Source organism: Vibrio limimangrovi (assembly GCF_054064025.1).
Genome location: NZ_JBSUGF010000007.1, coordinates 634,386 through 688,616, shown reverse-complemented (window position 1 = coordinate 688,616; position 54,231 = coordinate 634,386). Strand labels below are relative to the sequence as shown.

Annotated in this window: 44 protein-coding genes and 2 pseudogenes; 15 read left to right on the top strand and 31 right to left on the bottom strand. The window is 43.3% G+C overall.

Annotated elements, in window-relative coordinates; all coding sequences use genetic code 11:
* Positions 1-113: 113 nt before the first annotated feature.
* A pseudogene (locus tag ACWYU8_RS10765) lies at positions 114-809 on the top strand (group II intron maturase-specific domain-containing protein); the annotation flags it as partial.
* Between the two features lie 208 nt (positions 810-1,017).
* Here the strand turns inward: ACWYU8_RS10765 and ACWYU8_RS10760 are convergent.
* Positions 1,018-1,455, bottom strand: a complete 438-nt coding sequence (locus ACWYU8_RS10760; protein ID WP_457519561.1) for a hypothetical protein — start codon at positions 1,453-1,455, stop codon at positions 1,018-1,020.
* A 583-nt stretch (positions 1,456-2,038) separates the two neighbouring features.
* Here ACWYU8_RS10760 and ACWYU8_RS10755 point away from each other — a divergent pair.
* A pseudogene (locus ACWYU8_RS10755) lies at positions 2,039-2,746 on the top strand (IS5 family transposase); the annotation flags it as partial.
* A 163-nt stretch (positions 2,747-2,909) separates the two neighbouring features.
* On the opposite strand, the gene ACWYU8_RS10750 reads toward ACWYU8_RS10755, so the two are convergent.
* The 5 genes from ACWYU8_RS10750 to ACWYU8_RS10730 all read right to left on the bottom strand — a co-directional run bounded on the left by ACWYU8_RS10750 (position 2,910) and on the right by ACWYU8_RS10730 (position 9,438).
* Positions 2,910-4,832 carry an iron ABC transporter permease gene (locus ACWYU8_RS10750; protein WP_457519560.1) on the bottom strand — a complete coding sequence of 641 codons (1,923 nt, stop codon included), beginning with the start codon at positions 4,830-4,832 and terminating at the stop codon, positions 2,910-2,912.
* Entirely contained in the window at positions 4,825-5,772 is a 948-nt protein-coding gene (locus ACWYU8_RS10745; RefSeq protein ID WP_457519559.1) for an ABC transporter substrate-binding protein, read from the bottom strand. Before ACWYU8_RS10745 ends, ACWYU8_RS10750 begins: the two co-directional genes overlap by 8 nt.
* A complete protein-coding gene (locus ACWYU8_RS10740; protein ID WP_457519558.1) occupies positions 5,769-6,539 on the bottom strand; it encodes an ABC transporter ATP-binding protein in 771 nt (256 codons plus the stop codon). The genes ACWYU8_RS10745 and ACWYU8_RS10740 overlap by 4 nt, the downstream gene beginning before the upstream one ends.
* 10 nt (positions 6,540-6,549) lie before the next feature.
* Positions 6,550-8,769, bottom strand: a complete 2,220-nt coding sequence (locus tag ACWYU8_RS10735) for a TonB-dependent receptor (RefSeq protein ID WP_457519557.1) — start codon at positions 8,767-8,769, stop codon at positions 6,550-6,552.
* Between the two features lie 423 nt (positions 8,770-9,192).
* A complete protein-coding gene (locus tag ACWYU8_RS10730; RefSeq protein ID WP_457519556.1) occupies positions 9,193-9,438 on the bottom strand; it encodes an amidoligase family protein in 246 nt (81 codons plus the stop codon).
* A gap of 505 nt (positions 9,439-9,943) precedes the next feature.
* On the opposite strand from ACWYU8_RS10730, the gene ACWYU8_RS10725 reads away from it, so the two are divergent.
* Complete coding sequence (locus ACWYU8_RS10725; RefSeq protein ID WP_239947347.1) at positions 9,944-10,711, top strand: glucose 1-dehydrogenase; 768 nt, start codon at positions 9,944-9,946, stop codon at positions 10,709-10,711.
* Positions 10,712-11,228: 517 nt separating this feature from the next.
* Here the strand turns inward: ACWYU8_RS10725 and ACWYU8_RS10720 are convergent.
* Both ACWYU8_RS10720 and ACWYU8_RS10715 read right to left on the bottom strand, forming a co-directional pair.
* Entirely contained in the window at positions 11,229-12,140 is a 912-nt protein-coding gene (locus ACWYU8_RS10720; RefSeq protein WP_457519555.1) for a LysR family transcriptional regulator, read from the bottom strand.
* Between the two features lie 10 nt (positions 12,141-12,150).
* Complete coding sequence (locus ACWYU8_RS10715; protein WP_457519554.1) at positions 12,151-12,876, bottom strand: hypothetical protein; 726 nt, start codon at positions 12,874-12,876, stop codon at positions 12,151-12,153.
* Positions 12,877-13,037: 161 nt separating this feature from the next.
* On the opposite strand from ACWYU8_RS10715, the gene ACWYU8_RS10710 reads away from it, so the two are divergent.
* Complete coding sequence (locus ACWYU8_RS10710; RefSeq protein ID WP_457519553.1) at positions 13,038-14,033, top strand: LLM class flavin-dependent oxidoreductase; 996 nt, start codon at positions 13,038-13,040, stop codon at positions 14,031-14,033.
* A gap of 9 nt (positions 14,034-14,042) precedes the next feature.
* A complete protein-coding gene (locus tag ACWYU8_RS10705; RefSeq protein ID WP_457519552.1) occupies positions 14,043-15,026 on the top strand; it encodes a nuclear transport factor 2 family protein in 984 nt (327 codons plus the stop codon).
* A gap of 613 nt (positions 15,027-15,639) precedes the next feature.
* Here the strand turns inward: ACWYU8_RS10705 and ACWYU8_RS10700 are convergent.
* Positions 15,640-16,872 (bottom strand): MFS transporter, encoded by a 1,233-nt coding sequence (locus tag ACWYU8_RS10700; RefSeq protein WP_457519551.1) that lies wholly within the window; start codon positions 16,870-16,872, stop codon positions 15,640-15,642.
* A gap of 138 nt (positions 16,873-17,010) precedes the next feature.
* On the opposite strand from ACWYU8_RS10700, the gene ACWYU8_RS10695 reads away from it, so the two are divergent.
* A complete protein-coding gene (locus ACWYU8_RS10695; protein ID WP_457519550.1) occupies positions 17,011-17,907 on the top strand; it encodes a LysR family transcriptional regulator in 897 nt (298 codons plus the stop codon).
* 287 nt (positions 17,908-18,194) lie between these two features.
* Positions 18,195-18,485 carry a hypothetical protein gene (locus tag ACWYU8_RS10690; RefSeq protein WP_457519549.1) on the top strand — a complete coding sequence of 97 codons (291 nt, stop codon included), beginning with the start codon at positions 18,195-18,197 and terminating at the stop codon, positions 18,483-18,485.
* A gap of 150 nt (positions 18,486-18,635) precedes the next feature.
* Here ACWYU8_RS10690 and ACWYU8_RS10685 read toward each other — a convergent pair whose 3' ends face one another.
* The 10 genes from ACWYU8_RS10685 to ACWYU8_RS10640 all read right to left on the bottom strand — a co-directional run bounded on the left by ACWYU8_RS10685 (position 18,636) and on the right by ACWYU8_RS10640 (position 30,485).
* Positions 18,636-19,463 (bottom strand): helix-turn-helix domain-containing protein, encoded by an 828-nt coding sequence (locus tag ACWYU8_RS10685; protein WP_457519548.1) that lies wholly within the window; start codon positions 19,461-19,463, stop codon positions 18,636-18,638.
* Positions 19,464-19,668: 205 nt separating this feature from the next.
* Positions 19,669-21,102 carry a 6-phospho-beta-glucosidase gene (locus ACWYU8_RS10680; RefSeq protein ID WP_457519547.1) on the bottom strand — a complete coding sequence of 478 codons (1,434 nt, stop codon included), beginning with the start codon at positions 21,100-21,102 and terminating at the stop codon, positions 19,669-19,671.
* Positions 21,103-21,166: 64 nt separating this feature from the next.
* Positions 21,167-21,475, bottom strand: coding sequence for a PTS lactose/cellobiose transporter subunit IIA (locus ACWYU8_RS10675; protein ID WP_457519546.1), 309 nt, complete (start codon positions 21,473-21,475; stop codon positions 21,167-21,169).
* Positions 21,476-21,537: 62 nt separating this feature from the next.
* On the bottom strand, positions 21,538-21,843 hold the full coding sequence (locus ACWYU8_RS10670) for a PTS sugar transporter subunit IIB (protein WP_457519545.1): 306 nt from the start codon (positions 21,841-21,843) through the stop codon (positions 21,538-21,540).
* A 219-nt stretch (positions 21,844-22,062) separates the two neighbouring features.
* Positions 22,063-22,368, bottom strand: coding sequence for a PTS sugar transporter subunit IIB (locus ACWYU8_RS10665; RefSeq protein ID WP_457519544.1), 306 nt, complete (start codon positions 22,366-22,368; stop codon positions 22,063-22,065).
* Between the two features lie 346 nt (positions 22,369-22,714).
* Entirely contained in the window at positions 22,715-23,665 is a 951-nt protein-coding gene (locus ACWYU8_RS10660; RefSeq protein ID WP_457519543.1) for an alpha/beta hydrolase fold domain-containing protein, read from the bottom strand.
* Between the two features lie 102 nt (positions 23,666-23,767).
* Complete coding sequence (locus tag ACWYU8_RS10655) at positions 23,768-25,084, bottom strand: carbohydrate porin (RefSeq protein ID WP_457519542.1); 1,317 nt, start codon at positions 25,082-25,084, stop codon at positions 23,768-23,770.
* A gap of 421 nt (positions 25,085-25,505) precedes the next feature.
* Positions 25,506-26,501 carry an AraC family transcriptional regulator gene (locus ACWYU8_RS10650; RefSeq protein ID WP_457519541.1) on the bottom strand — a complete coding sequence of 332 codons (996 nt, stop codon included), beginning with the start codon at positions 26,499-26,501 and terminating at the stop codon, positions 25,506-25,508.
* A gap of 13 nt (positions 26,502-26,514) precedes the next feature.
* Positions 26,515-29,169: a family 78 glycoside hydrolase catalytic domain gene (locus tag ACWYU8_RS10645; protein ID WP_457519540.1), complete on the bottom strand. Its 2,655-nt coding sequence runs from the start codon at positions 29,167-29,169 to the stop codon at positions 26,515-26,517.
* Positions 29,170-29,174: 5 nt separating this feature from the next.
* Positions 29,175-30,485: a PTS sugar transporter subunit IIC gene (locus tag ACWYU8_RS10640; RefSeq protein ID WP_457519539.1), complete on the bottom strand. Its 1,311-nt coding sequence runs from the start codon at positions 30,483-30,485 to the stop codon at positions 29,175-29,177.
* 420 nt (positions 30,486-30,905) lie between these two features.
* Here ACWYU8_RS10640 and ACWYU8_RS10635 point away from each other — a divergent pair, with 420 nt between their 5' ends.
* On the top strand, positions 30,906-32,105 hold the full coding sequence (locus ACWYU8_RS10635; RefSeq protein WP_457519538.1) for an MFS transporter: 1,200 nt from the start codon (positions 30,906-30,908) through the stop codon (positions 32,103-32,105).
* Between the two features lie 120 nt (positions 32,106-32,225).
* Here ACWYU8_RS10635 and ACWYU8_RS10630 read toward each other — a convergent pair whose 3' ends face one another.
* The 3 genes from ACWYU8_RS10630 to ACWYU8_RS10620 all read right to left on the bottom strand — a co-directional run bounded on the left by ACWYU8_RS10630 (position 32,226) and on the right by ACWYU8_RS10620 (position 34,540).
* The gene (locus ACWYU8_RS10630) at positions 32,226-32,966 is read right to left on the bottom strand and encodes an SDR family NAD(P)-dependent oxidoreductase (protein ID WP_457519537.1); all 741 of its coding nucleotides are present in this window, start codon (positions 32,964-32,966) and stop codon (positions 32,226-32,228) included.
* A gap of 77 nt (positions 32,967-33,043) precedes the next feature.
* Positions 33,044-33,490 (bottom strand): MarR family winged helix-turn-helix transcriptional regulator, encoded by a 447-nt coding sequence (locus ACWYU8_RS10625; RefSeq protein ID WP_457519536.1) that lies wholly within the window; start codon positions 33,488-33,490, stop codon positions 33,044-33,046.
* A gap of 297 nt (positions 33,491-33,787) precedes the next feature.
* Complete coding sequence (locus ACWYU8_RS10620) at positions 33,788-34,540, bottom strand: SDR family NAD(P)-dependent oxidoreductase (RefSeq protein ID WP_457519535.1); 753 nt, start codon at positions 34,538-34,540, stop codon at positions 33,788-33,790.
* A gap of 603 nt (positions 34,541-35,143) precedes the next feature.
* Here ACWYU8_RS10620 and ACWYU8_RS10615 point away from each other — a divergent pair.
* The 3 genes from ACWYU8_RS10615 to ACWYU8_RS10605 all read left to right on the top strand — a co-directional run bounded on the left by ACWYU8_RS10615 (position 35,144) and on the right by ACWYU8_RS10605 (position 39,722).
* On the top strand, positions 35,144-37,066 hold the full coding sequence (locus ACWYU8_RS10615; protein ID WP_457519534.1) for an oxidoreductase: 1,923 nt from the start codon (positions 35,144-35,146) through the stop codon (positions 37,064-37,066).
* A 292-nt stretch (positions 37,067-37,358) separates the two neighbouring features.
* Positions 37,359-38,513, top strand: coding sequence for an MBL fold metallo-hydrolase (locus tag ACWYU8_RS10610; protein ID WP_457519533.1), 1,155 nt, complete (start codon positions 37,359-37,361; stop codon positions 38,511-38,513).
* 177 nt (positions 38,514-38,690) lie between these two features.
* A complete protein-coding gene (locus ACWYU8_RS10605) occupies positions 38,691-39,722 on the top strand; it encodes a LacI family DNA-binding transcriptional regulator (protein WP_457519532.1) in 1,032 nt (343 codons plus the stop codon).
* Between the two features lie 79 nt (positions 39,723-39,801).
* Here the strand turns inward: ACWYU8_RS10605 and ACWYU8_RS10600 are convergent, their stop codons facing one another.
* The 4 genes from ACWYU8_RS10600 to ACWYU8_RS10585 form a co-directional block, all read right to left on the bottom strand.
* Complete coding sequence (locus ACWYU8_RS10600) at positions 39,802-41,232, bottom strand: carbohydrate porin (protein WP_457519531.1); 1,431 nt, start codon at positions 41,230-41,232, stop codon at positions 39,802-39,804.
* Positions 41,233-41,420: 188 nt separating this feature from the next.
* Entirely contained in the window at positions 41,421-42,824 is a 1,404-nt protein-coding gene (locus tag ACWYU8_RS10595; RefSeq protein WP_457519530.1) for a glycoside hydrolase family 1 protein, read from the bottom strand.
* Positions 42,825-42,971: 147 nt separating this feature from the next.
* Positions 42,972-44,354, bottom strand: a complete 1,383-nt coding sequence (locus ACWYU8_RS10590) for a PTS transporter subunit EIIC (RefSeq protein ID WP_457519529.1) — start codon at positions 44,352-44,354, stop codon at positions 42,972-42,974.
* A gap of 400 nt (positions 44,355-44,754) precedes the next feature.
* Positions 44,755-45,678, bottom strand: coding sequence for a LysR family transcriptional regulator (locus ACWYU8_RS10585; protein WP_457519528.1), 924 nt, complete (start codon positions 45,676-45,678; stop codon positions 44,755-44,757).
* Between the two features lie 152 nt (positions 45,679-45,830).
* On the opposite strand from ACWYU8_RS10585, the gene ACWYU8_RS10580 reads away from it, so the two are divergent.
* Positions 45,831-46,286, top strand: a complete 456-nt coding sequence (locus tag ACWYU8_RS10580; protein ID WP_457519527.1) for a nuclear transport factor 2 family protein — start codon at positions 45,831-45,833, stop codon at positions 46,284-46,286.
* Between the two features lie 48 nt (positions 46,287-46,334).
* On the top strand, positions 46,335-47,282 hold the full coding sequence (locus ACWYU8_RS10575) for an LLM class oxidoreductase (RefSeq protein WP_457519526.1): 948 nt from the start codon (positions 46,335-46,337) through the stop codon (positions 47,280-47,282).
* A 127-nt stretch (positions 47,283-47,409) separates the two neighbouring features.
* Here the strand turns inward: ACWYU8_RS10575 and ACWYU8_RS10570 are convergent, their stop codons facing one another.
* Positions 47,410-48,063: a hypothetical protein gene (locus ACWYU8_RS10570; protein ID WP_457519525.1), complete on the bottom strand. Its 654-nt coding sequence runs from the start codon at positions 48,061-48,063 to the stop codon at positions 47,410-47,412.
* 313 nt (positions 48,064-48,376) lie between these two features.
* Between ACWYU8_RS10570 and ACWYU8_RS10565 the strand changes: the two genes are divergently transcribed.
* Both ACWYU8_RS10565 and ACWYU8_RS10560 read left to right on the top strand, forming a co-directional pair.
* On the top strand, positions 48,377-48,802 hold the full coding sequence (locus tag ACWYU8_RS10565; RefSeq protein WP_457519524.1) for a septal ring lytic transglycosylase RlpA family protein: 426 nt from the start codon (positions 48,377-48,379) through the stop codon (positions 48,800-48,802).
* A 271-nt stretch (positions 48,803-49,073) separates the two neighbouring features.
* Positions 49,074-49,238, top strand: a complete 165-nt coding sequence (locus ACWYU8_RS10560; RefSeq protein ID WP_457519523.1) for a MerR family DNA-binding transcriptional regulator — start codon at positions 49,074-49,076, stop codon at positions 49,236-49,238.
* Here the strand turns inward: ACWYU8_RS10560 and hxpB are convergent.
* The 4 genes from hxpB to dalD form a co-directional block, all read right to left on the bottom strand.
* A complete protein-coding gene (gene hxpB, locus ACWYU8_RS10555) occupies positions 49,161-49,850 on the bottom strand; it encodes a hexitol phosphatase HxpB (protein ID WP_457519522.1) in 690 nt (229 codons plus the stop codon). The genes ACWYU8_RS10560 and hxpB overlap by 78 nt on opposite strands.
* Positions 49,851-49,909: 59 nt before the next feature.
* Positions 49,910-51,184 carry an MFS transporter gene (locus ACWYU8_RS10550; RefSeq protein WP_014234530.1) on the bottom strand — a complete coding sequence of 425 codons (1,275 nt, stop codon included), beginning with the start codon at positions 51,182-51,184 and terminating at the stop codon, positions 49,910-49,912.
* A gap of 116 nt (positions 51,185-51,300) precedes the next feature.
* A complete protein-coding gene (gene xylB / locus ACWYU8_RS10545) occupies positions 51,301-52,761 on the bottom strand; it encodes a xylulokinase (protein ID WP_457519521.1) in 1,461 nt (486 codons plus the stop codon).
* A 9-nt stretch (positions 52,762-52,770) separates the two neighbouring features.
* Positions 52,771-54,138, bottom strand: coding sequence for a D-arabinitol 4-dehydrogenase (dalD, locus tag ACWYU8_RS10540; RefSeq protein ID WP_457519520.1), 1,368 nt, complete (start codon positions 54,136-54,138; stop codon positions 52,771-52,773).
* Positions 54,139-54,231: the final 93 nt, after the last annotated feature.

Below are 54,231 nucleotides of genomic sequence, written 5' to 3'. Positions count from 1 at the left end.
CAAGCAGATATGATAAGTTGGCAAGAAACTACTCAGCGATGGTAGCCCTTTCATTCACTATGATGTGGCTACCGAAATACTGCTGAGTAATTTGTCGATATGAAAGATCAACAGGCCCTAGAGCCAACTTTATTGGATACGCCGACGATTTCGTCGTCACCTGTGCTTCAAAGGAAGTGCTGGAGAACGATATCAAACCGTTGATTGCTGATTTCTTAGCAGAAAGAGGCTTAACACTCTCCGAAGAGAAAACGCACATTACCCATATCAGCCGTGGTTTTGATTTCTTAGGTTTTAATCATAGGAAGTACAAAGGGAAATTGCTCATTAAACCGAGCAAATCCAACACACTGCTGTTCTTGAGTAACTTGCGCGAACTCATCAAAAAGCACGCAACTATCCCCGTTAACGATTTAATCAAGTTGATAAATCCGAAACTCAGGGGCTGGTCGAATTACTATCGACACTGCGTTGCGAAACAGGTATTCGGATATGTAGATCACAAGCTATTCCATACGTTATGGCACTGGGCTAAAAGGCGTCATCCAACAAAATCTAGAACTTGGATCGCCCTTAAATACTTCATCAACCGTCAAGGTCAATGGTAATTTCACGGTTGGCAGAAGATCATGAATATGGATTGTCAGTTCAATCTGTTTCAAATAGCTAAGGTGCCAATAGAGAGACATGTGAAAATCAGGAGTGCCGCTACGCCTTTTGATCCTCAATACCAAGAATACTTGGCTAAGAGAAAATCAAAGAAGCAATGCCGTAACTCTTGGCATGAGCCTGCTCTCGCTGCTTTATAAGTTGCTGGGTGCCAATCGGTGCCTTCGTGAAGGCTTGAGCCTAGTGCGGTGAAAGTTGCACGCTGGGTTCTTAGAGGGACGACACTTGGTAACAAGTGCCGTCTACTCGACAAAAATAATTTAGAGCAATCTGTCGGGTATGATTAACCCTGAATTAAAATGCGACAGATTGCGTCCTAGATAACCCAAATAAAAATTAGGCAATCAATCAGCTTTTGACGTCATTGCTCCTCGTTATCTGAATCTGAGTATCTGGATAATGGCTTTTTTCCTGGATCTTGTTATGCATTGATTCAATCAAACTATCCAAAAGAAAATTAAATTTTTTTGGGCTCATCTCAATAACTTCATCCTCGGTATAGATACGGTGAAAAAGCTGAGTACCAGAGAGTTCTGCCATATGTACTTCTAAAGCAATTAATATTTCTTCATCATTTTTGCCGTGAAGATCTACATGAAAAATCTCATATAAAATTTCTTTTAATTTATCTTGAAGTTGCTCTCCCAAACATTTCCACATCGTACTAACTGATGGCGATGCCTCTTCAATCCTGCCACAAAGCAACTGAGCAAGGTATGACTCAACAGTGCTGCGCGCTTGCTCTACCAACAACGCTGTAAAAATAATCTTGTCACTTTGATTCATATTAGTCTCCTTTTGGTGAATCAGTCAGGAGCTCCTATGATCACGAAAATTTATCGAGTAAAGAGTCACGATCTATTTTTGTCTTTTCATAGATGTATACAGAGGACAATGTTAATCAAAGTATCAATGAAACAGTTCAAGTCCGAGTTAGTGCCTTAACCCTTTTTCAATTGTCGTAAATCCCTAACTCTTTCCTCAAATCCCTAGTTAATCTCTCGATTGGAATTGATCAATTTTTTGCAGCCTGATAAGGTGACAATATAGTGAGTCAATCCAACAGCCTACCTGGGCTCAAACAGAATTCACCGTCTTAAAATCAGTGCTTTATGGTGCGTAAACAGAGTCACCTAGGGTTCAAATCCCTATCTCTCCGCCACTATTCATAGAAAGAAGCCGCTGATTTATCAGCGGTTTTTTCGTTTCAGGGCACCTAGGTTGGCTACAGTGAGTCAATTAGGTGAGTCAATGTATCTATTCAAAAACCGCTACTCTGTTTACTTTGTCAGACTTTGTACCCCAAAGACCTTAGTCAAACTCGGCTATCCATTCGATTTTAAGTTCAGCCTCAAGACCAAAATTCGCGCCATTGCGAGCGCTGCAAGGTTTTCTAGACTCAGTATTTAAACTGGCTAATATCCCGCTTGTTAGTCCGCATTACACCTGTATAAGCCGTCGAGCTAAGGAAGTTGAGGTTTCATTTCAAACCAAAACCAGAGGTGCGATACAACATCTGGCCTTTGATGCCACTGGTCTCAAGGTTTATGGCGAAGGTGAATGGAAGGTCAAAAAGCATGGTACTAATGGGAAGCGTAGAGTTTGGCGTAAGCTACATATCGCTGTAGATACTAACACCCACGAAATAGTCGCAGCAGAGGTGAGCTTATCTAACGTAACCGATGCCGAAGTTCTTCCTAACTTACTTAAGCAGACACGTCGCAAAATCACTGAGATATTAGGCGATGGTGCTTATGACACAAGGAATTGCCATGATGCAATACGGATCTCCGCTCATTCCACAAAGAGAAGGAGCAGCCTTCTGGGAGCAAGGACATCCTCGTAACTTAGAGTAGGTTGTCAAAAGCTCTACGGCTCCAACAAGAAGTGGAAAAAGCGGTATGGCTAACATAAGCGCTCGCTATCAGAGACAGCAATGTATCGGGTGAAACAGTTGCTAGGTGGAAAGTTAAGCCTAAGAAATTACGACGCTCAGGTTGGCGAGACTTACGCAATGCTCAAAGCGCTGAACAAACTTACAGGGCTAGGTATGCCCAAAACTCAGTGCATTGTTTAATAATTACTCACTTTTAGGCATCTTCGCTTTCCATTGGAATTACGCAACAAAGCCCTGCACTATGTAAAGAACGAAAAGTAAGACTGAACATTTGAGTGAAATATCACACCATGTATTTTGAAGAAGGATAAAAGAGCCGCTGGCTAAAAAGTGGCTCTTTAGTTTAAAGCATGGTTTTACGGTACCCCACCAATAACAAGAGCAGGAAGTAAAGGCTACCCAAAATAGAAACAACGAGACCTGCTGCAATTTCTGATGGAGGCATTAGCGTTCGCCCTAGCCCGTCAGCCCAAATCAACAAGATAGCCCCTGTCATACCAGCTGCGGGAATTAAATGAGTGTGACGATACAATCCGAGTAAACGCGCGCAATGTGGTGCTAGCAGACCGATAAAGCTGATCGCACCCACACAGGAAATCGAGATGGCGGTAAGAACACCTGCGACTGCTAACATCAACAAACGATAAGGTTTAAGTGTGACCCCTACCACTTGCGGAATCACCTCCCCTAATGGAATAACATCTAAACTTCTTAAAAGAGGAATTGAAATCAGCAAAGCTAAAACCAACGTGCTGATTAACGGCATAATTGCGTCAGCAGACGCGCCATAGACCGATCCAGACAACCACATCAAGGTTACCGATGACGTTGCACTACCAAACGTCAGTAGGATGTGTGTTGCAGTCCCCGTAAATGCTGAAATGACAATGCCAAACAGGGCAAGTTGGGAAACGCTCAGTTGCTGATTTATCCCCCAAAACAATATCCCTATCACTAATAACGCCCCAGCCAAAGCTGCTACCATTAACCAACCTTGTCCGGCACCGGGAAATATCACCAGTAAACAAGCGATTAATAAAACAGCACTTGTGCTGACACCCGATATATCGGGGCTTGCTAATGGGTTATTAAACAGCGTCTGTAATAACGTACCTCCGAATGCCAGTGCAAATCCTGCTAGCCCAGCCAGCCATAAACGATTGAACACCCACTCCGCACCTAAGGAGCCTGAAGGCTCAGCCCAAAATACGATCGAGCACACCAATAAAACCGCTAACAGACACAGCGTCCAGCTTGGTTTAAGTTTAACCAGTGGTCGCAAACCGATAACCTGCTGTTCGGTGGCTGCAAGTACACGACCACTTCGACCGAATAACAATACGAGGAAAAATGGTGTCCCAAGAAATGCGGCAAACGCACCTGTTGGAAGTCGATACCCCAAAAAGAGTAAGCTGCGTGAGCACCACTCCGCACCTAGCACCAGTAACGCACCAATAATGAGTGACACTCCCCAAAGGAGCGCTACATTTCGCCCCTTGCGATTCGCCACACAGATATAACGCGCCAAGTGCGGCGCCATCAAACCAATAAAACCGACCATACCAACCATGGCAATTGCTAATGATGATTGTGCGACCGCTAATGATAAAATCAACCAGCGCCAACGACCTACCGCTACTCCCAGAGAGTGAGCGTGGGTTTCGCCCAATTGAAACAAAGACAGTTTTGGTAAAACGAGCGAAGCCAACATTAGCGTGATAACGGCTGGAATCCATACGGCTTGGAATGGCTCGGCAGAACTTTGCAATACCTGACCACTCCCCCACAGGAAGAGCCCATCGGTTTCATTCTCAAAATAGAGCAAAAAGACAGACGCAATGGCTCCCGCCCCTAAACCTATCGCCATGCCTACCAAAATAACCGGAAGTTTACCTCCGCCAATTAAGCGACTCACCATCAGAACAATCAAAGCGACGAGCACACTGCCCAAAAAAGCCGCTCCCCATACCATCAGTAGTCCGCTATCGGGAAGAAAGACGCGGGTCAATACTGCACCTAAAAGCGCTCCGGATGCGATGCCTAAAGTCGAAGGCGAAGAGAATTCATTTTCCAGAGATGTTTGTATTAGCAACCCAGAACTTGCAAGCAAAGCGCCGGTGATAATGGCCATTCCAATAGTCGGTAGCCAGATTGCCTGCATCATCATGTCAGACAATGCCGGATCACTCACTGGTGAAATAGTAAAGAGATACCCTGCAACTACTAAGACCATTGCTAATAACGTAGAGCTCCAAACTTTAACCATCAGTCGTCTCCTTCCAATTAAGCAGCGACGTTGCAAATGCATTTGCCATTCGAGAAATAGAGGCAGGACCACCGAAACTCCACAAAGGCTCAACATTTGAATAAAGATGTTGTTTCACAAACGGGAGATATGGCCAAACTGGGGAACTCGTCATCCGTTCACTGTCGGTTTGATTACCCGCCAATAATAGATGCGTATGATTTATGTCTGGTAACTGTTCCAGCTGTAAGTGAACAAAATCTTTACCCGGCAAGGTAGAATGCCAACTGTAATTCAAGCCCAGTTCACTGGCGACGGATCCCGCTAGGCTGTCTTTTGAGAACATGCGTAAGCCGTAACCCATCCCAACAAACTTACCGTACGCGATGGATTTATTTTCCATCCCACGCGCCACTAATTTTTGGCGTAAATCGCTTAATGTCTGGTGCATCTGATCTACCAGCATCTCCCCTTTTGAGCGCTTTCCAGTTAACGTTGCCAATTGACGAAAGACAACAATTGACTGTTGAAAGTAACTAAAATCGGCTTGTCCTACCTGCGGAAATTGCTGGTAAAGTAGGGTCGGCGCAATACCATTTAATGCCTTAATAAGCCGTTGATGACGAAAGTCATACCCAACGATAAGATCAGGCTCTAACTTTGCTATTTCAGTTAAGTTTGGTTCTTGTCTGCGACCAATTTCTACCACACCGTCTGGTAATTCAGGGTGGTTAGTCTGCCACTTACGATACCCCTTTAATTCGGTGACACCAACGGGGATAACACCAAGGGAAAGCAGCATTTCAGCGGCAGTCCAATTCAGCGCAACCACTCTTACTGCTGGTTTATCCAACGTCACGCACGTAGAAGCACAAACATTCAACTTTGCCTCATCTGGAGGTGGATTCGCCATCGTCGCAGCTGAGTATAGAAACACAGTAAACAGTAACCAGTGCTTCATGGCGTCACCTCGGTCATGAGCACTCGCTGATGATCAATATGATGTTCATTCACTCTGGTCTGATACACCCGAGTAATTCGCTCCGCAGTAATGACTTCATTTACATCTCCAGCGGATACCATTTCTCCATTGTGGAGTAACATCGCGCGATCGCTGTAATGAAGCGCTTGGTTTAAATCATGCAGAACCCAGATGATCGTTTTATCAAACTCGCGGTTTAGACGACGTACAATATTCAGCAACGCTTGTTGATGATGAATATCAAGCCATGAAGTCGGTTCATCAAGCATGAGAATCGGTGTGTCTTGTGCCAGCACCATCGCGAGCCAACATCGTTGCAATTCCCCACCAGATAAACCTGTCAGCAATCGCTCGCGATATTCTTCAACGCCAGCTTCTGACATCGCCCAATCAATAATCGACTGGTCACGGTTGTTGAGGCCACGATACCAAGGCCGATGAGGGTGTCGTCCAAATGTCACTAAATCTTCAACTGTCAGAGTCGAAGGTACCGGATTACGTTGCGGCATCAATGCCATTTTTTGAGCAATGTTTGCGCGAGGCTGTTTTGATAAAAGCTCACCATTCAATGAAACCGTACCTGAATCCGGGCGACGTAGCTGACTCAGAATAGACAACAACGTTGATTTTCCTGAACCATTTGGCCCAATCAAAGCTGTAACAGAGCCTTCGGGAAAACTACCACTCATCGGTGAGAGAATCGTTTTCCCTCCAACCTGGAGGGAAATATCGTTAAATTGCAACACTGCCTTCACCTTAGAACGTGGCACTGTAGTTAACAGTGAACGTACGCCCTAAACCATTATGTGTATATATAGCTTCTGGAGAACTTGAGCCATAAAGCATCTGTGAACGCTGGCTCCAGATAGTTTCATAGTCTCGATCCAGCAAGTTCAGAATACCAAGATTGATACGACCTACCGGCAGGGCGTAATACGCGTTCAGGTTAGTCAGGGTGTAGCTTTCAAGCTTTTCACCCGCATCATCTTCATAAGAAATGAAGCTATTCACTTTTAGCTCCGCGCCGTACTCGTAATTATCGTAACCAATCCATGCGCTGCCTGAGCTTGGGCTGGCTGAAGCGGCTTCAAGATCGATCCACTTGCCATCATCTTTGGTTTCACTAACAACGTAATGGGCTTGGACACCGCTGTAGAGTTCATTGGTGAGCTGATAAACCACCTGACCTTCTAACCCGTAAATGCGCTTATCATCATCGGCAACTTGCACAGCATAGGTGGTGCGATCGTAAGTTACGGTTTTATCAGACTGAGAATAATATCCGGCAATCTGGGCGTTCCAGTCATTCTGAGCCATACGCCAACCTAACTCGAATGAATTGGTTTTGACGCCTTGTAGCTCTGTATTTGCAACCGATGTTGACGACAACAAATTTGCCCCTTCGCCAAACGGACCATCATATCTGCCCTGACCAAAAAATCTCGCTGGGTCCGGAACATCAAAGCCTTGAGAGAAGTTGCCCCATACCTGCATGTCTTCGCTTAAGTGATACACACTGCCGACATTAAACAGCCATTCATCGTAATCAGTTTTCCCACCCGATATGCTATCTGGTTGTGTCGTACCATACAGCCCTAATTGATATAGGTGCTGTTGAAGCACACTGACATGGTCACCCACTTTATGCTCGATATTCTCGTAACGGAAACCACCACTTACCGTCCAATCATCCGTGACATCCCAATCAACTTGGTTGAATAGTGCCCAGTAACGACTATCGATATCAGGATAACGCTGCAGCTTTTGCGTCGGGTTGAAGATCATGCCTCCTGAAGAGACTGAAGTAACGGTATCGTAAATGGTTTGATCCGCTTCAAACGACTCTTTAGAAGCATCGAACCCATATGTCACGCTTAAGGTATCCCAGCTTTTGATCAAAGCTAAGTTCGCCCCAAAAATTGAGGTTTTCTGTTCCGATGCACCATACAGTGGGTACACACTTCCTGGAAACGGTGAGCCAGTGACGCGAGGTAGTGACGGATACGGGAAAAAGCGCAATGATTCATCTCGATAATAAGCTTGTGCAAGTAAGCGTTGCCCGAGAACATTGTCATGACTGTACTGTGCATTCACCATCACTCGCTCTGTATTTGGCTGCTTGTCCAGCTTTAAGCCTTTTCGGGTTTCAATTTGAGAAGAGTCAGTTAAACCAGATAAATTGGCGCCTAAATACGTCGAATATTCAGAATCTTGCTCACTGTTGTAGTACTGCGTCACAACTGATAACGATTGGTTTTCGTCAGGTGTAAATTCAACCGTCCCCATAAGGTCAATGGTTTCATTAAACTGCATATCGGTTTGGGTAATGTCGGGACGAATGATGTCTCCATTCGCATCATACGCTGCGCCACTTTTCGAATGAGCAACGGATGCACGCCCACGAATTAACTCACTGCCTCCTGATACGGCCAGTGCGATTTGTTTTGTCAGATCATCACTCGAGTTAAAGCCTGTCTTTGCTCCGATTTTTGTTTCAACCGAGAGTTCTTCACTCGACGCCTTTTTAGTAATGATGTTGATAATGCCACCCGCAGCACCTGCACCATAAACCGACGTCGCCCCTGAAAGCACTTCAACACGGGCTATATTAAACGGGTCAATGCTGTCTAGCTGTCGGCTGATACTCCGCGTTGAGTTTAACGATACGCCATCAATCATGACCAAAGCCGAGCGACCCCGTAAGTTCTGGGAATAATTTGTCCGAGCATCGCTGCCAAAGTCAAACCCCGGAATTAACTCACCTAAAGCATTCTTAAGATCCAGTCCTGAATTGACTGCCCTCTCAAGGCTTTCTTGATCCACAACCCACATGGTTGAAGCCACATCAGAAATAGCCGTTTCAGTGCGACTTCCTGTGACGACCATAGTGTCTGAATATGCCGCATGGCTAATATTGGCAAAAATAATTAAAGCGAGAGGACTAAACTTAGCCACACATCGAGCATTGTCTTGCATAGTATGAGAGATCCATTCTTGTATTTAGTTTAAATAGACAAATAAGTGCTAAGCACAATCATTTTTCAAAATCCTATCTCGAGTAACCCATTGCGCTTCTCAACCGAAAATGAGCAATATCAAAAGCCGCGGTAATATTAAGAAAACCACTGAGTACTGTGAGGTAGGCACTTTTGAAAGGAAAATAGTTAAACCATTTGGTGTGTCCGGTAGAGACTAAACAGAAACTGATGACAAGCAACATTTGAAACACCACAAACACTAACCAAAATGATAACTATTTTTATTACTATTAAATATTAGATAGCAACATGTCAACAATAATGTGCATAAATGTAACCATTCAAATTAATGATAAATATGTAAATTAAAGGTATAGCTAGGAGGGTTAAGTTCTGTAGCTCACTGACTACAGGTTAATGGTTATATGGGTATAGATGAGTCTGGAAAGCGCCTGATCTCATCTATACCGGACAAGGAAGACTTCCCATACTCAGGTGTGTGCAAGACGTATTCAACAGCGGATTTTTGCTCTAGCTCGCCACCAAAAACCTTTTGCAGTATTTGGGTGGCGTCCCCTATGGTTAAACTGGTAAATTCGATCTCAAACCCAACACGGCGAACCTCTTGATCTTCTGTCGCCGTTAAAGGCAGAGTTTTAAATGCCATTATTGACTCCACTTATGATGATGATTACATATTCAAAAATCGCTTATTCAACAATACTATTCGTAACATAAAAATCTATTTCAAAAAAACATCAAATATTTTCTAATTGTATCGCCTGACCAAATTTACACACTCAATAACTCTCATCCCCTCTCCTCAACGGATGATCAGGCAAGGATTAAGGAGTTTAGCCTCATCTCAATTAAAGCTAAAACCGATAGAATTACCTCATCAGTTTGGAGTGTGAATTATAAAAGCTCAACATTCTTACACTCTAAACTCTGCGAAGCTCGACGAAATAAGTTGGTTAAATATAAGAGTATTGGCTATCAGAATTCGTCATGAAACTATGTTTCATCCTAGAGTTACGCGCCTATTAAGTCATGTAAATGATGTCACCTTTCAGTGTCTGGATGTGAATATTCAACATCTTCTACGGCTCTGGTTAGCATTATTTTCTAACTTCAACTCAAGCAATAATAATCTTCATTACCGAGGAGGTAATATGTCAGTCTCTTATGATTTTTCCGGTAAAGTTGCACTGGTTACGGGTGCAGCATCAGGTATGGGTTTTTCTACCGCGAAAGCGTACGCGGAAGCAGGCGCAGCCGTGATGCTGTCCGACGTCAATCCACAAGCACTGGATGCAGCAGTAGCAGAAATCACTCAGGCAGGCGGTAAAGCGGCTGGCTTTGTGTGTGACGTAACCAAAGAAGAGCAAGTTGAAGCACTTGTTAAACAAACGGTTGAACAATTTGGTGGGTTAGACATGGCGTTCAACAACGCTGGTATCCAGGTTCCTGCGATCGATGCCGCTGATGAGCTGGCCGATGACTTTGACCGTGTAAACGCTATCAACCTACGCGGCGTTTGGGCGAGCATGAAGCACGAGCTTAAATACATGCGTGAGCAAGGCCACGGCTCTATCGTGAACTGCTCTTCTATCGGTGGCTTGGTTGGACTAGGCAAATTGGCCTCTTACCATGCGTCGAAACACGGTGTGATTGGCCTGACCAAGAGTGCTGCACTGGAATACGCTACGCGCGGTATCCGAGTTAATGCGGTCTGCCCGGCAGCAATCGATACTCCGATGGTCGCAGACATGAAAGAAAAAGGCGTATTAAGCGATGAGATCATCGCCGGAATCCAGCCAATCAGTCGTCTGGGTAAAGGCGAAGAAGTGGCAGCAGCAGTAATGTGGCTAAGCAGCGACGCTTCGTCCTTTGTATTAGGTGTGGCTTTGCCTGTGGATGGCGGCGCAACCGCACGCTAAGTAGATACAAACATTCTAATGTTATTTTCAATGAGCGAGATTGTCATCAACGTCATTGAATCATATCAGTGTATTTAGGTGTTTAACGCTTACTTAACCCCCAGTAGGACTAGGGCCTATTGGGGGTTAATAGTCACTGAAGCTATCGTCTATCATTGCTGGTAGACAGGGAAGACGCTGGCATCACCGTAATCCTGGATTTTCTGCATATTATTCAAAACATTCATGTCTTCATCTGAAATCACAAAATCTGCGAGAAATCTTACGAATTTACATTACACAATTGTGTTCAATTCTTGCTGAATAATATTGCAGGGCAAGGCTGCAAATACAGCCACTGGCAATGGCCAGCTTTAACCGGAGTAAATAACTTATTCATTTTGAGCCCAATATTGAATATATCTTTTAGGATTTTATCCGTAATATTGAATAATATTTGGCTCAAATAAAGATCTGTTAAGGACAGACAATGTTGAATTAAATTCTATAATAGTCGGGCCGTCATCAACACCGGTACTTAATCCAACCAACCTTGTTGTGCCTTTTGTACCAACTCATCAACAACAAAACGGATCTTAGGTAATAACTGACCACTTTTAGGCCAAACAACGTTAATTGGAATTTCACCGCCTCCATACTCCTCCAGTACAGTCACCAATTCGCCGCTATCAATATATTGGCCGACCAGCCAGCGTGGTAGCTGGGATAAGCCAGCTCCATTTAATACAGCGCTTAGCATTGCATCTCCATCAGCAAACTCATGGGTCACGGGAGGCGTAAAACGTCTTAAGATTCCTTGGTCATTTTTCAAAAGCCATGTGAATGGTTGATTGCGACGAAACCCAACAACGGTTCTATGGCGAGCTAAGTCATCCGGTGTTTGAGGTGTACCATGAAAGTTTAAGTAATGGGGAGATGCGCACACCACCAATTTTTGTGTCGTCAAACGACGGGCGACCAGTGTGCTACTGTCTTCCAATTCACCGATACGTACCACGAGATCGATACCTTGTTCGATAATATCCACATAGCGTTCATCGAAAGAAAGTGTCAGCTTAAGCTCGGGATATTGATTAGCGATCTCGAGCAAAATCGGCAATAACCGTTTTCGTCCAAAAGCGGCAGGCAGATCAACTCTTAGTCTGCCTGATGGACGGCTGATATGGGAGGTCAGTTCCTGCTCAGCGCGCTCAAGAATGTGTAATGCACTTTGACAGCTAGCCAGATAGCGCTCGCCATCGGCTGTTAAGCTCAAGCTGCGGGTTGTTCGGTTAAACAAAGTAATTCCAAGTCGCTCTTCTAATCGAGCAACAGATTTACCGACGGCAGATTTAGTTAACCCCAAACGTTCGCCAGCAGCAGTAAAACTACCCGTTTTAGCAGTTGTTACAAAAGCCGTTATTCCTCCGAGGCTATCTGATTTTTGCACACTGTTTCCTTTAACTATTTTTAATGGCTACAACATTAGCAATAGCCGGATACCAACCAGGCTGCTGCTGTAAAGAAAGATAATAAGTCTCAGCGTCTGTAGTCATCAACAAACCTGGATTCTCACCATCATCAAAGCTCTGCAAACTGAGTCTTTTATCTCCTGACATTTGCTGGATATTTAATAACATTTGCGAAGCTTCGCCCAACGCGTTAATGGTGGCTGGTAAAGCCGTTTCATCGGATTCCAGCCATCTTTGTAAACGACAAGATAACGCGCTGGCCCGATGCTGACGAAAGCTTTCGTGAAAAACCGTCTCGGGATTGTTTTTAAAGGGCGCTTTTTGAATAACAATAAATTTAGCCACGCCTTCTAGAGACACACGAACGAGTGTTTGATAGCGAATAATTGCACCGCCAACACCACCACTATCCCTCACAGCCTGATAAGGCGTTTCCCATGAGACCTGATACACATCGTCTCGTATCTTTTTAGCTTCAATGTTTTTAACAAAATGCGAACTGATTTCTGGTGGAATAGAATTAAGCCACTGCTTCATTTGCTCGTTCCCTTTCGCTAACAGATGCTGACCAGCATGTACTAGCTCAATCTCGTCATCAAACAGCGCGAGTTGAGAGTATGTGGAAACGGTCTCTCCCTCGAAAAACGCAAACCAATGATGAATGGCTTCTTTTATCGCCAGTTCATCACGCAGAGGAAAATGGTCATTATTCATAATCTGTTATCTCAACACATAAATTACATTCGGCGTAGACGATAACATGTTTATTGTAGAATTTATTTCCACATAAAGTGGACTCAGGGCTTGTTTATCGAACGAGAATTTACACAGACAATACTTGCCAAATATAACAAAAACGTATTTGGAGAAAGTATATGTCAGATAAAAAAGTCCCCCTATCCGTATTAGATTTAGTGCCAATTGGAGAAGGCTTCTCCGTTAGAGAAGCTATCGCTAACAGCACTCGCCTGGCGCAAGCTGCGGAAAAAGCGGGATTCTCCCGTTATTGGGTAGCAGAGCACCATAACCTGAAAGACATTGCCAGTGCTGCAACGTCAGTTATCCTCAGCCACATTGGTGCAAAAACGAAATCCATCCGTATCGGTTCGGGCGGTATTATGTTACCAAACCATGCACCACTAATTGTCGCAGAGCAATTTGCAACGCTTGATGCGCTTTATCCGGGACGCGTCGATCTTGGTCTTGGTCGCGCTCCCGGGACTGATATGCAAACCGCTCGTGCACTGAGAAGGGATGTAACCACTAAGGGCTTAGATTTTCCTGAAATGTTGGAAGAATTACAGTATTTCTTCTCTAAAGAAAGTGCTACAGAATCAATCAAAGCAGTACCAGGAGCTGGGTCATCTGTTCCACTATGGCTTTTAGGTTCAAGCACATTCAGCGCTCAACTAGCTGCTCAAAAAGGTCTACCGTTAGCATTTGCGGCGCACTTTGCTCCAGACGCTATGCAGGCAGCCATTAGTCATTACCGCAAAACTTATCAGCCGTCTGAGCAATTCCCGAAACCGTATGTCATCGTTTGTATTAATGCTGTTGGTGCTGATACGCAAGAGCAGGCTGAATACCTAGCGACAACCGAGCTACAAAAATTCCTTTCACTAGGTCGAGGCGTAGAACAATTTCTTCCTAAGCCAGTTGAAGATATGAATGCTATCTGGAGCCCGATGGAAGCGGTACAAATTAAGAATCAGCTAAGAGAGTCTATCTGGGGTTCCAAAGAGGTGATTCGCCAGCGTCTTGATGATTTGGTAACACGTACGGGTGCCGATGAAATTATGGTCAACTCTTGGATCCATGATCCACAAGCACGCATTTACTCTCACCAAGTCATTGCTAATGCTTGGCTGTAAGGGGCTGAAATGACAAATCATCCTACGGATCGTGCAGCAGTCAAAGAACTTATGACACGATTAACGACATTCTGGATGACTGGCGGTGATGAGTTGAAACCCGAAGATTTCAGTCACGTTAGTCAACTTTTCAGTAGTCATCACGGTAATGCAGAAGGCTTTACCGACATCACGGCAAAATTCAAACAAGATACGGCCAATAGCCCTATGCAGGGCAAGTTGACGAACTTATATGTGGCAACCGACGGTCAGCATGCGGTAGCAAGTTTTTACTCGTTCGGATTACTCGGTGATAGCAGTTTACTCGGTATTAGAAACAGAAACCTGTTTCTTTTTGGTAGCACGCAAGTCGTACAGTTATCGAAACTCAATGAGCGTTGGTGTATCGATACCATCCGGTTAACCATAAACTGGTCCAAAGGTAATGTGAATCAGGTTCCGCATTGGCAGAACCTACCGGGAGAACATGGCTGGGAGATGGGGTTTGAAGCCCCGGCGCTGGTGAGTGAATTACATTCTCCTTGGGCAGTCATGCCTGATGTTCCACCACCAGAAAACCTGCAAGAAGCTCTGGAGGAGCTTTACTACCGCTACGCGTTTTCTGTTGATCAAAATGATATGGGGCTACTAAAAACCTCTTACACGGAGGATATATCCGGTGGTTTCGCACCGGTGGGTAATCTTTCAGGTCGACATCAGGTGATCGGGACACTCAAAAACTTCCGCCACCTTGCATCGGTCTGGCAACATTTTGCAGAAGTTGTCCGCTATGAAGAAGAGGACGACGGTAAACATGTAAAACTGATAGTCGCGCGTATTATTCCTGAGCGACCTTTCGATGAGGCTGGTAATACGCTTTTCGGTGCTCACTATCAGCTTCTGGCCAGAAAGCTGGAATCTGGCCAGTGGAACTTCTGCTGGACAGATTATCGCCCGGGTTGGTTTACCATGAATACCATTCCCGAATTTGATATCGGTAATGCCACCGCATAAAAATAAACTAGATCACACACCTTAGCACTCACAAACAGTGATTCAGTTAGGGTGTGTATCCGGCTTGAATCTCGCCGCTACCAACTACATTGCCTTTATTCGTCAACATCATTCGCCCGAGCAATTGTGCATGGGTGTTCTCCTGCAATGTCGTATAACACTTCCAGCTTGACTTAAACAACATATACAATTTGATCATGCCGACGGATTACACCTATACGGTGATGAACTCAATGCACTTTGTATCAAAGGAGAAAGCGGTGAGGTTGTCCCATATAATTTGGTATCAATCAATGATGACACTCTAATTTTAGATGGCAAATTTGAGCAAACATTAAACATCCAATTTGCCTGTACACCCTACTACGAGGTCAATCTTTACAATCGTTCTGAAATTCCAGCAATACCATTTGAAGTTAATATCTAGCCTTTCGCATTGATTTGGTATCAGAGTGATATTCCTCTAACCCTCTACACAGATTATTTGCGTTAGAAAAGGTATCTCAAATCGCACTTGGATGATCGAATAGTAAACTATGCGTAATTTTGAATAAGACAATAGCGAGTCAACATAGAGCCTGCTGACTCGCTTATGGTTGGGAATCCATTTATTTTAGCTGTGTGATTTCATTGATAGTCGTGACGTCTTATACGCAAGATATGCAGCGACCAACAATAGTAGTGAGCTCACTACAAATGTGCTTTGGTAGCCTCTGGTATCAAATAGAATACCGCCAATTGTCGAACCTAAAGCGATAGATAACTGAATAACAGCTACCATTAATCCACCTCCAGACTCTGCATCGTTTGGCAATGTTTTTGGGACCCAAACCCACCACCCCACTGGAGCAGCAGTGGCAACAAACCCCCAAAGGCCGAGAAGCGGGATAACAACACCAGCCCAGTCCCCCCAAAATACTAAAGAGAAGGCGATCACGGACATTAAGACAGGTATTGCAATTAAAGTTAGGTAGAATGCTCTTTTCAAAGGAAAGTTAATAAGTGCCGTACCCACAAAACCAGCAATTCCGATCACCATCAGTGTCATCGACAGGGTTGTGACATCTGCAAGGGTGACTTTTTCAAGAAACGGGCGAATGTAGGTATAAAAGCTGAATTGCCCCATAAAGAAAATACCTACTGAGAGCAGACCAACACATACAACTGGCCTACGAAGTAGTGTAAAAATGGAAAATACGCTTCCCTCGCTTGTTGCACTTTTTTGTACAGGCATAGAAGGTAAACTCATCCATTGCCAGATTAATGCAATCAAAGACACAGGAATCAGCCCCAAAAACGTACCACGCCAGCCAATAATGGAGCCTAAATAAGCACCCAGGGGAGCCGCTATGACAATGGCAAGAGCATTTCCACTATTGAAAATAGCCAAAGCGCGTGAGACCTGATGTTCGGGAACCAGTCGCATTGCAATAGCCGCAGACATTGACCAAAAGCCGCCTATCACCGCACCAATGAGCGCTCTGCCCACCATGTAAGTTGTATAGTTATCAGCAACACCGACAATTGCACCGGAAAGCCCCATCATGCCAGTGAGGAGTAAAAGTAAGGTTTTACGGTTCATATTACCGCTCAAGACCGAAATGAACAGACTGGTGAAAACCGCAAAAGCACCTGAAATAGCGATACCTTGCCCTGCCATTCCCTCTGTGATTTGTAGAGAATCCGCGATAGGAGTGAGCAAGCTAACAGGCATGAACTCTGAAGCCACCAGTGCGAAAACACACAACGTCATCGCGAACACGCCGCTCCAGTAGGCTGGTACTGATTTTGATTGAGCCTGAGTGATGTTTTCATCCAAAGGTAAGTTGTTGATTTTAGAAGTCATATAATTCGAACTATTTTTAGTAAAAGTTAATTGTGTTGACGATACATATTTCCTGTACGGCTTATATGAATATTGACACGAGTAGGGAAACCTGATTAGTAGTAATAAATTTGATGTACTTGTGAGAAAAACTCAGCAATGAATAATACGAAAATTGATGATTTACAGGCTTTCCTTGCCGTTGCCGAAGCCCAAAGCTTTACCAAAGCGGCGGCAAAACTCGATGTTACGCCATCGGCTTTAAGTCATAGGATGAAACTTTTAGAGGAAAGACTGGGCTTAAGATTACTCGCCCGTACGACAAGAAATGTGTCACCAACCGAAGCCGGACAAAGATTAATTACATCGTTAACGCCTCTTTTTGAGATGATTAGTCAAGAAGTTGAAGCGCTTGGAGAATTACGAGACAAACCAGTTGGCACTATTCGCATATCCTGTACTGATGACCAAATTGAATTATGCCTAAGACCGAAATTGGCAGCGTTTTTGAGAGAATTCCCTGACGTTACCGTGGAACTTTACGTTGATTACGGTTTTACTAACGTAGTAACAGAAAGGTTTGATGCAGGAATTCGTTTAGGTGAGTCGATAAGTCAGGACATGATAGCAGTACCAGTAGGTCCTGATATTCGTTTGGTTGTAGTAGGCTCTCCTGACTACTTTAACCAATACGACGAACCCAAAACACCTTATGATTTACCCGAACACTCATGTATTGATATCCGTCATCGCCCCGAAGGTGCTGTCTATGCGTGGGAGTTTGAAAAAGATGGTAAAGAGTTTACCGTCAAAGGAAAAGGTCAGATTGTCTTCAATAGTATCATTCACGTATTGAATGCTGCGGTTGATGGCATTGGCCTGGGTTTTGTTCCCGAAGAATTGGCAAGACCGTATCTTGATGATGGCAGATTAAAAACAGTCCTAACGGATTGGACACCGCATTTTCCGGGATTTCATCTTTACTACCCCAACCGACGACAATCCTCTCCCGCTTTCTTAGCCTTTGTTGAAGCATTTAGGCATACAAATAAGTAGTGCATAGGCATTTGGCATTGGAGTTAATGAACTAATTGCTTCTTAGCCAGGAGACGATAGCGCTCCCCATTTCGCACCATTCACTTCAAAGCCGGCCACATACTCGAGATTCATACAGAATAAAGAGGAAAAGCTGTTTAAAATTGAAGCGCTCTGGCTCGAATTACATTGGGTTATAGACAACGACATTTTTTATTTTTAAACCCCTATAAAATAAAAAAGATCTCGATCACATTTTCAAGGAATGTCCTAAAATAAACGTGGTACTACATGTAAAGGAGGTTGAAATGACAAAGCTATGTAAATGGATTACCACATTTGCGTTTTTGTTTTCATTTAACGCTATGGCTAGTAGCCCGATAGAAGCAGTTAGTATCGAGTCTAGTAAACACGCTCTTAATGCTGAACAAGTACAAGTTACTCTTAATGCATGGAAGGCGAACGAGTTAGAAAAAATCAACTCAGCCAGAATCATACAATTTCAGCATGATGGTGCGCCAATAGGTGCTAGAGAAGAAATGGCAAGATATCTCGTTGAACGCAAATATCAAGCTGCAATGACGCAACTTAACTTGTAAACGATGCTTTAGCCCAAGAAATATATACTACTGACACTTTGCCCTACTTGTTAGGGCAAAGTTTTGTTGATGTTATGTTTGTCTGAATTCGTTTCATCGTTCTTAAGCAACAGGATAGTGCGTAACGACAAACTCTCACCAACGGCTAAGTTATAACTGCACTTTTGTGCCTGACCGAACGTCTCTTGGGGTGACATTAAACGTTTTTTTAAATTTAGTAGAAAAGTAATTCGCGTCTTGATAACCCACTCTGTACGCGATATCGGTGATTGAGTGCTCACTGTATAGTAATTCTTCAAGCGCTTTACTGGCACGAACGTAATTAAGGTAATTATTGAAATTTAAACCAGTCAAGCGATTGAGTATGTTTGTCAATTGTTTAGGTGAGATATCCGCTTTGTCAGCAAGTTCTTGTAAGCCATTCGGTTCCGAGTAATTTTGCTGCAAATAAGACATGATAGAAATCACTTTTTCTTCACTGCTATCTCCAGAAATCTCAAATAATTTTCCACGCGACAGTTCCACTAACAGTAAGTTAAACAGTGACTGGCAAATAATGCTCGATTCTGGAGACAGCGAATGTGACTCCTTATCGAGTCTCGCGATGATTTGATTTACGTGCAGACTGCTTGCATCATTCAGAAACCAACCATTGGCTTCTTTCGGTCCGGTCGGTATGTACTTTTTTAATGATGAATCGACTGATAGCTTGGTTTGGTCGAACAGTACATTACTAAGGTGAAGATTATTCACATTCTCGAATAAATGCCTGTCTTCTCTTTTAACGAAACAAACGTAGTTCTTGCTTAAACTCATCGGAACATCATTTACAACGTGTGTTCCGCTGCCACCGGATACAATAATTAACTCTTCGAATGAATGAGCGTGCTCCGGATAAGCAGATTGTGGTGCTCTTAGTTCTGTTGCAATTGGAAGTTCAGAACTAGAAAAAAACTCAGACGACTTTAAGTAAATCATAACGTTTAACTTCAGAAAATTTCTACATTGTGAGTAACCGACGTAAGTTGATAACAATATCGTTATAGCAATATGAACTTGTCGACTGACTCCCGTTTATTCGTTCCAGCGCCGAATCCATAGCATCTTATTTTTTGAAATCCCACAATAATAAGATTGACGAATAGAGGGGACATCACAGCCCCCTCCTAAACAATCACGAAAATTAGAGATCATCCCCATTGGTATCAATCACTTCTTTGTACCAATAGAAACTCTTCTTCTTAGAACGAGATAGGTCACCCGTACCATCATCATGCTTATTCACATAGATAAAGCCATAACGCTTCTTGTATTCGCCAGTAGTGAAGGAAACACAATCAATGCAACCCCAAGGCGTGTAGCCCATTAACTGTACGCCATCTTCCACTACAGCTTTCTTCATCTCGCGAATATGTGCTTCCAAATACGCAACGCGATAATCGTCATTAATGCTGCCGTCTTCCTCAACGGTATCCAGTGCTCCAAAGCCATTTTCTACAATAAACAGCGGTTTTTGGTAACGCTCATTCAGCGTATTTAAAGAGTAACGCAGTCCTACCGGATCGACCTGCCAACCCCAATCAGAAGACTTAACATGTGGATTCGGTAAACTACCAGGGAATCCTGTCAGACCTTTACTCTCGCTCTTATTGCTAGCTGAAACTGCCACTGACATGTAGTAGCTAAGACCGATGTAATCACAACAGCCCTCTTTCAGAGTCTGCTCGTCACTTGGATCCATTTCAATGTGGTAGCCTTTTGATTCCCACTCTGTCGCGATGTAAGACGGGTACTCGCCTCTGATATGTACATCACTAAATAGGAAACGATCACGCATAGCCTGGTTTGCAAACAACACGTCTTCTGGATCACATGAGTATGGATAAATCGGAATAAACGCGATCATGCAACCAATCTGGAAATTTGGATTAATTCCGTGACCCAGTTTTACCACTTTTGCACTTGCCACCAATTGGTGGTGAACAACTTGATACATGGTCTGTTCTGGTTTTTCATCATCATTAAAGATAACACCAGAACACGCGTAGCCAAATAGAGGGTAACTGTAGTTCTTCTGGTTATTGATCTCGTTGAAAGTCATCCAGTATTTCACTTTTTCTTTGTAGCGATTCATTACTGTTTCGGCATAATGAATAAAGAAGTCGATAACTTTTCTGCTTCGCCAACCGCCGTATTCTTTTACAAGGTGATTCGGCATTTCGAAGTGAGATAACGTGATAACCGGTTCGATACCGTATTTCAACAATTCATCAAACAGGTCATCATAAAACTGAAGTCCAGCTTCATTTGGTTCAATCTCGTCACCTTGTGGGAAGATACGAGTCCATGCGATAGAGGTTCTGAAACATTTAAAACCCATCTCTGCAAATAAAGCGACGTCCTGTTTGTAATTACCATAAAAATCAATTGCTTCATGGTTTGGGTAGAACGTTCCGTCCAGTACGCCATCAGTGACTACACGTTCTTTATCTACCGCGCCACCACTGAGTACGTCAACAACACTAGGCCCCTTGCCACCTTTGTTCCACCCGCCTTCTACCTGATGAGCAGCTACTGCACCACCCCATAAGAAGTCTTTTGGAAATACATTCTTCATTTGAGCATCTCTTTCAATAATAAAACCAATCTTATAATAGTAATTAAAACTGCTTAACTATGCGTTATGCTTGTAATTTACGATGAATATTGATCAGTTCTTCAATAAGTTCGCGCGCTAGCATCGATGTCATAATATGGTCTTGTGCGTGCACCATAATTAGATTAACCGGCACTTTTCCCTGGCCTTCATCCATACCAATAAGTTCAGTTTGAACGCCATGTGCACGTTTTGCAGCTTCAGTAGATTGAGTCAAAAGGTCATCTACTTCGTCCCATTTACCTTGCTTTGCACTCATTAGTGCTTGCATTGCCAGACTTTTAGACTCACCAGCGTTGATAATAAGTTCCATTACAGTAGATTCAAGATCCATAATAATCTCCTAAAAACGTCTAATTAATTTTAATATTTCTATAAATAGTAGAGTTAAATAATTTACATCATAAGATGAAGGGCATCATTAAGTATTTTTTCACCATTCATCATTCCATAATCTAAAGAGTTTATAATACCAACAGGTTTCCCTTCCGATTCAATTTTATTTCTTAACTCTAATATTTTATGTTTAACTTGAGGACCGAGTAAGAAGCAATCAAATTTAAATATATAGTCTTCAAAATGTTCAACTGATATTGGTTTAATTTCTACATTTATATCTTTATCAAACGCTGCAAACTTCATTTTATTTACAACCATGTTTGCGGACATACCTGCGGTACAACATAGCAATATTCTTTTCATAATATTCTCTACATTTAAACTAAAGCCTCTAACTCTCGAATAGAAACCGATTCCAATGATGGGTAAAAAAACAAAATTTAATTGGCACCCATATCTACAAATCTGGAAAGAAAAGTGCCAATACAATATCCCGTAGACTAGAGCAACCAATACGCAAAGACAGCTCTAACTCATTGTTATTTAACAATTTGAAACCGGTAACATTTTAATGTGAAAATTTTAAGCCAGCATTGCCAAAGCTTCATCAAGGATCTTATCGCCCTTCATCATGCCGTAATCCATTTGGTTAATAACCGCAATTGGCTTTTCAACACTGTCAGCTTTAGCTTTAAATTCACCAAGTTTGTATTTGATTTGCGGACCTAATAAAAAGCAATCGTACTTTGATAAGTTCGCATCAAACTCATCTAAGCCTACAGCGTTAATTTCAACTTCAATATTTTTCACAACCGCTGCTTGTTGCATCTTTTTAACTACCATACTTGTTGACATACCAGCAGCACAGCAAAGAAGAATTTTAGTCATGTTATATACCTTATTTGTTTCATTGTTTCTATATCTATATATTACTCTTTTTTCCACATACCGCTATCATATATTTTATTATATTCTTCAAAGTGTGATTCAATTCAAACAATGTTATTTAGAAAATAATCACTAAATATAAAATATTAACAATATACGCTTTTATAATATATCTAACAAAAATATAAATTATTTAAGTCTAGGTTATTTTATTATTAATAAAAAAGGCCAATGCTTACATAAAATAAACATTGGCAAGAAAAGAGCTTAAAATGTAAGTGTTTCTTTAGCTTTTAATAGGATGATGGAAAGACTCAATCCACCTCTTAATAAAAGATAAATTCTGTTACTTTTTCAGGTGTTCATCGAGGAAGCCAATTACCTTTTCCATGATTTCTGGTTGGTACCATAGGAAACCAGCATGATCAGCACCTTGAACTACGTAACGTGTAGAATCGATACCCTTATCGATTAAAGCTTCATGCAGAATCTTAGTCTGACTTGGTGAAACAATTGGATCTTTATCACCATGCATTAACAAAAATGGGGGAGTTTTGTCAGAAATATGAGTCAGTGGATTTGCATAAGCTGCTTTTTCAGGATTACTTTGAATTGAACCTCCTTCCATAAATGGTACGCCATTTACTAACATGGCTTCGGGAATCGCTTCCGATTCATGCTTCTTCTGACGTTCTGGTGAGAAGTCAGCAGCGACACGAGTCAAATCAGATAAACCATAAAGATCGATCGCAGCTTGTACATCACTGCTGTAATCCAGATTTGCACCCTTATCGAAATCTTTCATTCCATTTGTCGTCGCAGCAATCGCTGCCAGGTATCCACCAGCAGATTCACCCATGATAGCGATACGCTCTGGATCAATACCGAATTTTTGCGCATTTGCACGCATATAACGTACAGCAGATTTCACATCTTCTAACATTCCTGGGAACGTCACCATAGGTACAACACGATAATCAATACTCGCAACTACATACCCTGCTCTCGCCATGTCTACACGTTGACCGATAAATTTCGTTTTCGGTGCATCCATAAAGCCGCCCCCTGTAACAAATAAAACAGCGGGTAATGGGTCAGGAGAGAATGGTTGGATAACATCCATCGAAAGCTTGATCGGGCGCCCCATATTATTGAACGTTTCCGAGTAGACAAAATCAGAATTGAGTCGAATAGGTGGTACAGACATTTCTACTGCAAGTTGAATGCTGTCTTTTTCTGCAGATATTGCCGCCGAAGAAGTCACTAGAAATGCAGAGACCAAGAGAAATTTCTTCATTTTCTTCATCATTTTTCCTTATGAACAACGGAGTTGTCGTTAGTTCGAATATACTTGGCGACGATTCAGTGCTAATTGGTGATCACTGACGTCTAATAGCGCTTAAAAGAACGCTTCCATACGGAAACCAATACGCCATTCATTATCAACATCTAAATCGGTGATTTCCTGGTCACCACCAACGTACGCTAAACTGAAGTTAGTAATTGGAGCGACCCAAGGCAATGTTTTTAGCTGGATAGAAGGACCAGCCGCAATTTTGTACATACCACCATCTACGCCATCGACACCATTTCGGTTGCTCATGTGCGCGTAAATAGCCTCATATTGCATCGAAATGTGATTGGTTAAAGGCTGATAAATATTCACACCAGCAAACGCTTTTTGCTCTGTTTCACCACCATAGTAGTATGATTTTGAAGGTAGGTACGGGTTGATATCCATCAACTCGGTGACACCACGTTCGTCTTCACGGTCGGTGTATTCATAAGTAAGTGCAGGCTCGATTGTAAAGCCTTTAAAGTGATTAATAACACCGTAGTATGAAGCACGCATTGCAATATCATCTTCTTCACTAAGTACAGTTATTCGGTTGGTGTTCAAATATGGCGCAATTACACCTTTACCCGCTTGCACAATAAAAGTGGAGCTGCCATCCATGCCCAGATAAGAACCAAACTTGTACTTACCGAACACGCTTAATGCGTCGCGCTTAGAACCATGATGAGGGAGGTTTGGTACACCTTTTTCATCTAAATAAGTAAATCTGTCTGTTAATTCTTTTACGTAAGTCGCACCGAATTCTGCGTTACCCATTCGATATGCGAAATCAACAAGGTATCTTGATGGCTCTGCTGTTTTGTAGAATTCATCACTCCAACCTGATGGCTCATCCTGGTTGTAACCAATAGTTAAGTCAAAATTGTCGCTGTTATAGCCGAAACCCGCATCTGCATTAATTTCACGGATGTTGTAGGCAAAAATACGGATGCGCTCACCAGTGTATTTACGTCCAGCCCAAACGACTGCATCACTTGGTAGGAAATCGAGACCACCGTATTGTGCGTAGAGTTGTTGCGCTTCGACACCTTTATCCCCGTAGCCAACAACTTCAAAAGTAAGGTCAGCCCATTGGCCATCATCTGCAACACCATCCCAGCGCTTATTCATCGCGATAGCAGTAAACATGTCGTGCCAGTAACTGTTCGCCATATCACCCATTTTACCGCGAGGGTCTTGGTTTGGACCTGTCGGATCGATATGGAATGCCAGGTTTTTGGCTTTACCCGTTTCTGCGTGGAAATCACTCGCCACCATTGCATAACCATGAAACGTAAAACTATCATCAGCAAATGTAGGGACAGAAGTAGTTGCGGCAAGCGCTGCTGAAATTGCCACGACTAAGTTCAACTTCTTCATTTATTATACTCCGTGTTTATTTTTATCATTTACGGAATAGCTACTTAAATCGTCAATAAAGAGTATGTATTTCAATCAAATACAATAATCGAAAGACTGGAATCGTAGAAAGTAACCCACGTAAATCGGTTTATATGTAGAGCACACAGTGAAACACCCCGTTTCTTACTTATATACCCAACATTGATAGTTTCCTAAATTTACGGGAGTATTATTATATCGGTTGTTGCACTCATTATTGTCGGATATTGCGTTACGGTCAGAGATCACATTTTATCGCGCCAACAGCCGAAGACTATTTTGTGACTTGAGTTGTATTTAATCTCTGAAATTCAGTTAAGTGAAATAATATCAATGCGCAATATCACAAAACAAAAAGCCCCTCCTGAATAGGAAGGGCTTTTTAAATAATCAACTATTTTTAATCTTTTTCTATCTTTTTGATGTATTCCATCATTGATGGATCATTAGTGAATCTAAATTTGTCACGATACTCTTTGATACTGACGTTATACTTATCTTTAAAAACCCGATAAAAGTGGGATGCGTTCTCATAACCAGTCATATTAATCACATCTATAATCGCGTGATTAGTATACTTTAACAAGTAGACCGCTCTCTCTAGCCTCTTCTCTAGAACCAATTCGCTGAAGGTTTTTCCGGTAAACTTCTTTAGCAATCGGCTAATTTTATAGTTTGGTTGGTTGAGTTTATCTGCAATCACTTTCAGGCTTGCGTTCTGATAGTTATCATCAATATATTTCAAAACCATTAACGCCAAAGACTCTGAGTAGTTGACACTGACATAGTAATCGCTTTTATCTATGTTGGACAAAAGGTCTGTAATCAGTAGGCCAACTAAAAAGTGAACTCTCATTTGCTTTAAAGAATTATCACTGTATATCTCGTTAATTATTTTAAATACAGAGTTCTGGAGGTCTTCATTATCTCCAACTTTGAAATGAATATGTTCTCCAAGCCTATTGCGACCATTAATAGAAGCCAGGATAAACTCGGTAATTAGATTTTCATTATCAAATAAAGAAATAAGGCGTCCAATAAAATCAGGCTCAATAATAAGGTTAATTATTATATCGTCTTCACCGGCCGCCTCAATTTCATGTTGCGCGAATTGATTTAATAAGAGAATCTCACCCTGACTTTGTTCAATAGTTTTACCGTTAACAACTTGACGCATCTTACCCTGATAAACATAAACCAGTTCTATGTAATCGTGCGAGTGCAAAGGCACACCGATAAACCTGGTTTGCTTCTCAATAAATATGTGCCTGTCGCGGAAAAACTCACGCTTAACGCGCTTTGTAAATATATGATTAAAATCAGGCCTTTGCTCTAATAGCTCTAACTCTTTATCCGTGTATGATAATAACTTTTCATGCACTTCAGCGTTCAACATGCTTTGCCTTATATCAACAACTCTCTTTGGCGCACACTAAACCAGTATTTAAAGTCAGGTTCAACTGCTTAGTCGCAGATATGTCGATATAAACATGTTTTTCATCCAAGTTTTTGCTAAGAGCCCCACTGAGCGATCCTGCGAAATGTTTCGGAAGAATAAGTTCACAGCTCTCCAATCCATGTGGGATATCAATCGTTAGATTTATTGACTCTCCATCCTTGTTCCATTGACAGCTAATCTCACCTTGTACAGATTTGAAGCTCGCTTTCACTTTAGCAACATGGCTATCAAAGTATGGTTTGATTTGAACTTTGTTAGCCGCACAAGCATCATCTCGGATATTAATACCAGCCAGACCAGTATAAAACCAAGAAACATAAGAGCTGAACATCGCGTGGTTGCATGAGCCATTATGGTTGTCACCAAAAAACTCTTTTAAGGCACCGCTACCATCACTTAGCATGTGCTTGATACCCAAATCATTCTTAAGCCAAGGATAAACAAGCTGATTAAAGTCATACTGGTTAGCTAACTGATAGAAGAAGCTTTGTCCAAATATGCCACACTCAACATCATAACCTGCTGAAATCACCATTTTCTCAAGAAAAGTAATTAAAGTACTCGGGTCATCCTCAAGTTTAAAGTAAAGCGCAAAGACATGGCTTGTTTGGCTTCTGTCCCCATAACTACCATCGGCGTTACGATAAGCTTTAATCAGAGTTGCTTTTAGCTCTTTCGCACGTTGCTGATAACTTTCCACACGACTCGTTAATTCTAACATTGATGAGAATTCGACGAGCAAGAGCACGTGATAGTAGTAAAAACAGGCTGCCGTAAAACTTAGCGCAGGAGAACCTGACTTAACGTTTTTTTGATCAGCGACTTTACTGCCCCAATCTCCGAGACAGAAGTTTGCGATCTCATCGATATTGATTCCGTTCAGGTGTTCTAACTGTTTTTCCAAATATGGGTAAACGCGTTGAACTAGATCGATATCGCCATAGTACTGATAATGTATTTTCAGCAAGTAAGGAACCGCCAACTGCCAACCAAGTGGTCCTGCCCCATCGCCAGTCCCTTTAGTCTGAATTCCCATAAAGGGTGCAGTCTCAGGGAAACCACCGTTATCCATACGATCAGCGATAAAATCTTGAATGGTTTTCTCATACAGCTTTGCTGAATCAAACATCATTGCCTGAGATTGTGCCAAAGCAACCATATCTCCACCGTAAGCGAGTCGCTCACGGGCGCAATCTTCGATAACAGAATGAATATTATTAAGTTTGGTCGTTTTTGCCACCTGATATAACGTGTTTATCTCGTTGTCAGAACAGTGAAAACTTCCCGACTCCGCCAGGTTCGTATGCGCGTATACAGCCTTGATATGCTGCAGTTGTTCGAGAGTCAATCCAGACACTTCAACAAAACGAAATGAGTGATAAACATAACGGTTGCTGTATTCGATCAATCCACTACGGCAAATGCATTTGTCACGCTGATCCGCACGAACCGGAGCACCTTCGCCTCCTGGAACAATGACACCCTCGGCGACTTCTTTACCAACAAAACCAGCCAATGTAGAGTCAGTATTCAATGAACCATCTGCATTTATTTCTTCGCTGTAAAGCAATTCCACAGTCTGACCATCGTTACCCATAAAGGCTAAGTTAATGAAACCACTTACCATCTCGCCAAAATCGAAGATATGTCGCGTATTATCAGTTGATACTACGCTGACTGGTGTTAATTCGCGGCCACGGGCGATCTTCTCAATATAACTCGGTTTGAGACTCCCCGCTGGGCCGGAAGTTATAACAGCATTCAACCACTGCGTATCCAGATAGGTAATTTTGTCAGCGGCTCGTTCAAATAAACGGAAATCAATGACTTCACCTAAATACATATTATTGAATAAATATGGGCCTTGCGCTGCTAGCCAATTCTCATCAGTCGATGTTATTTGCTCTTCACCATTAGCTCGAATGATAATATCTGCTATTAGTTTTGGCTCTCCAGTGGTTAAATTTCTCCGTAAGTTATACTTACCAAATAACGTCAGCGGTGATGGGTTGTACCAGCCATTTGCTAGCTCAACCAGAACTTCGTTGTCACCTTCATGCAAATAGTTAAGAATATCAAACGTATCGTAATAAACAATTTTACTATAATTAGTCCAATCGTTATTTAGCTCATAATTAGATACTTTCTTACCATTTATATAAAGATTGTAGTATCCCAAACCAACCAGATTTATATAAGCTTCTTCAGTCGAGCTTGATATATTAATAGATTTTTTAACTACAGGGTTACGATGGTAATTATAGTATTCATCATCAATTACCCTGCCATTGTTAGAAGTTATCCATTTTGCTTCGAATTTACCAAAGTTACCGGTCATGAAGTAACTTAAGAAACGTTTTTCCTCACCTTGAGCACTAAAAGCAGTCACTTCAACTTCATATTTGTGGTTTTTATGAAGTTCAATATTTTGGATGGTATAGCAACTTTCGTTGCTAACCATCTCTTTAAAATAAACTGTTTTATCTTTTCGGCTAACTTTCAGAGTAAAATGTGACTGTGTAAATCCTGGCTGCCATTTCAATTTAATTGGTGATTCATCTAAAACGACAGCTTCACTTTTTCCATTTACTGTTAAGTTATCCATAGCTACTAACTCTTAGTTGATACTTCTGCAAGTTCTAGTGACTCTTGCGCTTCAAACTGAGCACGAGCGCGCTTTTGTTCTTCGATTTGTTGTTCTTCAGCCTTTTCTTCAGCGAATGCAATTCTGTCTGCAACTTTGAAGAATACATACCAACCAGCGAACCTTACAAATAGAGACAAGAATTGAAAAGCCGCTATTTTCCAACTGCCCTGCATGAACCCGGAGACAATCACCGGCATACCTGCTGGCGTCATTACACCTGCCACCGCCGGAAGGATCCCTGCAACAGTCAAGTAATATGCAGCACCTAGCATCACACTGTTCAATAGAATGTATGGAATGGCTAATGCGAAGTTCATTACCAGAGGAACACCGTAAGCCATTGGCTCACCGATAGTAAATACTGCCGGAGCGACTGAGATACGACCAAGTGTCTTAAAGCGCTCGCTTTTCGCCATAAAGGCTAACATGAAGGCGAGTGGTAATAAGTCACCAGCGGTGTACGTCATGAAGAAAGCGAAACCAGTGATATTCGGGGTTGGTGCGCCAGAAGAGAATGCTGCTAACTGCGCGGCGTCCATCGCAAACCAAATCGGTGCAACGATACCCAGTGTAATTGCGTGGCCATGCAAACCGAAAAACCAAAGTGTTTGAGCAAGGATTGAAACCAGAATAACAGAACCAATACCAGAACCTAAGTCTGTTAATGGCGCTTGGATAATACCGTAAATGATGTCATGAACACTGCCTAAACCGTTAATGGTAATGGTTGCAGAAAGGACAGTAAAACCCGTTAAGATAATGATGCCAGGTACCAGAGCTGAGAACGACTTAGAAATAAACTCCGGCACACTTTCCGGCATTTTTATTATCAAGCCCTTTTTGGTGATCGCGACAAATATGCGAGCAGAAATAAACGCAACCATAATCCCGGTGAACAGACCCATAGAACCAAGCCACTGACTAGGAATGCTGTATGCCTGACCAAGCGGACCAAACTCCCCTAACTCGTATGGAGTGAGGATAAAGAACGATATCATTGATATCAGTCCGGCGGTAAATCCATCAACATCGAAGCTCTTAGCTAACGTATAAGCGACAGAAAACGACACGATAACGGCTAGAAAGTTGTTGGTAAAGTTGATTGGAATATCAAAAAAAGGAGCCAGATTATGCAGTGCGATAAAATCTTGATACACACCTAAAGGAAATACTTTTAATAGGGTTGCAAACGAGCTCATGATTGTCGCCGGCAATACCAGCATCATACCACGCATGATCGCTTGTAAGTATCGGTTTTGACCGATCTTTTGCATGATAGTCATCATTCTATCTTGCATTATATTTGCGTCAAATTTCATAACTTCAGACCATTTTTTATTTATATTTTAAACACCGTTTTATTGTCATACCGTCGACAATAAAGACTAGGGTGCAGTACAGAAAACCCATGCTTAAATGTTAGAGAAAAAGGCGAAGATCCAACATATCGGATGTTGCAAAGGAGATTGACCATCCTTGCACAACACTCAGGCATCTGATGCATCATTGGAAACTTCCTTATCGATACAGACACAACGATTAGACATTTTCTGGCAAGATTTGCGGAAGATCGGGCAACAGCATTCAGCCACATCCCACTTACAATTAATCTATCGGCTTAAACTGGCCATAACCCTATTATCACGCCATGCGGCATTGGCTTAGATGATCTAAGTTGTCGAAAGGATATTCCCGTGCAAAAAAACGTTAATCGATTTTCTTTTGTGGGAGCTTCACTGTCTCTGATGGTGACCTACGTTACTTCTGCAGTACCAATACCACTTTACGGTACGTACCAGCTTCACGACCATGTGAGTTACCTTGAGTTGTCTTTAAGCTCTGTGATCTATTTTATCGGCGCGGTAACCGCACTGGTGTTATGTGGACGATTATCTAATCACTGGGGACGAAAGACCGTTTCAGTTATCTCATTATTGTTAGCAGCACTATCAGTGGTTGTGTTCCTCAATGTGCACAGCGCCACTCCATTAATTTTAGGACGTCTGTTACAAGGGCTTTCTTGTGGACTAGCGTCGACCGCTCTCGCCTCTTGGGTTGTCGATCATGCGCCTTCCGTACCATCTTGGATCCCTCCAGCAGTGATCAGTTGTGGGCCAATGACTGGTCTTACTTTCGGTGGTGTCGGCTCTGGCTTCTTAATCGAGTACGCTTCTTACCCACGTTTATTGCCTTTCGGTATCGCTTTCTGTCTTATCGCTTGCTGTATGGTGTTGGTACTGAAAAGTCAGGAAACCATGAAGCGTAAGCCGGGGGCTTTGTTGTCACTTAAACCAAACTTCACACTACCGCCTTCTGCTAAAAAAGCGTTCCCACTGGCTGCGTGCACATTTGTATGTACTTGGGCGCTCGGTGGATTTTTTCAGGCATTTGGTCCCGCTATGGCTCGTGAACAACTTCATTCTCAAAGTGCGGTAGCGGCTGCTTTGGTTTTTGCGTCTATTATGGCACCAAGCTCTATTGGCGCTTCTATCGCAGGCAAAATGACACCACAAAAAGCTCAGTTCACCGGAATGCTTTCATTTACGGTGTTTGTAGGCGGAATCTTGTTAGCACTACAACAAGGTTTACTCAGCGCCTTCCTTGCTGCAAGCATATTTGCCGGTATCGCTCAGGGGCTGGTATTGACCGGTAGTATCGGTACGATGGTTTCAGGATTGTTGCCACATGAACGAGCGAATGTCTTTTCCGTAATTTATGCAACGTCCTATATTGGAGCGGCACTTCCGACATTTATTTCCGGTCAGCTGTCAGAAAAATTTAGCCTGTTACAGATCGCCAGTGGCTACGGCGTATTGGCGCTATGTGGTTCGGTCGTCATATTATTTAGCCGCATGACACGCAATCAGAAAGAAACGGCTCGCGAAACGCCATAGTCCTGACCTCAAACAACCTGAAGACGCTAAATTGAGCAAGGAGAGCTTGAGTATTTAACTAAGATAAAAAAACGAGCGGTTTTCCGCTCGCTTTTTAGTATTCACACATTGCAAATCAGATTACTGAATGTATGCGCCACCACACACCGGATTGTATGTCCCGGTAATATGAGAACTTGCTTCACTTGCCAGGTAACGCACTGTGTTCGCTACATCTTCAGGTGTCGCTACGCGTTGTGTTGGGGTAAATGATCTGATCATCTCTTTAAATTCCGCTGGCGCATCTTTCGTCGCGTCAGTTTCAACCAGACCCGGAGCCACAATGTTAGATGTGATACCCAGTGGACCAAGTTCTTGAGCCAGATATTTATTAAAGCTATCTAGTGAACCTTTCGCCGTGCCATGAGCAATAAAGTTTGGTGCAGGAACTTCTGATAAGGTGCTAGAAATAAAGACTAAACGACCAAATTTCTTTTCTTTCATGCTTTTCGCTGCTAATTGAGCAGTCACATATGCAGCGTGCATTTCATCATTTAGCTTTTGTGCAAATTCATCCCAACTTTGTTCGATAAATGGTTTAGCCGTAAAGTTCATGTTGGCGTTAGACACTAATACATCGACACCACCATGCTCTTGCACTTTAGCAAACATCTCTTCAATCTTCGCATCATCTCGAACATCAGCTTGAATCGCGTACGCCTCACCACCTTTACTACGGATCTCTTCTGCTAAATGTTCTGCAACTTCAGCACTGTTCACGTAGTTAATGAATACACGATAGCCGTCTTCAGCCAGTGCCTTTGCTGTTGCCGCGCCAATACCACGCGCACCACCAGTAACTAATGCATTACGTTTTGTCATGTTTCTTCCTTATGAATTTACTTAGGTAATGACAGCGTTTATGTGGCTGTCTCACATTACTTTTAGTGATTAGGTTTTTATCGATTCAGTTTTCTCAAACTGGTAATCACTTTCGATAAACTTTGTTTACTTGTCTGCAGACTCGCTTCATCAATACCTTGCTGAGCATCATGTAAAACACTGGCTGCAATCTCTTCACACTGTTCAACGACACCAAGAGATTTCTCCGTCAGAATCACGATTTTACTGCGGCTGTCATGTGGCGAACGCTGACGTTCAATCCAGCCGCGCTTCTCAAGACCATCGATAGAACGACTGACACTGGATTTCTCAAGATACAACAGATCACTAATCTGACTTTGAGTCATCGCTTCACTGTTTCTCAAAACCAGAATTACTCCCCACTGCTCCGCAGTCATATCGATGCCTGCTTGCTTAAAGCGCATAGTCAGTAAACGGTTAAAAAGGCGACTGGCTAGCCCGGTTAAATGCCCTAGTGACTGCTGATGACTGTAGTTATTCACTTTTACTCTCGGTCGCTGTTGGTTTATTAAGTTGTATACACAACTATATGGTAAGTTGTCAATGATGGCTATTTATTTCTTAGGCATCCGAACCCCAGTTTATTGATTAGGATGAGTTAAAAATATTAATTGGTAGAGATACTTTATGATTGTCTGATGCAGGTACCCGAGCCTAGTAGCCCAGAGACTGAATGAGTGATTGAGAACACAGGGATCGATAGAACGTATTCTTTAAAGCGACCGAAAGCGGCGCTAACTTTAGCACCGCTTTTGTTTGTATGGACTGAAATTTTATTTCTACGCCTGGTAGCCATCAACCCCTTTGAATGACGAATAACCGTCGTCGGCCATTATGGTGGAACCGTTAATCGCACTGGCTTCTGGCAACGACATTAAATAGATTGCATTGGCGATTTCAACCGGATTAATAATGCGACCTTTCATGTGCAGTTTGCTGCCAATTTCTTCAATAGGCTTATCAATCATACCTGTCTTCACCCAGCCCGGTGCAACAGATACGACACGCACGCCGAATGGAGACAATTCTCTGGCAAGGGCTTGAGTCACCATTCGTACGCCACCTTTACTGGCGTGATAACCGATATTTTCCGTATTCGCTATCGAACCGCAAATAGAACCTACGTTCACAATGACACCCGACTTATTCGCAGCCATTACTTTGCCAACGTAGTGACACAGCTGAATAGTACCCATCAGGTTAATCTGAATAGTATTGAAAATGTCATTGAGTTCAGCCTCGATCAAAGAGACACGCTGCCCGACAACACCAGCTACATTTGCAAGTACATCAATGGTGCCAAACTTTTCAACCGTCTGCTCCACGGCCTGACGGCACTGCTCTGCATCGGCGATGTTACACTCAAAAAACACCGCTTCACCCAATGCTGAGAGCTCTGTCATTGCCTGCTCAATCACCTCTGGAGCATCAATACTAGCGATGACGACTTTGTCACCCTGAGTCAGATATTTTTTCGCGGTTTCGAAGCCAATTCCGCGTGTGCCGCCGGTCACCATAACAACGTTGTTCATTCTTTGTTTCCTTTCTTATTTTATTTTTCTAAATCAAGCCCACTCCCCTGAGGTATTAATCAAAAGGTTTTCGCTTGAATATTATTTAACCTCACTATGAGCATTGTTAATAAGTAAATAAAGAGAATTAAATTCCTATCTGTCTGGAATAAAAATCCATAATAACAAGCTTGATTCGACTTAATTGAAAATCATTCTGGTTTCACTCCATTTTCCCTATCGCTTCCCGTCATCTAGCACAAGTTAATCCCGACAAAAATGATAAACACTCTGGAATATTTTTCCGTAATAAGCATTAAAATAGCAAATATGTTAATACTATGAAAGATAGATATTCATAACTAAGAAATTGTTTAATAACAAGTTTAATCAGATAAAAGCAAACTCGCACGTTACATATGCCTACAAACAAGCAACAATACTACCGCTTTTTAACCATACAATTAATGTGGATTGTTTTATTGACGCCGGATATTATTTCTACGCTAAGGTCATCAGCGGGTAAGTAAGAAAATGCTCCCCTGATCTTCTACGCTTTAGATATTAATTATTTTTTTTGATCTCAGACAAAATAATTAATATTTAATTCTACGAGAACAACCTATGTTGAATCATGTATTTTCACCGATCTCAATCGGTAATATGGTGGTAAAAAACCGACTTGTTGTACCTCCTATGGTATCGAATTACGCCAATGAAGATGGTACCTGCACGGAACAGTTTATTAGCTATCACGAAGAAAAAGCCAAAGGTGGCTGGGGCTTAATTATTGTAGAAGACTACAAAATTAACCCTGAAGCGGGTGGGTTTGTGAAACTACCAGGCCTATGGGATGATTCTCAAATCGAAAGCCACAAACAGCTGACTGAGCGTGTCCACCAGCATGGCGCTAAAATTGCGGCGCAAATTTATCATGCGGGACGTGAAACCTGTGCAGAAATTACTGGTGTTCAACCTGTCGCGCCTTCTGCTATCCCCGACCCAGTCGTCAATGCCATGCCGCGCGAGTTGTCTGTGGATGAAATACAACAACTGGTTGAACAGTTTGGTGATACTGCTCTACGTGCCAAAAACGCTGGTTTTGATGCGGTTGAAATTCATGGTGCGCATGGTTATCTGGTGAACCAGTTTATGTCGCCATTTTCCAACAAACGCATCGACCAATATGGCGGAACCATTCTGAACCGTGCTCGATTCGCGCTCGAAATCATCGCTAATATCAGGTCTAAAGTTGGCACAGATTTCCCGCTTATCTACCGTATGTCAGTAAACGAATTTGTCGAAGGTGGTTTAACAACCGAAGACAGTAAAGTCATCTCCATGTTACTTGAAAATGCAGGCATTGATCTCATTCATGCTTCTAACGGTGTGTATGCCAGCACGGAAACCATTATTCCACCAACGGCTGTTGGTCACGCCTGGAGTGCAAATATCAGTGAAGAATTGAAAAAAGTGGTGTCGATTCCCGTCATTGCGGTTGGTCGTATTAATGATCCTCTCATCGCTGAATCGGTATTGCGCTCGAAACAAGCCGATATGATTTCTATGGGTCGCGGTTCTCTGGCCGACCCACATCTGCCAAACAAAGCGCAAGCGGGGCAATTTGATGACATTATCCGTTGTATCGGTTGCTTACAAGGCTGTATTCAACGTAACGCGCAGCAACTTCCGATTAAATGTCTGGTAAACCCGATGACCGGCCATGAATCTGAACGCCAAGTTACACCGGCATCACGTGAGAAAAAAGTATTCATCATTGGTGGCGGCATCGCTGGAATGGAAGCGGCCATCGTAGCTGCACAACGTGGTCATAAGGTCGAAATTTACGAGAAAAACAGCCGTTTAGGTGGACAGTGGGTGCTGGCAGCAATCCCACCGACAAAAGAAGAATTAGGTTCATTTACGGTTTGGCAGGTGAATCAGCTTAATAAACTGGGGGTTATCGTCCATCTCAATACCGAGCTTACACTGGACATGATCCGCAATAACCAACCAGATAGCGTCATTATCGCGACCGGAGCTTCTCCGTTTGTACCGAATATACCTGGCAAAGATCTCAACCATGTATTGACCGCTAACGATATTCTTCAAGGTAGTGCGCAGGCAGGTAAACGTGTTGTGGTCATTGGCGGTGGTCTGGTCGGCTCAGAAACCGCGGCACACTTAGCAAACCATGGGCATGATGTCTCTATCGTAGAAATGAACAGCGATATTTTTGTCGGAACACCGTCTGCGACCAAACATTATCTGATGAAGGATTTACAGCATCACAATGTAGCGATTCTGACCAACACTCAGGTCAAAGAGATCCATAATGATGCGGTGATCGTTGATAATAACGGTCAGCTTCAGACTCTGGCTGTCATTGATAACGTAGTGATGGCTATCGGTTCACGCCCTGTTAGTTTTTCTGTCCAAGAACTAGAGCAGTATGTCTCTGAGATCGTCACTATTGGTGATGCACAGAAAGTGAGAAAAGCCATGGAAGCCGTCGAGGAAGGCTACTTAGCTGGATTGGCACTGTAAACGCTGTTTTGATTTAATCTCATTAGTCACGATCCTTTCAGCAAGGGTCGTGACTTTTTCATTCACATTGACTTACCTGCCAATACAAACCGGTACAAATAGGCAAAAATAAGACAAAAATGGGTCTTTATTCTCCTCTGCTCATATCAGACAATAAACGACTTAAATTCATGTCATTATCAACATTATCTTAGTGACACTATGAAAAATAGCGACACTCCGTTTAATAGACAGAGTCAGCAAGCCCAATTAACGTCAACCTAAACACGTCTTATAAGAATGTGGAGACCCAATGTCCCAGCCTGAAATGCAAACCGTCGAGTTAACTTACGTAAAAACCAAAAAACCGTGGCAAAGGATACGCAAGTTTCTAAAGGTATTTATAAGCTTACTCGCGATAGTGTCAGCCGGACTCTATACCTATATGTTGCAGCCACAGTTTGCCTCCCCTAATGTGAAAATGGATAGTTACCAAGGGAAGTACGTAGACGGCAAGTTTCACAATATAGAGGAAGTTCCGGTATCCACGTCGAACGAAGGAGCATTAGTTGGATTCTATCGTTTCTTAACCGACCCCGTTTTCGACGCCGTTCCGGCCACCAACTTGCCTTCAGTAAAATCAGATTTGTTTGGTCTTAACCCTCGAGACAATGTCATGATCTGGATGGGGCATTCCAGCTACTTTATTCAACTGGAAGGCATTCGCTACTTAATTGATCCGGTGTTCAGTGAGAATGCATCTCCCGTTCCCTACACCAATGTGGCTTTTCCTGGCAGCAATGTTTACACCGCAGATGACATTCCAGAAATAGATTATCTATTGATTTCTCACGATCACTGGGACCACCTCGATTACCCAACGATTAACGCACTTCAAGCGAAAATTGACCACGTTGTAACTCCAATCGGTGTCGGTTCTTATTTCACTCAATGGGGATTCAGCCCTAAGCAAATCAAAGAAGGAGACTGGTATGATTCCTTCCCGACGGAAGCGGGTCGTATTCATATCCTTCCTGCACAACACTTTTCAGGTCGATTGCTAAAACGTAATCGCACGCTTTGGGCATCATTCGCTATCACATCAGGCCAACACAAGATCTATCTGGGTGGTGACAGTGGCTACGGCGAGCATTTTAAAACCATCGCAGAGAAGTTTGGCAGCTTCGATATTGCAGTGTTAGAAACTGGCCAATACAACAAGAACTGGCCGTTCATTCATATGATGCCGGAAGAAGTCACACAGGCGGCCAACGATCTCAACGCAAAATCAGTATTACCTTCGCATAATAGTAAATTCAAACTGTCTAAACATGCGTGGTATGAACCACTAGAGCGTATTACCCAGGCAAGCCAGAAACAAGATTATCGCTTAATGACACCAATGATTGGAGAAATCGTCGGTTTAGATGATAACAACCAGACATTTTCTCAGTGGTGGAGACAGTGATCCCCTTCTCAGAAATTCACCTCATGGTCATTGAAAGGGAATGATTATCCGTTCCCTTTCAAAGCTAAAAAATGGAAAGCGTATGATAGCAAATTGAAACAACTGGCAAATTGTTTTTGCAGCCGTATTGCTTTAAATTACTCAATAGTAATTTTTCTATTTGGAGACTAAAACAGCATGACGACAATACTGGATGTTTCTCGTCGGGTCGGTGTATCTAAATCCACAGTTTCCAAAGTTCTGAATGGTACCGGCCGCGTATCTGAAGCGACAAAAAAAGCGGTGTTTGAAGCAGTTAAAGAACTGGATTACCGCCCCAATGTGATTGCGCGTTCGCTGTCGAAGCAGACGACCGATACTATCGGCCTTATCATTCCTGATGCTCATAACTCTTCGCAATACATCAATAACCTGATTGACATGACGCAGAGACTGGCCAAAAAATCTGGCAAGTTTCTGATGATATCTCAGGTCGATGGTAATGATGTCGAATCCAGTATTCAATCCATTCGGAAACTAGTTGATCGCCGCTGTGATGGTGTTATCTATTACAAAAGCTCACGCATTGAAGGTAGCGACATCGGTGACAAGTTAGAGAGCTTAATCGACGAGCTACCGATTCCTCTGGTGGTACTCAACCATCACTTAATCAATAAACCCGATCATTGTGTCTGGTTTGATCAGGTGGCCACAGCACGATTGGCTGTTGATTATCTGATTGACCATGGACATAAAGACATTGCTTACATCGCAGGTAAGTATCAGTTATTAACCTCTCGCCTAAGGTTACAAGGCTACCAAGAGTCACTGAAAAACGCTGGTATCGAGCTAAACCCTCTTTTGATTGCCGAAGGATTCGATTGTCTGTATCAGGGTGGGTATGACGCTTGTACTAGCTTAATAGAGCGAGACGTTCCGTTTAGCGCCATCTGTTGCTTCAGCGATGCTATTGCCATCGGAGCAATCAAGGCACTTAGGGAAAAAGGCATTACCGTTCCAGAACAGGTATCGGTATTTGGCCTGGATAATGATGATGTAAGCAGTTTTATCGACCCACCTCTATCAACTATTGCAATGCCAGTCCATGAGATTATCGATACAGCAGGAAGAATGCTGTTCAACTTAATGGACAATGACACACCACCTACGCTAAAAGAATCGTTAACGGGCAAGTTGATCGTACGTGAATCTACGCAAAGCTTACTTTGACTTAAAAAATTCCGCATAAAAAAAGCCACACCGAACGGTGTGGCAAAAGAGCTAAGAAAAACAGTAAATTAATTGTGTATTACCACCAAATATCAGCTTGTACACCAAAGCTAAGCTGATCTTTGCCCCCATCGTTGAAAGTAAAATTAGAAATTTCGTTATCCAGCGATTCCATATAGTTTGCGTAGAAGCGGATTTCCGGTCTTGAACGCAAGATGCTGGTTGCCACTTTGAAAGTATGGAAAGCCGTTACTTTATAACCACTTTCAATGTAGTCTTCTCCATCAAGCACATTTTTCTGCTTGAAGTAGCCCAACTCGACCCCAGTTTGGTTGTATTGATCCCAGATATAAGCCGGACGGATGACCGCACGAACGCTATCAGTGTCTACATTCGCTGCACCGCCATTGGCAACATAAGTATAGAGATCTTCCCCGTGCGTCAGAACGAAAGCATGCGCCATGATGAACTGTTTATCAGCAAAATACATTTCACCCTGTGAGAAGAAGCGTAGAGCTTGTGCGCCCTTACTGTCATTCAAAACATACTCAGGGTTAGGCCCATCAATACTGCCAAAGGTGCTCGCGATCGAGTTTGTCGCATAGTGCAAACCGTACTGATTGAAGCCACCTTGAGAAAAGTTTTGCGTCAGCATTAATACAGAACTCAGCGCGTCAGACACTTCGTAACCAACCAACTCTTCAACTTTTGATTCATCATTAGGCAGCTGATATTTGGTATAAAAATCAAGAGACATATTCTCGGTTACCGGAGTACCTTTGAAACGAATATCTAGCGCGTTAGTATTTAAGGTTTCTTCCTCAGTTATCATCACGTCATGTACGACATTATTAATGTCTATATATGAGTGATCGACAACACTGTTACTTGCATCGAAATCTTCACGTAGTAAAGAGATACCTAAATTCGAGAAACCAAGGTCGATATTATCCAGGCCAACACCGCCGCCTCCGGTGCCTTTATAGCCTTTCCAGTCCAGAAGCTGAATTTCGTAGTCGACCTGTTTGTGTCTTCCCACCCAAAGCGAGACATCTGGTGCTCCCGGAATAAAGCCCGTTGCATCTACGTAAAGATCAGAAAACTGCAACGCACTTTGGTTGTCGTAACCAAAACCTTCCCATGCGTGCTCCTGACCGACGTTACCATCAATCATGGCGACCGCTTTTACGGTGCGGTTGTTTTCATTGTAAACCCGATGCGCGACCTGAAGATCATACCAACCAGCGAAAGTGTAGCCATTCCCTAGTCGCCCCAAAGAACCAATAGCGTATTGCTTTGGCGCACCTTGAGTACTGGTCGACCAACCACCACGAAAATAGCCGGAATATACAGTGTTGCCGTTGTCATAATTAGTGAATTCCGGCAGAGGTTTAGAGCCCATCGTTTCAACAGCCATTGCATGACCGCATAAACTCAATGTTAATGCCGTCATAGTAAAAGATTTAAGTAGAGGGAATTTAACCAAATATAAAGGAGTAGATGATTTCATATTATTACCACTTAGTTTCACTTTATTTAGGTTGAAGGAACCCACTCCATGCTCAGGAAAAACATGGAGGGGCTCTCTCAACTCTGGGGGATTATTAATTTATTGCTGCTTTAGGTAGGGAGGTTAATTATTTATAACGTCCCTATTTCTTTATTTTTATTTCCGTATTTTCCGATATTAAATAAGCATTATTCAGAAGGAACAAGCTTTTCGCCTTGCGATTCAATAATCGATTTATACCAATAGAAACTCTTCTTCGGTGTACGTTCTAGTGAACCGTTACCGTTGTCATCGCGGTCGACATAGATGAAGCCATAACGCTTAGCCAACTGTGCGGTTGAAGCACTGACCAAATCTATAGGCCCCCAAGAGGTGTAACCCATTACATCAACACCATCTTGGATCGCTTCACCAATTTGGTATAAGTGATCGTTCAGGTACTGAATGCGGTAGTCATCTTCAACCACACCTTCTGCGTTAAGAACATCTTTCGCACCCAGACCATTTTCCACTACGAATAGAGGCAATTGATAACGGTCGTACAGGAAGTTAAGTAGGTAACGCAGGCCTACTGGGTCAATCTGCCAGCCCCACTCTGACGCTTTAAGGTGTGGGTTTGGCACCATTTCTAACATGTTAGCGTCCGCTTTATCAGAAATTGCTGGATCGGCACTTGCGCAACCTGACATGTAGTAGCTGAAAGAAACAAAGTCGATGGTTTCTTTTAACGCTTCTTTATCTTCGTCTGTAATGTCAATCTCGATACCCAGTTCTTTAAACTTACGAGTCATATACGTTGGATAGTAACCACGCGCCTGAATATCCCCAAACATCAGCCATTCACGGTTTTGTTGCAGGGTTTTCATCACATCACTTGGATGACAGGTGTACGGGTATAACACTGCACCCAAAATCATGTTGCCGATTTTCGCATCAGGGATCATTTCATGACACGCTTTCACCGCTTTCGCACTCGCCACAAGTTGGTGGTGAATTGCCTGATAACGGGTTTGCTCATCCACTTCACGTGGCAGACCTGCGCCAGTAAAAGGTTGATGAAGCGTTACGTTAATCTCGTTGAACGTTAGCCAATGTTTCACTCGATGCCCATAGCGTGCAAATACAGTGCGTGCATACTTCTCGAACATAGGAATCACATCACGACTCGCCCAGCCCTGATATTCTTTTGCCAAATGAAGTGGCATCTCGTAGTGGGACAAGGTCAGCAATGGTGTGATGCCATATTCTTCCAGCTCGTCGAGTAACTTATCATAGTGTGCCAGACCCGCTTCGTTTGGTTCTGCATCGTCACCATTAGGGAAAATACGCGTCCAGGCAATCGAAAGACGCAATGTCGTAAAGCCCATTTCTGCAAACATCGCAATATCTTCTGGGTAACGATTGTAAAAATCGATGGCGACATCCTTGATATTAAAGTCCCCTTCAACCCTGTCTACCGGATCGCCAAACGCGCCTTTAGGTTGTACATCTGACGTTGATAGGCCTTTCCCATCAGTAACGTGTGAGCCTTCTACCTGGTTTGCAGCAATTGCGCCACCCCATAAAAAAGAATCCGGAAAACGAAAACTCATAACGATCTCTCCTCTCATTGTTCTGTAATTAAAATTGGTGATTAACGCTTACTTCGCTCGTCACCTGTTTAAAGCAGTGAGGCCGGTACGATGACCAGTGTAAGCCGGTTACCTCACTACTAGAAAATAATTGCGTTGGATTTAATGTCAGGCTTTAGCTGCAACTGCACTCGTGCTGTTCTGCTTTTCTGGGTTTAGAAGCAGTGTGCCGATAAACGCTAAGCCAAAACCGATTGAAATACCGATGACATAAGGGATTACAGGTTCAAATAATGGGATGCCTGGAATACTGTGGAATGCAAAACCAACCATTTTAACGTTCATCGTCGCTTCAAATGCGCCACCAACAGCGCCAGATACCATCACCACAGGAATCGTTTTTCTGAAACGCATGATGATGCCGTAAATAACAGGCTCTGTTACGCCAGCAAGAAACCCTGACATCGCTGCCGGACCAGCAATCGCTTTGATGTTTTGGTCTTTCGAGCGTAACCAGAATGCAGCTGCAACACCGATTTGAGCAAAAGTACACGGAGCCCACATTGCAGCAATCGGATCGCCGCCTAAACCAATGTTAGCGATGATGATAGGCACGATGCCCCAATGCAGACCAAAGACCACCAAAAACATCATCGAACCACCGACCACAGCACCAGTCAGAATACTACTGTGTGCAATCAACCAATTCAGTCCATCGGCAATCCAGTTGCCCAGATACACCCCGAAAGGACCAAAAATAATCATGGTTAAAGGCACAACAATAAGCATACTTAACATCGGAACCATGAACATTTGCATACTGTTAGGGCAAACTTTCTTCAGATTTTTCTCAACTAAAGCCAGCATTGCAGCGGCGATAAAAATCGGAAATACACTTGAGGAGTAATTAATCGCAACGACGGGTATTCCGAAGAAATCAGCAGAACCGTTTCCAATTAAACCGGTAAAGTTAGGCTCTAATAATGAAGCACCGATTACCCCACCTAAATAACCATTTGCTCCTAACTTGACTGCCGCAGAAATACCTAAAAGAATTGGTAGAAAATAAAATACAGCGTTGGCTGCGGCCGACAGAATTAAATAAGTAGATTCAGTCTTGTCCAGTAAATTAAACACGACTAAAACAGCAATAAGCGCTTTTAGCATGCCTGCACCAGCAAGTGGCCCAATTAACGGGGACAAACTCCCGGAAATAATTTCAAAAACTTTGCTAACAGCCCCTACTTTTTGTTTGGGTGCATCAGAGGACGCTCGGGTTGATGACTCTTGTGTCTGATTTGTACCTCCAGATAACAGTTCCTGAAGAGCGGAATGTACATGAGATACCTGATTACCGATGATCACTTGGAATTGACCACCACTTTCAACAACGCTTAGTACACCTTCCAGATTTTGGATATCGGCTTTTTTGGCTCGACTGTTATCATTCAACGTGAAACGTAAACGAGTAGCACAATGAGTCAATGCATTCACATTTTCTTTTTCACCAATAAGGTTTAGCAGGTTTTTTGCAAGGTTTGAGTAGTTCACTTCATTACCCCAATATCGTTAGTTTTATAAAAAGTAGGAGCTCCGTTGATGAGTACACTAATCGAGAAACCGGTTTCCCAAAAGTGCGTAATTTATAATTCGTGACCACTTTCACATACAAATTCATAAGCAAATAAAATACAATGAGTTATCTATCAACTATAACCCCCCTCTCGAAAAAGAAAAACAAACTATAACTTTCAGATACTTAAATAGATTTTGAGATAAATTTATTTTCTATGACGACCTAAACATAAGTCATAATAGGGAAATCGGTTTCTCATTTAGTTAATGGTCTGATTTAATTAATAAAAGAGAGCTGTTTGGATTAGAATGTGTGAGAAAAAAGGGCAATGAGTAAGCCCTTTTCAATGAGGTGATTATTTGGCTTAAATGAGATTTATAAGTGATAGACAGACGTTGGAGATTGTGACTCTTCAAGCAAAGCATCTATCACCACTCGTTGGCGTGGTTTTAAATAACGTGAGCGCGGCCAAACCGCATGTATCGGCATTTCTGCACCAGCCCACTGATCCAACACAGTAACCAGAGCGCCCGTTGCTAAGTGCTCATTGACCAGCCAGGTAGGCAGTTGACTTAACCCCAACCCATTTAACGTGGCATCAACCATTGCATCGCCATCGCTAAAGTCATAGCGACCTCGGATTACCTGAGAAAATGATTCACCGTTTGACTGACAAAATAACCAAGCTGGCTGGGTACTACGTCGGCTACCAATAATACAATCGTGATCGAGCAGCTCGGTTGGCGTTTCGGGTGCACCTTTGCGCGATAAGTAACTCGGGCTAGCGCATACCACCAAACGCTGACGTCCAAGTTTACGAGCAACCAAATCTGCATCATCTTCCAGCGTGCCTATGCGTACCACCAAATCCACACCTTCGTCGATCAGGTTGATTCGCCTTTCAGTAAAGTTAACCGACAAATCCAGACTCGGGTAGTCAGTCGCAAGGCGTGATAATACTGGCAACACATGTCTTCTCCCAAAGGCCGCTGGTAAGTGAATATTCAAACGCCCGGAAATCTGGCTGCTACCTGCCACAACGCCTGATTCGAGACTTTCGATCTCGTCTAATATTGCCACCCAGCCATCAAAGAACCTCTGCCCTTCCGGCGTTGGAGTCAAACTGCGAGTCGTTCTGTGCAGCAGTTTGGTTCCGAGCTTCTGTTCTAAGCGGGTCACACTTTTACCCACCGCAGAACCTGTCAGCCCCAACCGCTCACCAGCAGCAGTGAAAGAACCGGTTTTGAGTGTTTCAACATATTCAACAACACCAGAGAATTGAGTCTCATACAATTTCATTGTGGAATCCAAGGACTAAATAAATGGAATTTAAACTGTATTATCATTTTTAAACAAGTCAATAGAATACTTCCATACCAGATGAAATTGCGCGGTTTGATATCCGAAGCAATGGTTCTGAACCTAATTCAACTAGCAGACGGAGATATTCCATGACTGATCAAATTGATATGAAACGCATTCAAGCCCTATTGGACCGTGAAGAAATTAGAGCACTACGTCTGCGCTATAGCCAACTTCTCGACGGCGGACAAGCAGAACGTATGGGTGAAGTCTTTACTGAGGACGCTGAAGTCAAAGTAACAGTGGGATCCATGCAAGGCCTGGATGAAATTAAACAAAGTCTTGCTGAAGCTTATAAAATGTTCGACAGCAAAGATCGTAAGCACTTTCCATTCATCCACGCAGTCACAAATCATGACATTACGCTAATCGATGAAAACCACGCCAAAGGCAGTTGCTACCTGCTCGATTTCGTTACAGATCGAGAAAGTGCACAGCACCCATTTTTACTGCTTGGTCATTACTTAGACAGTTATGTCCGTGTAAATGGTGAATGGCGCATTTCCCATTCAGAGCTTGATGTTCTCTGGCCCGAAGCTGAGTAATCCTCGTCCGCGCTACCAATACACTGAAGGAATTAAAAAGAGACAACCATGACAGAGACACTGAATCCAAGTTTCACGCGCGTGTTTTCCGACGATAAGATCACGATCGGGCTGCTCACGCCGTTGGAAGGTTACCCTAACTCACCATTTCCTACGTTGGCAGACCACCAGCATACCGCTCAATTAGCGGAGCAAGCAGGCTTTGCCAGTATTTGGTTGCGAGACGTACCATTTTACGATCCAAACTTTGGTGACGCGGCACAAATGCTTGATCCATTCGTTTATGCGGGATATATGGCGGCAGCGACAAAGTCAATCACTCTGGGTACTGCCGGAATTGTTCTCCCGCTGCGTGATCCTATTTCAGTAGCCAAACAGTCGGCCTCTTTGGATTACCTGACGGGAGGCAGATTCGTACTTGGCCTATCCACGGGTGATCGCCCGGTAGAGTATCCGGCATTTGGGGTAGACTTTGACCAACGAGCCGATTTATATCGCGACTCAGTAGAAATGATTAAAACTCTTCACAGTGAATCGTTTCCACAAATGCAAAGCCGCTATTACGGTGATCTCACCGGCAACTTAGACATGCATCCAAAGCCAATACATGGCAAAGTGCCAATGATGGCAGTTGGCCGATCTCGTCAGCCGATTGACTGGTTGGCTCGCAACATCGATGCATGGATTTGGTCCGTCGATGATGAACGTGCCATCACTGAGATCGTCGCATCCCTTAAAACCGCAGCAGGGGATCGCCCTGCGCCTAAATACGGTTACGCGACCTTCTTTGATCTTGATGCTAACCCTAACGCGCCATACCAACGCTTCTACAATATCGTTCGTATTGGACGAAATGCATTGATTGAACGATTAAAGCAGCACCGAGAATTAGGGGTTCGTCATATTGCTCTCAACCTTAAGCCCTCACGTCGTCCTGCGAACGAGGTCATTGAGGAAATGGGTGAGTTCGTATTACCCGTAATAAATCAGGATTAAAGGCAGTTAAAAATGAGCAATGCACTATGAAATGCATTGCTCATAATTGAAGTCAACCTTCGGCACTTTAACGTTAAGAGGAAAACGTTCAGAGAAAAACGTTCAAAGAAAAACACTCGATAAAGAATTAGCCACCCTCGATAGCCGCAAGTGGAACTTGATAAACTTCTTTACCATTAATGACTACCGTCCAGGTGTCGCCTTCCAAATTCGCTTTCACTTCGCGGTTGGTTGCGTTTACGGAATCGGTCATAAAGTTAATCGTAAACTGCTCTCCTGCCGGGCTTTGCACCACGATACTGGCTTGATTATCTTCCATGCGTAAGATACCAGCAGGACACGTAACGAAATCTTCCTGCCCTTCAGCACGACAACGCAACAATGTGGTTGCATCGTAGTCATCAGTTGAGAAAGGAGACGTCTCGTTATTCGCGTCCGGATTTAACGCATCTGTACTCCAATAAACGTAAACACTTTCTTCAGGGAAACGAAAAATTAAGCCCTGATCGCCCAAACCACTCTGGCGATAAACCATATTGCTATTCTGATCGGTAAACTCCCCAGGGGTGTCGCCTTTTGGTGAAAGTTCATGCACAACGCCATCGCTACGATTAATTGTTATGTAACCACTGCGCTGACTGAAAGTACAAGCGATCATCTTCTCCGCATTGTCATCGCCTGCTTTGTAGATATCACAACGGCTCTCGGCTGAATCAGCATACGTGATCGAACTCGTGGCTAAGCCAGCGATAAGAGTGAACAACACAAGACCAGCTCTCATAATACCTCCTGCAATTTGTTACTTTATTCACGCTAATGACTGTTGAGCACGCTCCAAGAAACAAAGAAAAGAGTAGTTCTTCGCACCATATTGGGCAATTAAACCAAGTTATCTCGAACGCCATGCACACCATGTTAAAAACTGCTTTAGTAATTTCACATCTAAAATTTTTCTTACCCATGACCAAACTAAATGTCGTTCATGAAAAAATCGGCAATCGTCTTGGATGATAGCTTTCGCCTCATTCGATTCTCTACTGTCTTATTATAATTGTCGCAATATACTTACCATGTTGCTTAACAACCTAAAACGCATGAAAAGATTAAACCTCATTTTTATAGTTTCCATCCTTAACTTGTTAGTTGGGTGCTCCTCAACATCGACAATAAACGACGAAGAAACAAAGGCTTATTCAAAATTACATCAGCTTGTTGGTCAAGCGTCATGGTATAGTCCAAAGTTTCACGGAAAACGTACTGCAAGTGGTGAGCGGTATAATAAAAGAGCTTATACAGCGGCTCATAAAAGCTTACCTTTTGGTACTATCGTAAGGGTTACAAATACAGACAACGCCAAAAAGGTTGATGTCAAAATCAATGATCGAGGTCCTTTTGTGAAGGGTCGAGTCATTGACCTTTCACAAAAGGCATTTGAGCAAATAGGCAACATCAAGGAAGGCGTAGCGCCAATCAAAATTGAGATTATTGATGCTACTAATACCTTTAGGTATAAGCACTAGTCTCCTGCTCGAATATCCCTTTATAGCTCTGACTAAAACGTTTCGTGTCAGTACTGAATTCGCCACATCAACTAGCTCTGTGTTGGGCAAGAAAAAGTATTGAATCCTCACTGATATCGTTTTTTAGTGAGGTTTCGCTTTAGGGAACAAGCTTTTCAACGGCGGAGAAAAGCCTGTATCAGTACTAATAGTAGTCCGTTTGCTCTGAGGGCCTCAGAGCATGTTATCCATCAACAGAAAGTGTGGTCGTGTTTAACTAGTTTGTTACTCTATGATTAGAACTACTAATATTGGTGAATTAGCTAAAAAAACCAGCTTATCTCCTTCTAAGATCCGCTTTTTTGAAAAGATTGGTCTCTTAAAAACTTCCATTGGGAGAAGACGGAAAGGTGGCTATAGACACGAACTCGCCATGGTCTTGCACCACACTCTCTAAATTCGCAAAACGCTCGTCTGCGATAGAAAACCTGCTTTGTTCGAAGAATGGAGAAACCAAGTAAGTCGTCATGTTCGCTCTTTTGGCAGCAGTCAGCCCCGTAAAGCTGTCTTCAATCACTAAACATTCTGTGACAGCAACTTGGAGTTTACGGGCGGCGGTTAAATAAACATCTGGATGAGGTTTGCCATGCTCTTCATCTTCTGCACTACAGACCACACTAAATTTATCCCCCAACTGGAGTCGTTCGAAGACTGCTTTAATGACTACATGATTGGAAGATGTTGCCAATGCGATCTTTAATCCTTGGTTGGCAAAATAGTCTAATGCTTCGTAAACGCCGGCCATTGCCTCACCAGAAGTAGAAATACGATGACACAACTTCGAAAGAATCATTGCTTCCAGCTCTTTCGTTGGAACGGTCAATGAATATACCTCACACCAAATTTGCGCTATTTCATCAACACGCTTCCCCATTGTCATTTTTTCGCAGTCGTCACGTGTAATACACACACCAAAACAGTCGAGTGATTCCATCTGCGCCTCTTGCCACAGAGGCTCAGAATCAATGAGTACACCATCCATATCAAAAATAACCGCTTTTATTTTCATGCTTACCTCAAAATTAGAAAAGGTATGACAACCAAAACCGTTGCCATACCCTAAGTCTTTTAAACGACAGACACTTTATCTGACTCAACAAATGTCGTTTCAAACCCTGGTTGTTCAACATTAATCAAGTAGGTAAAGAAAAAGGCCAGCACGTACAACGTAGTGTAGGCAATGACCACACCGATTGTGCTGAAGTACGGTAGTAATACCACCGCAATGGCTGGCGCAAGGAAGTTAGACAATCCGGCAGATAAGTTATAAACCGAAATCGCCGCGCCTTTGTGGTTTGGTTCCAGTGCAGGAAACACTGCCGCCATTGGTACAAAGGCTGCTACAAAGATCCCCAGAGAAATGGCCGGGATCAACGCCATGTAAAAGTTGTTACCGAAATGCTGAGGAATGTAATAGAACGCTAGGCTAGATAGTGCCATTCCCACACAACCGAACCAACGTACTACTTTCATCCAGCCCAGTTTTTCGCCCAAGATTCCCCAAAAGACGTTAGAAAAGATGGTGGTAAAGAAGAACACTGCCCAAACCTGAAGCCACTCAGACGTAGTAAAGCCAAGATCATCGACAAACATCATCGGCATGATGACCGCAAAACCGAAAAGCGACAGCGTGTTAATAATGCGTACAAAGCTTGAGAAAAGTATGTTTTTGTTGGTGTAAAGAAGCGTTACTGCTCGGCTTAATTCGGTCAGTTTCTGCTTGTTAGTCAGGTTATGCATGTGCGTCGGCGTTTTAACATTACGCAGAGCGACCATGGCGATTAGACCACCCGCGGCACAAAATGCCAGCGATAACCACAAGGTACCAAACTCGCCAATCCAAGGAATAGTAAAGCTAGGAATGTAACTGCCTGCCACACCAATACCGATGGAATATACCGTCCAGAACCAGCCAAGTGCGGAGCTTACGCCATCACTGCGAACGTTGTGTACAATCACCACGATAAATGAGTAGAGGAACAGTGGATAAGCCAAGCCACGAATGCCATAAAACAGTAAAATGAGTCCGTAGTTTGACTGACTCAACCCAAGGGTTAAGAACAGTACGTGGAATACACACCAGAGTAGAAAACCAATTTTCATCGTTTTCTGTGGAGTAATGATTTCCGCTACCACACCGGAAACCCAAGCGGCCAACGCCGCAGCCAGACCGTAAAGTGTAAATGCAAAAGATGACTGGGCCGGACTAAAGCCAAGCTCGGTAATGTAGTGCGACAGAAACGCCAGTTCAAAGCCATCACCAGTCATAAAGATTGCGATAGCGACGTATCCCCATATCAGATTGAGCGGCAATCCAAGCCACTGTTTGCTTACGTTTTCCATATATTCCTCGTTTCGTAGGGTAAAGGAATTCCACGCCCCCTCATTTTTTCTTTTTTGGGGGCGCAGTCCATTTTTAGTTGTGATGTTCTTTCTAAGGAGGCTCTTAACGGCCAGTGTTACGACCGAAGCGCCAAGTCGTTTTGGTAAAGGGCGCGAAAACGTGAATAGCGCTCAGACAGGCCTGATTCACGCTCGACATTCGGCTGATAAACACGGTGAATTTCCGGCTTCTTACATACTTCATCCACCGATTTTCCTGACACCAGGCAAGCAAGTCGAGCCGCCCCTAACGCCCCACCCGTTTCACCACCTTTGTGAGTAATCGTTGGCAAGTGAAGAATATCGGCTAGTAACTGCGCCCAGAACGAGCTACGTGCACCACCACCAACCAATGAACATTGTTCGATGTATGTACCGCTTTCTTGCAACACACGCAGACCATCAGCAATACCAAAGCTCACCCCTTCGATCACCGCATAACCAAGTAACGCACGGTTGGTGGAATGGGTCATACTGTGGAACATACCCGTCGCTTCCGGATCGTTATGTGGCGTACGCTCACCAGACAGATACGGTAAGAAAATTGGCGCTTTTGCTTTCTCTTCTTCACTCAGCTGCTCAATTTCAGCAAGTAGATCCACTTCCGTTGTGCCTACTATGCGGCAGAACCATTGAAGGCAGCTGGCAGCACTTAGCATGACACTCATCTGATGCCATCGTTGTGGCAAAACATGACAGAAGGCGTGTACGGCAGACTCAGGTGCGGGGCGATATTTCTCGTTGACCACAAACAGTACGCCAGAAGTGCCAAGGGAAATAAATGCATCCCCCGGACTGACCGCACCAACACCGATTGCGCTTACGGCATTATCACCACCGCCACCAGCGACAATTACCGAAGGGCTTAGCCCCCATTTGTGGGCTAAGTCAGCGGACAAAGAACCCGATACTTCACAGCCCTCGACCAGTTGTGGCATTTGTGCGCGAGTCAGCTGACATTTATCCAGCAGCGAGTCTGACCAATCGCGTTTAGCCACATCCAGCCATAACGTGCCTGCGGAATCCGACATGTCGGAGACTTTTTTGCCAGTCATTTTGAAGCGAAGGTAATCTTTCGGCAGCAGCACTGTGCTAATGCGGGAAAAGTTTTCAGGTTCATGCTTACGAACCCAGATTAACTTGGGCGCCGTAAATCCTGGCATCGCAAGGTTACCCGCAATTTCATGCAGCTCAGGTGCTGCCGCTTCAAGTTCAGTGCACTCTTCGTGACAACGAGTATCGTTCCACAAAATAGCAGGACGAATCACATCATCGGCCTCATCCAGAAGCACTGCACCATGCATCTGTCCAGACAAACCAATGGCTTTAATTGCTCCCCAGTGCTCAGTGCATTTCTCGCGCAGAGCCCCTATCAGATAGTTTGTTGCTTCCCACCACTCCTGCGGCGCCTGTTCCGACCAATGAAGCTGCGGACGTTGAATCGTCAATGGCGCGCTGTGTGAAGCGACCGTTTCACCATGTTCGTCAATCACCAGCGCTTTCACTTCTGAGGTGCCAAGATCTATACCTAGATACATGCCCACTCCTTATTGAATCATTGAGTAAGCCGCTGCAATTTTTTCTCGCAGCAGTGTTTCAAAATCCGCACGACCAGCCAGTTCACCGAATAAGGCGACATCGTGCGCGTAGACAGCGATTGGGTCTTCAGAATCAAACATGCTATGCACTGCATTTTCATCAAGAATGCCATCCTGATACTCATAAGGCAGTAAACCTTTGTGCCACTGATGCATATACACAAAGAACAGCGCTGGTAGCATTGCAGTCGCATCTGGCGTGACACCACGCTGATAACATTCAATCATCGTCGGCGTAATCATGGCCGGAATTTTAGAAAACCCATCCGCAGCCACACGCTGGTTAGTGTCTTTAATGTAAGGATTGGTAAAGCGCTCTAAGACCACCTCAAGATAGGTCGGCAGATCGATACCATTGTCACCAAGGCAAGGAATCACATCCTGACTGACGTAATCGTGCGCAATCTTGTAGATATAATCCGTCAAAGTACTTTCGTGAATAAATGACTGACCAACCAATGTTCCGGCCCAAGCGATACAGCTGTGTGAAGCATTCAAGATTCGGATTTTCGCCTCTTCGTAAGGAATAACCGACTCCACCATTTCCACGCCTACATTTTCCAGTGCAGGTCGAACGTCTTTGAAACTGTCTTCGATGACCCACTGAATAAAGGTTTCCCCCATCACTGGCGCATTGTCTTCAATACCAGTTTGCGCTTTGATGCGAGCAGGAAGATCAGCAGCGGGTCTCGGTGTAATACGATCCACCATGGTGTTTGGACACATCGTGTTTTCCTTCATCCAGTTCAAAACATCGGCTTTACCAGTCAACGTTAGAAATTCGGTCAAGCCATCACGAAAACGCTCGCCATTGTGACGCACGTTGTCACAGTTCAGCAACGTCACCGCTCCTGCGTTATCCGCCATACGGCGCTCAAGGATTTTCGTCACCGTGCCGTAAATCGTTTGGTGGCCACCGCTCAGATCAGCTTTTAGGACTGCGTTATCAACATTCAGTGAGTGATCGGTTTTTAAGTAGTACCCGCCTTCTGTGACCGTAAAGGCGATCACTTTTGTCTGCGCTTTTGCACCTTCTTCAATCAGCGGCGCCAAATCTTCCTGCCACGGGAGCAACGTCTGAATCGATTTGATCACCTCATATTCACGCTCCCCTGCTGGACTGACCGTCTCTAACACATACTCACCATTCTGCGCACGGAGAGTTTCAACGGTTGATTCTGCATCATTGCGAATGTTACCTGCCGCGATATGCCAGCTTTGGTCACCCGTTTCTAGCAATTTGTGCAGATACCAGGCTTGGTGCGCTCGGTGAAATGAGCCCAGACCGATGTGAAGCCACGTATATTGGTTTTTCATTATATTTCCTCGTTTTTGTTTGATGGCCTAACTCTAATCGATCAAATTACCAAATAAAGAGCCATAGATCACAAATGAATAATTGACCATTAA

Bases quoted from the DNA above. Each gene is read 5' to 3' on its own strand.
- ACWYU8_RS10665 (WP_457519544.1), bottom strand. From the start codon at position 22,368: ATGACTAAAATTCTTCTTTGCTGTGCTGCTGGTATGTCAACAAGTATG.
- ACWYU8_RS10565 (WP_457519524.1), top strand. From the start codon at position 48,377: ATGAAAAGATTAAACCTCATTTTTATAGTTTCCATCCTTAACTTGTTA.
- ACWYU8_RS10705 (WP_457519552.1), top strand. From the start codon at position 14,043: ATGACAAATCATCCTACGGATCGTGCAGCAGTCAAAGAACTTATGACA.
- ACWYU8_RS10655 (WP_457519542.1), bottom strand. From the start codon at position 25,084: ATGAAGAAGTTGAACTTAGTCGTGGCAATTTCAGCAGCGCTTGCCGCA.
- ACWYU8_RS10640 (WP_457519539.1), bottom strand. From the start codon at position 30,485: ATGCAAAAGATCGGTCAAAACCGATACTTACAAGCGATCATGCGTGGT.
- ACWYU8_RS10725 (WP_239947347.1), top strand. From the start codon at position 9,944: ATGTCAGTCTCTTATGATTTTTCCGGTAAAGTTGCACTGGTTACGGGT.
- ACWYU8_RS10575 (WP_457519526.1), top strand. From the start codon at position 46,335: ATGACAGAGACACTGAATCCAAGTTTCACGCGCGTGTTTTCCGACGAT.
- ACWYU8_RS10670 (WP_457519545.1), bottom strand. From the start codon at position 21,843: ATGAAAAGAATATTGCTATGTTGTACCGCAGGTATGTCCGCAAACATG.
- ACWYU8_RS10650 (WP_457519541.1), bottom strand. From the start codon at position 26,501: ATGTTGAACGCTGAAGTGCATGAAAAGTTATTATCATACACGGATAAA.
- ACWYU8_RS10685 (WP_457519548.1), bottom strand. From the start codon at position 19,463: ATGATTTACTTAAAGTCGTCTGAGTTTTTTTCTAGTTCTGAACTTCCA.
- ACWYU8_RS10620 (WP_457519535.1), bottom strand. From the start codon at position 34,540: ATGAACAACGTTGTTATGGTGACCGGCGGCACACGCGGAATTGGCTTC.
- ACWYU8_RS10760 (WP_457519561.1), bottom strand. From the start codon at position 1,455: ATGAATCAAAGTGACAAGATTATTTTTACAGCGTTGTTGGTAGAGCAA.
- ACWYU8_RS10580 (WP_457519527.1), top strand. From the start codon at position 45,831: ATGACTGATCAAATTGATATGAAACGCATTCAAGCCCTATTGGACCGT.
- ACWYU8_RS10550 (WP_014234530.1), bottom strand. From the start codon at position 51,184: ATGGAAAACGTAAGCAAACAGTGGCTTGGATTGCCGCTCAATCTGATA.
- ACWYU8_RS10715 (WP_457519554.1), bottom strand. From the start codon at position 12,876: ATGAATAATGACCATTTTCCTCTGCGTGATGAACTGGCGATAAAAGAA.
- ACWYU8_RS10700 (WP_457519551.1), bottom strand. From the start codon at position 16,872: ATGACTTCTAAAATCAACAACTTACCTTTGGATGAAAACATCACTCAG.
- ACWYU8_RS10695 (WP_457519550.1), top strand. From the start codon at position 17,011: ATGAATAATACGAAAATTGATGATTTACAGGCTTTCCTTGCCGTTGCC.
- ACWYU8_RS10630 (WP_457519537.1), bottom strand. From the start codon at position 32,966: ATGACAAAACGTAATGCATTAGTTACTGGTGGTGCGCGTGGTATTGGC.
- ACWYU8_RS10735 (WP_457519557.1), bottom strand. From the start codon at position 8,769: ATGCAAGACAATGCTCGATGTGTGGCTAAGTTTAGTCCTCTCGCTTTA.
- ACWYU8_RS10690 (WP_457519549.1), top strand. From the start codon at position 18,195: ATGACAAAGCTATGTAAATGGATTACCACATTTGCGTTTTTGTTTTCA.
- ACWYU8_RS10615 (WP_457519534.1), top strand. From the start codon at position 35,144: ATGTTGAATCATGTATTTTCACCGATCTCAATCGGTAATATGGTGGTA.
- ACWYU8_RS10660 (WP_457519543.1), bottom strand. From the start codon at position 23,665: ATGAAGAAATTTCTCTTGGTCTCTGCATTTCTAGTGACTTCTTCGGCG.
- dalD (WP_457519520.1), bottom strand. From the start codon at position 54,138: ATGAAAAACCAATATACGTGGCTTCACATCGGTCTGGGCTCATTTCAC.
- ACWYU8_RS10605 (WP_457519532.1), top strand. From the start codon at position 38,691: ATGACGACAATACTGGATGTTTCTCGTCGGGTCGGTGTATCTAAATCC.
- ACWYU8_RS10645 (WP_457519540.1), bottom strand. From the start codon at position 29,169: ATGGATAACTTAACAGTAAATGGAAAAAGTGAAGCTGTCGTTTTAGAT.
- ACWYU8_RS10730 (WP_457519556.1), bottom strand. From the start codon at position 9,438: ATGGCATTTAAAACTCTGCCTTTAACGGCGACAGAAGATCAAGAGGTT.
- ACWYU8_RS10680 (WP_457519547.1), bottom strand. From the start codon at position 21,102: ATGAAGAATGTATTTCCAAAAGACTTCTTATGGGGTGGTGCAGTAGCT.
- ACWYU8_RS10560 (WP_457519523.1), top strand. From the start codon at position 49,074: ATGATTAGAACTACTAATATTGGTGAATTAGCTAAAAAAACCAGCTTA.
- ACWYU8_RS10585 (WP_457519528.1), bottom strand. From the start codon at position 45,678: ATGAAATTGTATGAGACTCAATTCTCTGGTGTTGTTGAATATGTTGAA.
- ACWYU8_RS10610 (WP_457519533.1), top strand. From the start codon at position 37,359: ATGTCCCAGCCTGAAATGCAAACCGTCGAGTTAACTTACGTAAAAACC.
- hxpB (WP_457519522.1), bottom strand. From the start codon at position 49,850: ATGAAAATAAAAGCGGTTATTTTTGATATGGATGGTGTACTCATTGAT.
- ACWYU8_RS10750 (WP_457519560.1), bottom strand. From the start codon at position 4,832: ATGGTTAAAGTTTGGAGCTCTACGTTATTAGCAATGGTCTTAGTAGTT.
- ACWYU8_RS10570 (WP_457519525.1), bottom strand. From the start codon at position 48,063: ATGAGAGCTGGTCTTGTGTTGTTCACTCTTATCGCTGGCTTAGCCACG.
- ACWYU8_RS10745 (WP_457519559.1), bottom strand. From the start codon at position 5,772: ATGAAGCACTGGTTACTGTTTACTGTGTTTCTATACTCAGCTGCGACG.
- ACWYU8_RS10710 (WP_457519553.1), top strand. From the start codon at position 13,038: ATGTCAGATAAAAAAGTCCCCCTATCCGTATTAGATTTAGTGCCAATT.
- xylB (WP_457519521.1), bottom strand. From the start codon at position 52,761: ATGTATCTAGGTATAGATCTTGGCACCTCAGAAGTGAAAGCGCTGGTG.
- ACWYU8_RS10600 (WP_457519531.1), bottom strand. From the start codon at position 41,232: ATGAAATCATCTACTCCTTTATATTTGGTTAAATTCCCTCTACTTAAA.
- ACWYU8_RS10595 (WP_457519530.1), bottom strand. From the start codon at position 42,824: ATGAGTTTTCGTTTTCCGGATTCTTTTTTATGGGGTGGCGCAATTGCT.
- ACWYU8_RS10675 (WP_457519546.1), bottom strand. From the start codon at position 21,475: ATGGATCTTGAATCTACTGTAATGGAACTTATTATCAACGCTGGTGAG.